The 56155-nt window shown below is 74.3% G+C and carries 51 protein-coding genes and 1 riboswitch (1 of these 52 running past the window's edge); of the genes, 12 read left to right on the forward strand and 39 right to left on the reverse strand.

The window, feature by feature from the left end:
- The 11 genes from ruvC to J0910_RS22620 form a co-directional block, all read right to left on the reverse strand.
- Positions 1–283, reverse strand: partial view of a crossover junction endodeoxyribonuclease RuvC gene (gene ruvC, locus J0910_RS22570; RefSeq protein WP_420160537.1) — the beginning only. The gene continues 284 nt to the left of window position 1, outside the view; the window shows 283 of its 567 coding nt (coding positions 1–283); it begins with the start codon at positions 281–283; its stop codon lies off the left edge, out of view.
- 101 nt (positions 284–384) lie between these two features.
- Complete coding sequence (locus J0910_RS22575; RefSeq protein WP_420160538.1) at positions 385–1134, reverse strand: YebC/PmpR family DNA-binding transcriptional regulator; 750 nt, start codon at positions 1132–1134, stop codon at positions 385–387.
- On the reverse strand, positions 1131–1742 hold the full coding sequence (gene pdxT / locus J0910_RS22580) for a pyridoxal 5'-phosphate synthase glutaminase subunit PdxT (RefSeq protein WP_420160539.1): 612 nt from the start codon (positions 1740–1742) through the stop codon (positions 1131–1133). The genes J0910_RS22575 and pdxT overlap by 4 nt, the downstream gene beginning before the upstream one ends.
- An 88-nt stretch (positions 1743–1830) precedes the next feature.
- Positions 1831–2757 (reverse strand): pyridoxal 5'-phosphate synthase lyase subunit PdxS, encoded by a 927-nt coding sequence (gene pdxS, locus J0910_RS22585; RefSeq protein ID WP_017595157.1) that lies wholly within the window; start codon positions 2755–2757, stop codon positions 1831–1833.
- 211 nt (positions 2758–2968) lie between these two features.
- Complete coding sequence (locus J0910_RS22590) at positions 2969–3526, reverse strand: LemA family protein (protein WP_420160540.1); 558 nt, start codon at positions 3524–3526, stop codon at positions 2969–2971.
- Positions 3527–3529: 3 nt separating this feature from the next.
- Entirely contained in the window at positions 3530–4675 is a 1146-nt protein-coding gene (locus tag J0910_RS22595; RefSeq protein ID WP_420160541.1) for a glycosyltransferase family 4 protein, read from the reverse strand.
- Between the two features lie 428 nt (positions 4676–5103).
- Positions 5104–6102 (reverse strand): phosphatidylinositol mannoside acyltransferase, encoded by a 999-nt coding sequence (locus J0910_RS22600; protein WP_420160542.1) that lies wholly within the window; start codon positions 6100–6102, stop codon positions 5104–5106.
- On the reverse strand, positions 6102–6728 hold the full coding sequence (gene pgsA, locus J0910_RS22605) for a phosphatidylinositol phosphate synthase (RefSeq protein WP_420160543.1): 627 nt from the start codon (positions 6726–6728) through the stop codon (positions 6102–6104). Before pgsA ends, J0910_RS22600 begins: the two co-directional genes overlap by 1 nt.
- A 51-nt stretch (positions 6729–6779) precedes the next feature.
- A complete protein-coding gene (locus J0910_RS22610) occupies positions 6780–7175 on the reverse strand; it encodes a thiol-disulfide oxidoreductase DCC family protein (RefSeq protein ID WP_420160544.1) in 396 nt (131 codons plus the stop codon).
- A gap of 37 nt (positions 7176–7212) precedes the next feature.
- Complete coding sequence (locus tag J0910_RS22615) at positions 7213–7770, reverse strand: HIT family protein (RefSeq protein WP_420160545.1); 558 nt, start codon at positions 7768–7770, stop codon at positions 7213–7215.
- Between the two features lie 127 nt (positions 7771–7897).
- On the reverse strand, positions 7898–8683 hold the full coding sequence (locus J0910_RS22620; RefSeq protein WP_420160546.1) for a TerC family protein: 786 nt from the start codon (positions 8681–8683) through the stop codon (positions 7898–7900).
- A 213-nt stretch (positions 8684–8896) separates the two neighbouring features.
- Here J0910_RS22620 and J0910_RS22625 point away from each other — a divergent pair, with 213 nt between their 5' ends.
- The 3 genes from J0910_RS22625 to gltS are packed head-to-tail and all read left to right on the forward strand — an operon-like array spanning position 8897 to position 11825.
- On the forward strand, positions 8897–9637 hold the full coding sequence (locus J0910_RS22625) for an IclR family transcriptional regulator (RefSeq protein ID WP_420160547.1): 741 nt from the start codon (positions 8897–8899) through the stop codon (positions 9635–9637).
- 5 nt (positions 9638–9642) lie between these two features.
- Complete coding sequence (hutG, locus tag J0910_RS22630; protein WP_420160548.1) at positions 9643–10578, forward strand: formimidoylglutamase; 936 nt, start codon at positions 9643–9645, stop codon at positions 10576–10578.
- A complete protein-coding gene (gene gltS, locus J0910_RS22635) occupies positions 10575–11825 on the forward strand; it encodes a sodium/glutamate symporter (RefSeq protein ID WP_420160549.1) in 1251 nt (416 codons plus the stop codon). Before hutG ends, gltS begins: the two co-directional genes overlap by 4 nt.
- Positions 11826–12113: 288 nt before the next feature.
- Here gltS and J0910_RS22640 read toward each other — a convergent pair whose 3' ends face one another.
- Positions 12114–13784, reverse strand: coding sequence for a DUF885 domain-containing protein (locus J0910_RS22640; protein WP_420162060.1), 1671 nt, complete (start codon positions 13782–13784; stop codon positions 12114–12116).
- Between the two features lie 169 nt (positions 13785–13953).
- On the opposite strand from J0910_RS22640, the gene J0910_RS22645 reads away from it, so the two are divergent.
- Positions 13954–14622: a cyclase family protein gene (locus J0910_RS22645; RefSeq protein ID WP_420160550.1), complete on the forward strand. Its 669-nt coding sequence runs from the start codon at positions 13954–13956 to the stop codon at positions 14620–14622.
- Between the two features lie 37 nt (positions 14623–14659).
- On the opposite strand, the gene J0910_RS22650 is transcribed toward J0910_RS22645, so the two are convergent.
- The 4 genes from J0910_RS22650 to J0910_RS22665 form a co-directional block, all read right to left on the reverse strand.
- Entirely contained in the window at positions 14660–15250 is a 591-nt protein-coding gene (locus tag J0910_RS22650; protein ID WP_017595170.1) for a GTP-binding protein, read from the reverse strand.
- Between the two features lie 34 nt (positions 15251–15284).
- The gene (locus J0910_RS22655; RefSeq protein WP_420160551.1) at positions 15285–15779 is read right to left on the reverse strand and encodes a DUF742 domain-containing protein; all 495 of its coding nucleotides are present in this window, start codon (positions 15777–15779) and stop codon (positions 15285–15287) included.
- A 38-nt stretch (positions 15780–15817) separates the two neighbouring features.
- Positions 15818–16219, reverse strand: coding sequence for a roadblock/LC7 domain-containing protein (locus tag J0910_RS22660; RefSeq protein WP_184391617.1), 402 nt, complete (start codon positions 16217–16219; stop codon positions 15818–15820).
- 193 nt (positions 16220–16412) lie between these two features.
- A complete protein-coding gene (locus J0910_RS22665; RefSeq protein WP_420160552.1) occupies positions 16413–19793 on the reverse strand; it encodes a sensor histidine kinase in 3381 nt (1126 codons plus the stop codon).
- A 466-nt stretch (positions 19794–20259) separates the two neighbouring features.
- Here J0910_RS22665 and J0910_RS22670 point away from each other — a divergent pair, with 466 nt between their 5' ends.
- A complete protein-coding gene (locus J0910_RS22670) occupies positions 20260–21708 on the forward strand; it encodes a D-alanyl-D-alanine carboxypeptidase family protein (RefSeq protein WP_420160553.1) in 1449 nt (482 codons plus the stop codon).
- Between the two features lie 68 nt (positions 21709–21776).
- Here the strand turns inward: J0910_RS22670 and J0910_RS22675 are convergent, their stop codons facing one another.
- The 11 genes from J0910_RS22675 to J0910_RS22725 all read right to left on the reverse strand — a co-directional run bounded on the left by J0910_RS22675 (position 21777) and on the right by J0910_RS22725 (position 33170).
- Positions 21777–22151, reverse strand: coding sequence for a VOC family protein (locus J0910_RS22675; RefSeq protein WP_420160554.1), 375 nt, complete (start codon positions 22149–22151; stop codon positions 21777–21779).
- Between the two features lie 1509 nt (positions 22152–23660).
- Positions 23661–24335 carry a hypothetical protein gene (locus tag J0910_RS22680; protein WP_420160555.1) on the reverse strand — a complete coding sequence of 225 codons (675 nt, stop codon included), beginning with the start codon at positions 24333–24335 and terminating at the stop codon, positions 23661–23663.
- Between the two features lie 62 nt (positions 24336–24397).
- On the reverse strand, positions 24398–24676 hold the full coding sequence (locus J0910_RS22685) for a hypothetical protein (protein WP_420160556.1): 279 nt from the start codon (positions 24674–24676) through the stop codon (positions 24398–24400).
- Between the two features lie 140 nt (positions 24677–24816).
- A complete protein-coding gene (locus tag J0910_RS22690) occupies positions 24817–25836 on the reverse strand; it encodes a LacI family DNA-binding transcriptional regulator (RefSeq protein ID WP_420160557.1) in 1020 nt (339 codons plus the stop codon).
- 16 nt (positions 25837–25852) lie between these two features.
- A complete protein-coding gene (locus J0910_RS22695) occupies positions 25853–27322 on the reverse strand; it encodes a GH1 family beta-glucosidase (protein ID WP_420160558.1) in 1470 nt (489 codons plus the stop codon).
- On the reverse strand, positions 27319–28218 hold the full coding sequence (locus tag J0910_RS22700) for a carbohydrate ABC transporter permease (protein ID WP_420160559.1): 900 nt from the start codon (positions 28216–28218) through the stop codon (positions 27319–27321). Before J0910_RS22700 ends, J0910_RS22695 begins: the two co-directional genes overlap by 4 nt.
- Positions 28215–29168: a carbohydrate ABC transporter permease gene (locus J0910_RS22705; RefSeq protein WP_420160560.1), complete on the reverse strand. Its 954-nt coding sequence runs from the start codon at positions 29166–29168 to the stop codon at positions 28215–28217. The genes J0910_RS22700 and J0910_RS22705 overlap by 4 nt, the downstream gene beginning before the upstream one ends.
- Positions 29165–30454, reverse strand: coding sequence for an extracellular solute-binding protein (locus J0910_RS22710; RefSeq protein ID WP_420160561.1), 1290 nt, complete (start codon positions 30452–30454; stop codon positions 29165–29167). The genes J0910_RS22705 and J0910_RS22710 overlap by 4 nt, the downstream gene beginning before the upstream one ends.
- A 200-nt stretch (positions 30455–30654) precedes the next feature.
- Positions 30655–31500, reverse strand: coding sequence for a MetQ/NlpA family ABC transporter substrate-binding protein (locus J0910_RS22715; protein WP_420160562.1), 846 nt, complete (start codon positions 31498–31500; stop codon positions 30655–30657).
- Between the two features lie 36 nt (positions 31501–31536).
- Complete coding sequence (locus J0910_RS22720) at positions 31537–32217, reverse strand: methionine ABC transporter permease (RefSeq protein ID WP_420160563.1); 681 nt, start codon at positions 32215–32217, stop codon at positions 31537–31539.
- Complete coding sequence (locus J0910_RS22725) at positions 32214–33170, reverse strand: methionine ABC transporter ATP-binding protein (protein WP_420162061.1); 957 nt, start codon at positions 33168–33170, stop codon at positions 32214–32216. Before J0910_RS22725 ends, J0910_RS22720 begins: the two co-directional genes overlap by 4 nt.
- 688 nt (positions 33171–33858) lie before the next feature.
- Here J0910_RS22725 and J0910_RS22730 point away from each other — a divergent pair.
- On the forward strand, positions 33859–34863 hold the full coding sequence (locus tag J0910_RS22730) for a coiled-coil domain-containing protein (RefSeq protein WP_420160564.1): 1005 nt from the start codon (positions 33859–33861) through the stop codon (positions 34861–34863).
- Positions 34864–34990: 127 nt separating this feature from the next.
- On the opposite strand, the gene J0910_RS22735 is transcribed toward J0910_RS22730, so the two are convergent.
- The gene (locus tag J0910_RS22735) at positions 34991–35140 is read right to left on the reverse strand and encodes a hypothetical protein (RefSeq protein ID WP_420160565.1); all 150 of its coding nucleotides are present in this window, start codon (positions 35138–35140) and stop codon (positions 34991–34993) included.
- A 679-nt stretch (positions 35141–35819) separates the two neighbouring features.
- Here J0910_RS22735 and J0910_RS22740 point away from each other — a divergent pair.
- Positions 35820–36536 (forward strand): DUF3558 domain-containing protein, encoded by a 717-nt coding sequence (locus J0910_RS22740; RefSeq protein ID WP_420160566.1) that lies wholly within the window; start codon positions 35820–35822, stop codon positions 36534–36536.
- Between the two features lie 135 nt (positions 36537–36671).
- On the opposite strand, the gene metE is transcribed toward J0910_RS22740, so the two are convergent.
- Positions 36672–38963, reverse strand: coding sequence for a 5-methyltetrahydropteroyltriglutamate--homocysteine S-methyltransferase (gene metE / locus J0910_RS22745; protein ID WP_420160567.1), 2292 nt, complete (start codon positions 38961–38963; stop codon positions 36672–36674).
- Positions 38964–39151: 188 nt separating this feature from the next.
- A riboswitch (cobalamin riboswitch) is annotated at positions 39152–39373 on the reverse strand.
- 185 nt (positions 39374–39558) lie between these two features.
- Between metE and J0910_RS22750 the strand changes: the two genes are divergently transcribed.
- Positions 39559–41067, forward strand: a complete 1509-nt coding sequence (locus J0910_RS22750; protein WP_420160568.1) for a polysaccharide deacetylase family protein — start codon at positions 39559–39561, stop codon at positions 41065–41067.
- A gap of 348 nt (positions 41068–41415) precedes the next feature.
- Positions 41416–42039, forward strand: coding sequence for a DUF6461 domain-containing protein (locus tag J0910_RS22755; RefSeq protein ID WP_420160569.1), 624 nt, complete (start codon positions 41416–41418; stop codon positions 42037–42039).
- Positions 42040–42192: 153 nt separating this feature from the next.
- On the opposite strand, the gene J0910_RS22760 is transcribed toward J0910_RS22755, so the two are convergent.
- From J0910_RS22760 to J0910_RS22800, 9 genes are all read right to left on the reverse strand, one after another.
- A complete protein-coding gene (locus J0910_RS22760; protein WP_420160570.1) occupies positions 42193–43323 on the reverse strand; it encodes a quinone-dependent dihydroorotate dehydrogenase in 1131 nt (376 codons plus the stop codon).
- Between the two features lie 119 nt (positions 43324–43442).
- A complete protein-coding gene (locus J0910_RS22765) occupies positions 43443–44363 on the reverse strand; it encodes a proteasome assembly chaperone family protein (protein WP_420160571.1) in 921 nt (306 codons plus the stop codon).
- Positions 44364–44483: 120 nt separating this feature from the next.
- Entirely contained in the window at positions 44484–46256 is a 1773-nt protein-coding gene (locus J0910_RS22770) for an ABC-ATPase domain-containing protein (protein WP_420160572.1), read from the reverse strand.
- Between the two features lie 51 nt (positions 46257–46307).
- Positions 46308–46772: a hypothetical protein gene (locus J0910_RS22775; protein ID WP_420160573.1), complete on the reverse strand. Its 465-nt coding sequence runs from the start codon at positions 46770–46772 to the stop codon at positions 46308–46310.
- A 178-nt stretch (positions 46773–46950) separates the two neighbouring features.
- The gene (locus tag J0910_RS22780; RefSeq protein ID WP_420160574.1) at positions 46951–47964 is read right to left on the reverse strand and encodes an amino acid ABC transporter permease; all 1014 of its coding nucleotides are present in this window, start codon (positions 47962–47964) and stop codon (positions 46951–46953) included.
- Positions 47961–48635 carry an amino acid ABC transporter permease gene (locus tag J0910_RS22785; protein ID WP_420160575.1) on the reverse strand — a complete coding sequence of 225 codons (675 nt, stop codon included), beginning with the start codon at positions 48633–48635 and terminating at the stop codon, positions 47961–47963. Before J0910_RS22785 ends, J0910_RS22780 begins: the two co-directional genes overlap by 4 nt.
- A 72-nt stretch (positions 48636–48707) precedes the next feature.
- Positions 48708–49556, reverse strand: coding sequence for a glutamate ABC transporter substrate-binding protein (locus J0910_RS22790; RefSeq protein WP_420160576.1), 849 nt, complete (start codon positions 49554–49556; stop codon positions 48708–48710).
- A 61-nt stretch (positions 49557–49617) separates the two neighbouring features.
- Positions 49618–50361 carry an amino acid ABC transporter ATP-binding protein gene (locus J0910_RS22795; RefSeq protein ID WP_420160577.1) on the reverse strand — a complete coding sequence of 248 codons (744 nt, stop codon included), beginning with the start codon at positions 50359–50361 and terminating at the stop codon, positions 49618–49620.
- A gap of 213 nt (positions 50362–50574) precedes the next feature.
- On the reverse strand, positions 50575–51036 hold the full coding sequence (locus tag J0910_RS22800; RefSeq protein WP_420160578.1) for an Lrp/AsnC family transcriptional regulator: 462 nt from the start codon (positions 51034–51036) through the stop codon (positions 50575–50577).
- A gap of 133 nt (positions 51037–51169) precedes the next feature.
- Here J0910_RS22800 and pdhA point away from each other — a divergent pair, with 133 nt between their 5' ends.
- Genes pdhA through J0910_RS22815 form a run of 3 tightly spaced genes read left to right on the forward strand, consistent with a single transcriptional unit; the run spans position 51170 to position 54701 of the window.
- Positions 51170–52273, forward strand: coding sequence for a pyruvate dehydrogenase (acetyl-transferring) E1 component subunit alpha (pdhA, locus tag J0910_RS22805; RefSeq protein WP_420160579.1), 1104 nt, complete (start codon positions 51170–51172; stop codon positions 52271–52273).
- Between the two features lie 2 nt (positions 52274–52275).
- Positions 52276–53289, forward strand: a complete 1014-nt coding sequence (locus J0910_RS22810) for an alpha-ketoacid dehydrogenase subunit beta (RefSeq protein WP_420160580.1) — start codon at positions 52276–52278, stop codon at positions 53287–53289.
- Positions 53286–54701, forward strand: coding sequence for a dihydrolipoamide acetyltransferase family protein (locus tag J0910_RS22815; RefSeq protein WP_420160581.1), 1416 nt, complete (start codon positions 53286–53288; stop codon positions 54699–54701). The genes J0910_RS22810 and J0910_RS22815 overlap by 4 nt, the downstream gene beginning before the upstream one ends.
- A 199-nt stretch (positions 54702–54900) precedes the next feature.
- Here the strand turns inward: J0910_RS22815 and J0910_RS22820 are convergent, their stop codons facing one another.
- Positions 54901–55803, reverse strand: a complete 903-nt coding sequence (locus tag J0910_RS22820; protein WP_420160582.1) for a hypothetical protein — start codon at positions 55801–55803, stop codon at positions 54901–54903.
- Between the last annotated feature and the right edge of the window lie 352 nt (positions 55804–56155).

Below are 56155 nucleotides of genomic sequence, written 5' to 3' on the forward strand. Positions count from 1 at the left end.
GCGCCGCGCACACCATGGCGATCCCGCTGGCCTGCGCGGTGCCCATCACGGTGCTCAGGTTGTGCTGGGCGAAGACCCGCTCCACCGCGACGGCGTCGGGCTCGTAGGCGTCCAGCCACTCCTCGATGCCGCGCTCGATGCCGAGCAGCCGCAGCGGGAGGTCGGTCCCGTGGTCGGTGCGGATCGCGTCGGCGCCGAGCAGTTCGAGCCGCCGCCCGACGGCCCCCTCGACGACTCCGACCCCGCACCGGGTCAGCCCGGGGTCGATCCCCAGCACCCGCACCTCGTGTCCCCCTCCTCGAACGCCCGTTCGCAGAGTACCGAGCCTATACGACGGCGGCCCCGCCACCGCGCCGGTGGCAGGGCCGTGCCGTACTGCGGACCTCAGCCGATCTTCTCCATCACCTCGTCGGGGATGTCGGCGTTGGTGTAGACGTTCTGCACGTCGTCGGAGTCCTCCAGCACGTCGACCACGCGCAGCACCTTCTTGGCGTCCTCCTCGCCCAGCGGGATCTCCATGCTGGGCAGGAAGGAGGTCTCGGCGGACTCGTAGTCGATGCCGGCCTCCTGCAGGGCGGTGCGGACCGCGACCAGGTCGGAGGCCTCGCTGACCACCTCCCAGGACTCGCCGAGGTCGTTGACGTCCTCCGCGCCGGCCTCCAGGGCGGCCAGGGTGACGTCGTCCTCGGTGGCGCTCTCCTTGGAGACCAGCACCACGCCCTTACGGTTGAACAGGTAGGACACCGAGCCGGCGTCGGCCATATTGCCGCCGTTGCGGGTGACCGCGACGCGCACCTCGGAGGCGGCGCGGTTGCGGTTGTCGGTCAGGCACTCCACCAGGAGCGCGACGCCGCCGGGGGCGTAGCCCTCGTACATGATGGTCTGCCAGTCGGCGCCGCCGGCCTCTTCACCGGAGCCGCGCTTGCGGGCGCGCTCGATGTTGTCCAGCGGGACCGAGTTCTTCCGGGCCTTCTGGATGGCGTCGTAGAGGGTCGGGTTGCCGTCCGGGTCGCCGCCTCCGGTGCGCGCGGCCACCTCGACGTTCTTGATCAGCTTGGCGAAGAGCTTGCCCCGCTTGGCGTCGATGGCGGCTTTCTTGTGCTTGGTGGTGGCCCACTTGGAGTGGCCGCTCATGCCGTTCCTTTCACGATGTCGACGAAGAGTCCGTGGATACGCGCGTCCCCGGTGAGTTCGGGATGGAATGAGGTGGCCAGCAGGCTCCCCTGTCGTACCGCGACGATCCTACCGGCAGCCCCGTCGTCTGCGGGGAGCCGTCCGAGCACGCCCACGCCGGGGCCCACCGACTCCACCCAGGGCGCCCGGATGAACACCGCGTCCACCGGGCCGCCGTCCACCCCGTCGATGCCGACCGACCCCTCGAAGGACTCGGTCTGCCGGCCGAAGGCGTTGCGCCGCACCGTCATGTCGATGCCGCCGACGGTGCACTGGTCGGCGGCGCCGTCCAGGATACGGTCGGCGAGCAGGATCATGCCCGCGCAGGTGCCGTAGACCGGGAGGCCGGCCCGGACGCGCTTGCGCAGCGGGTCCAGCAGGCCGTAGCGGACGGCCAGCTTGGACATGGTGGTCGACTCGCCGCCGGGCAGGACCAGCCCCTCGATCTGGTCGAGCTCGCCGGGGGCGGTGACGGGCACCGCGGTGGCGCCGATCCCGCGCAGGACGCGCAGGTGCTCCTCGGTGTCGCCCTGCAGGGCGAGCACTCCGATGACGGGTTGTGCGGACAAGCGTCGACCTCACTGCTATCGGCTGCTCACGGAATGGGCCGACCGCGGCCGGCGCCGGCCGCGGTCGGCGGGGGAACGGCGGGCGAGGCTACCAGCCGCGCCCGGCGTAGCGCTGGGACTCGTCCAGCTCGTCCAGGTTGATGCCGACCATCGCCTCGCCCAGGCCGCGGGAGACCTTGGCGATCACGCCCGGGTCCTGGTAGTGCAGGGTGGCCTGGACGATCGCGTCGGCGCGCTTGGCCGGGTCGCCGGACTTGAAGATGCCCGAGCCGACGAAGACGCTCTCCGCGCCGAGCTGGCGCATCAGGGCCGCGTCGGCCGGGGTGGCCACGCCGCCGGCGGAGAACAGCGGCACCGGGAGCTTGCCCAGCTCGGCGACCTCCTTGACGACCTCGTAGGGTGCGCGCATCTCCTTGGCGGCGCCGAACAGCTCGGCCTCGTCCAGGGTGCCCAGCCGCTTGATCTCGGAGCGGATCGAGCGCATGTGCCGGGTGGCCTCGACGACGTTGCCGGTGCCGGCCTCGCCCTTGGAGCGGATCATCGCCGCGCCCTCGGCGATGCGGCGCAGCGCCTCGCCGATGTTGGTGGCGCCGCAGACGAACGGGACGGTGAACGCCCACTTGTCGATGTGGTGGGCCTCGTCGGCCGGGGTGAGGACCTCCGACTCGTCGATGAAGTCGACCCCGAGCGACTGCAGGACCTGGGCCTCGACGAAGTGGCCGATCCGGGCCTTGGCCATGACGGGGATGGAGACGGCCTCGATGATGCCGTCGATCATGTCGGGGTCGGACATGCGCGCGACCCCGCCGTCCTTGCGGATGTCGGCGGGCACCCGCTCCAGGGCCATGACCGCGACGGCGCCGGCGTCCTCGGCGATCCTGGCCTGCTCCGGGGTGACCACGTCCATGATCACGCCGTTCTTGAGCTGCTCTGCCATCCCGCGCTTCACGCGGGTGGTGCCGACCGTCTTCTCGGCGGTGTTCTCAGCGGTGTTGGCCACGGTGGCGGACTCCATGTTCGAAAGCGCAGGCGGTGTCGGCGCCGTGCGCGGAGGATGCGTGTGCTGGCGGACGCTCGGCGGCGACGCGACGCGCCGTCCGCCTCGGTCCCGCTCACCATGCTAGTTCACGGCAAGAAGCACTCTTCAGGACATATCGGCATGATCTGCGGTCCTGTTATGCCACTCTGTCAGTCAGGTCACTCCTGACCCCGGCATCGGGGGCGGCTCAGCCCGGCGGGAGCGCCGGGGGCTCGTCGTCCATCTCGAAGAACTCCGGCAGCCCGGCCCGGCCGGCCAGGCGGAAGAGCCGGACCAGGCGTCCGGAGCGGGCCTGGCGGGTCTGGGCGACCGCGTCGTTGTAGAACCGGCGGGCCAGCAGCACCCGCTTGGCCGCCGCGTCCACCTCCCCTCGCACCCCCGGATCCAGGTCGGTCCGCTCCACCACGGCGCGCAGCGCCCGGGACAGGTCGCTCTCGGCCAGCTCCCGCTCGGCCCGGACCCGCCCGGACCCGCCTCCGGGCCCGGCCCCGCCGTCGGCCCAGGCCCGGTGCGCGGTGCCGGCCGCTTCGGCGAGCAGCACCGCGGACGCAGGCTCCAGGCCGCCGACCGCGGCCAGCTCGACCACCACGGCCGAGCGCCGGTTCAGCGCGGCCTGCAGCGCGGCGTGCGCGGTCTCCACCCGGGTGTGCAGCCGGTCCAGCCGGCTCGCCCGCCAGGAGACGTAGAAGGAGACCATGACCAGCACCGCCAGCAGCGTGCTGGCCGCGGAGACCCATTCCGCCATGGCCTAGCGCGCCCCCTCGCCGCCGACCGTGACCGGCCCGGAAGCGGTCCCCGGCGGCAGCACCGTCTCATAGACCCGGGCCACGTCCGCGGCGACGGTGGACCAGTCGTAGGCGCGCACCGCCCGGCCGGCCGCCGCGGACAGCTCGGAGCGGCGCGCCGGGTCGTCCAGCAGGGCCGCGGCCCGCTCGGCCAGCGCGTCGGCCCTGCCGACCGGGAACAGCTCGCCGGCCGCACCCTCGGCGAGCACGCTGCGGAACGCCGGGATGTCGCTGGCCAGCACGGGCGCGCCGGCCGACATCGCCTCGGTGAGCACGATGCCGAAGCTCTCCCCGCCGAGGTTGGGCGCGCAGAACACGTCCACCGACCGGTAGGCGCGCGCCTTGTCCTGCTCGGAGACCCGGCCCAGCGAGACCACCCGGGGGCGGAGCTCAGCGGGCAGCCGGGCGGCGGCCGCCTCGGCGTCGCCCGGCCCGGCGAGCAGCAGCCGCAGCCCGGGGCGGTCCGGGGCGAGCCTCGCGAACGCCTCCATCAGCACGCCCAGCCCCTTGCGCGGCTCGTCCAGGCGGCCCAGGAAGCCGATGGCGCCGCCCTCCCCCGGCCAGCCGGGCAGCGGCTCGGCGCCGGCGTAGCGGTGCACCGCCACCCCGTTGGGGATGAGCACCGCGTCGCCGCCGAGGTGCTCCACCAGGGTCCGGCGGGCCGCCTCGGAGACCGCGATCCGGCCGCTGATCTTCTCCAGCGCGGTGCGCAGCGCCGCCGCGGAGGCCGCCATCGCCCTGGACCGCGGGTTGGAGGTGTGGAAGGTCGCCACGATCGGCCCCTCCGCCACCCAGCAGGCCAGCAGGGAGAGGCTGGGCGCGGCCGGCTCGTGCACGTGCAGCACGTCGAAGGCGCCGTCGCGGACCCAGCGGCGGACCCGCGCGGCGGCGCGCACCCCGAAGGAGAGCCGGGCCACCGACCCGTTGTAGGGCACCGGGACCGCCCGGCCGGCGGGCACCAGGAAGTCCGGCAGCCCTTCCGCACCGGTGTCGCACGGCGCCAGGACCGAGACCCGGTGCCCCAGTCCGATGAGGGCCTCGGCCAGGTCGCCGACGTGCTGCTGGACGCCGCCGGGGACGTCCCAGGTGTAGGGGCAGACCAGGCCCACCCGTCGCCCACCACCACCCTCAAAGGAGGCCCTCCGGGCCACAGCCGCCTCCTCCCGTCGCCCACCACCACCCTCAAAGGAGGCCCCCCGGGCCACAGTCCCACTCTCCCGCCGCCCCGCGGCATCCGCGGACGAGGCCGTCCGGGCCACGGGCTCGCTCTCCCGCCGCTCGGCGGCCCCCTCGGAGAGGGCTCCATGGGCCGCGGATCCCCCCTGCCGCCGCCCGCCGTCCTCCTCGGGCGGGGCGCCACGGGGCGCGGCACCGCTCTTCCGGCGCCGGCCGTCCCCCTCAGGCCAGGTCCTCCGGGCCGCGGCGCCGTCCTCTCGCGCCCCGTCGGCCGCGGACCGGCCATCGGACGGGGCACCCCCGGAGGAGGCCCTGCGGGGCGCCCCCCTCCAGACCGCTGCCCTGCGCATCCGCATGCGGATCACCGCCTCCGGCCGACACCACCGCCCGCAGCGGCATCCACGCTATCGGCCGGCGGCGCCGCCTCCGGGGCGTACGCGCCGGGCGGCGGTGCGGCGAGGTCGGCGGTGAACACCCGCTGCAGCATGTGCCAGTCCTCCGGGTGCTCGGCGATCCGGTCCTGGAAGACACCGGCCAGCCCCTGGGTCATCGCGCGCACCCGGTCCCGCCGGTCGGCCAGGTCGGGGACGGGGACCTCGTCGTGCACCTCGATGCGGAGCAGCGGCCCGTCGTACCAGAGCGAGACCGGCATCAGCGCGGCGCCGGTCCGCTCGGCCAGCGCCGCAGGGCCGGCCGGCATCCGCGCGGCCTCGCCGAAGAACTCCACGTCCACGCCGCCCGCGGTGAGGTCGCGGTCGGCCAGCAGGCAGACCAGTCGGCCCTCGCGCAACCGGCGGGCGAGCCGGCCGGCGGTGCCGCCCCCGGGAGCGCCCGCGGCGGCCTCGGCCGGGGTGAGCGGCAGCACCTCCATGCCCAGGCCGGTGCGGAAGTCGACGAAGCGGTCGAACACCTCGGGCGGGCGGAGCCGCTCGGCGACGGTGGTCAGCGGGACCCCGCGCAGCGTGATCCAGGCTCCGGCGTGGTCCCAGTTGCCCATGTGCGGCAGCGCCGCGACCACGCCCCGCCCGGAGCGGACGTGCGCTTCGAGGGCCTCCACCCCGGTGGCGCGGGTGCGCGCGTCCAGGGTCTCCGCGTCGAGGGCGGGAAGCCGGAACATCTCGTAGTAGTAGCGCAGGTAGGAGCGCATCCCCGCGCGGGAGAGCGCGCGCAGCTGGGGTGCGGTGACGGCGGGGCCGGCCACCCGGCGCAGGTTGGCCTCCAGGCGGAGCACACCGGGGCCCCGGCGGCGCCAGGCGGTGTCGGCCATCGACCGGAACGCGGCCCGCCCCGGCCTCTCCGGGAGCTCGCGCACCAGCCGCCACCCGGCGGCATAGGCCGCGGCCGCGGTCCTCTCCTCCATCAGCTGTACTCCCTCGACCGGGAGCCCGGCTCGGTGAGCCGGGCGCGGGTCTCCACCATGCGCTGGACGATGGTGATCGCGCTCAGCGCGGCCAGCAGCCACAGCCCGGCGGCCTGGGCGTAGGGCACGTCGAGGCCGGCCAGGGCGGTGGAGACCAGGATGACGATGAGCCGCTCGGTGCGCTCGGCCAGGCCCACATCGCAGTTGACCCCGAGCCCTTCGGCGCGGGCCTTGATATAGGAGACCCCGAACCCGGCGACCAGGCAGAACAGCGCGAGCCCGCCGAGCAGCGGCTCATCGGCCTGGCCGTAGAACCAGATGACCAGGCCGCCCAGCACGGCGGCGTCGGCGACCCGGTCGAGGGTGGAGTCGAGGAAGGCCCCCCACTTGGTCTCGAAGCCCGCGGCGCGGGCCACCGCCCCATCGAGCATGTCGAACAGCACGAAGACGGTGATCGCGACCGCTCCTGGGAAGAGCTCGCCGCGGGGCAGGAAGTAGAAGGACGAGGCGACCACCCCGAGGGTCCCGACCAGCGTCACCATGTTGGCGGTGACACCGATCCGGGCCAGTCCTCGGCCGATGGGCCGCGTCATCCGGGAGATCGCGGGGCGCAGGATTCTCAGCATGGCTTCTCAAGATCGTAGGGCGTAGGGGACCCGTCGGCGAGCCGCCCCGCCTCAGGGCGCGGACCCCACCGAGCAGGCCGGCGTCCCGCCCGGCATCCGGTGCCGGTTCCGCGCCACCCAGCGGTAGGCGGCGGCGCCGACACCGCGCAGCACGGGTGCGCGGAGCAGCAGGCCCAGCGGCCGCAGGGCGCGGTGCGGGCCGGTGATCAGCAGGACCGCCACCGCGTCGGAGCCGCCCCAGACCCGGCGGCCGTCGGGGTGGAGCAGCAGGACCTCCTCCTGCGCCCTGCGCTCGGCGGCCTCGGGCAGGCCTGCCCGCTGCCAGGGCACGGCCCGCACCCCGGCCGCCAGCCGCCGCTCGGCCAGCCGGGCGCTGGAGGTGCAGAACCCGCAGTCGCCGTCGTAGACGAGTACCGGGCCGCGCGGGGCCGGGTGGGTCTCGGTCATCGTGGTGCCGCCTCCGTAGGGCCTCGTCGTCCGGGCGTCAGGGCTCCGGCCAGTGCGCGGTGAGCGCGGCGCGGCTCTGCTCCAGCATCTCGGGGAGCACCTTGGTCTGCCCGATCACCGGCATGTAGTTGGTGTCCCCGCCCCAGCGGGGGACGATGTGCTGGTGCAGGTGGGCGGCGATGCCCGCCCCCGCGGCCGAGCCCAGGTTCATCCCGACGTTGTAGCCCTGCGGCCGGTAGGCGGCGCGCATCGCCTCGATGCCCTGCCGGGTGAGCCGGGCGACCTCCGCGGTCTCGTCCTCGTCCAGGTCGGTGTAGCCGGAGACGTGGCGGTAGGGGCAGATCAGCAGGTGGCCGCTGTTGTAGGGGTAGCGGTTGAGCACCGCGTAGGCGAGCTCGCCGCGGTGGACGACCAGGCCCTCCTCGTCGGGCAGGCCGGGGGCGCGGCAGAACGGGCAGCCGTCGTCCGCGGCGGGGCCGGTGGGCCGGTCCTCGCCCTTGATGTAGGCCATCCGGTGCGGGGTCCACAGCCGCTGGACCCCGTCGGGGTCGGTCCCGGCCCCGGCCGGGGCGCCCTGCTGCTCTGCACCGCTCATCGCACGCTCGATTCCAGTCCGGTCCGGCGCCCGGACCGGACGCCTTTCCCTGTACGGCTTCCGTGCCCCAAGCATAGGAGTCCCCGTGCTCCCGCGGAGCACGGGGACCCGGCGGGGTCGGCCCCGGTCAGTCCTTGCCGGAGCCCTCTGCGGCGGCCGCGCCGGCCTCCTCCGTCTCGGCGTACCGGTTGGAGAGCTTGACCGGAGCGGACTTCTTCCGCTTGGCGAGGAGGTTGAGCACCTCCACCAGGAGCGAGAAGCCCATGGCGGTGTAGATGTAGCCCTTGGGCACGTGGAAGCCGAGGCCGTCGGCGACCAGGGTGGTGCCGATCAGCAGCAGGAACGCCAGGGCGAGCATCTTGACGGTGGGGTGGGTCTGCACGAACCGGGCCAGCGGGCCGGAGGCGACCAGCATCACGATCACGGCGATCACCACGGCGGCGACCATCACCCAGATGCCGCCGGGCTTGTCGCCGATCATGCCGACCGCGGTGATCACCGAGTCCAGGGAGAAGACCAGGTCGAGGGCGACGATCTGGAGCAGCACGGCGCCGAAGGCGGCCCGGACCTTGGATCCGGCGTGGCCCTCCTCGCCCTCCAGGCTCTCGTGGATCTCGAAGGTGGCCTTGCCGATCAGGAAGAGGCCGCCGATGAGCAGGATCAGCGACTGGCCGGAGAAGTCGTGCCCGAAGAGGGTGAACAGCGGCGTGGTCAGCTTCATGATCCAGGTGATCGAGGCGAGCAGCGCCAGCCGGCTGATCAGCGCCAGCCCGATGCCCAGCCGCCGTGCCTTGTCCCGCTGGTGGGCGGGGAGCTTGTCGGCGAGGATCGAGATGAAGACCAGGTTGTCGATCCCGAGGACGATCTCCAGCACGGTCAGGGTGAGGAAGCCGATGATGAGGTCGGTTGCCATTAGGGGGACAGCTCCGGTCATGGGTAACGGGCACGGGGCGCCAAGAGGCTAGTGGCCCGCGGATAAGCAGCACATAAGTCCGACCCGCCCGACCTGCGCGGCTACCATTCCCACCAGGCGAGAATTCACCCTTTTCTTGCAGGTTGTCCGGTTCGTAGAGTGACCCGGCCCCGGGCGTCCGGGGCTCGGACCCGGGCCGGGAGGGGAGGTGCCATGACCGCGGACGCACGCGGCGGGAACGACGGGCGCACCGCCGACCGGCTGCTCCGCGTCCTGCTGCTCTTCGCCCGCGAGGAGTCGCTGACCGCCGCGCGGATCAGCGAGGCCTCCGGGATACCGCAGAGCACCGTCTACCGGCTGCTGGACCGGCTCACCGCCTCCGGCTTCGTCCGGCGCCGCCCGGACGGCTACGCCGCCGGACCGGTCGCGGTCCAGTTCGCCGAGCGGTACCGCGCCGGCGCGCTGGAGCGCACCGCCATCGGCCCGCGGCTGGCCCGGCTCTCCCGGGAGTCCGGCGAGCTCGCCGCCTTCATGGTCCCGGTCGGCACCGAGGCCCTGTGCGTGGACTCCGTCGAAGGGTCCAGGGTGCTGCGCTGCTGCTACACCCGCGGCGCCACCCAGCCCCTGCTCCGCGGCGCCACCGCCCAGGCGCTCCTGGCGCACCTGCCCGAAGCGCGGCGCGAGGCGGTCTACTCCGCCTACGGGCTGCCCCCGGGCCGGGTCCGCGAGCTGGAGGCCGAGCACGCCGAGGTGCGCCGGCAGGCCGTGGCGGTCAGCGAGAGCGCGCTGGACCAGGGCGTCTGGGGCGCCAGCTCACCGGTGCTGGACGCCGGGGGCGCCCTGGTCGGCACCGTCACGCTGATGGCGCCCGCCGCGCACACCGCGCAGCGCCGCCCGCACTACGTCCGCCTCGTCAAGGAGGCGGCCCGCGACCTCAGTGGAGGAACGATTTGATCAGGGTGGATCCCCCCCAGTGGACCGGCCGCGACGACGGCCCCGGGCCCGAGCACCTGCGCTGGCACGGGGCGGTGCGGCCGCTGGCCCGCGCCGCGGAGCCCGGCACCGCGCTCATCGGCTTCGCCAGCGACGAGGGCGTCCGGCGGAACAAGGGCCGCACCGGCGCCGCCGAGGGCCCGGACGCGCTGCGCCGCGCCCTGGCACCGCTGGCCCTGCACTCCCCCGCCCCGCTCTACGACGGCGGCGACGTGCGCGTCGACGACGGCGACCTGGAGGCCGGGCAGCGGGCGCTGGGCGAGGCCGTCGCGGGGGCGATGGCCGGCGGCCACTTCCCGGTCGTGCTGGGGGGCGGCCACGAGGTCGCCTACGCCAGCTACCTCGGGCTCGACTCCGGCCTGGGCCCCGACCGGCAGCGCACCCTGGGCGTGCTCAACCTGGACGCCCACTTCGACCTGCGCGAGGAGCCGGTGCCCACCTCCGGCACCGGGTTCCTGCAGATCGCCCGGGACGAGCGGGCCCGGGGCCGGGACTTCCGCTATGCGGCGGTGGGGATCTCCCGGACCGCCAACACCGGCGCGCTCTTCGGCCGCGCCGCGGAGCTGGGGGCGGAGTACCTGACCGACGACGCGTGCTCCCCGCTCGCGCTGGAGAAGGTGCTGGACTTCGTCCGCGCCTTCACCGCGTCGGTGGACGACGTCTACCTCACCCTGGACCTGGACGTGCTGCCCGCCTGGGTGGCCCCGGGGGTGAGCGCCCCGGCCGCCCTCGGCGTGGCCCCCGAGGTGGTCCAGGCGGTCATCGAGACCGTCGCCGCCTCCGGCCGGCTCGCCCTGTTCGACGTCGCCGAGCTCAACCCGTCCCTGGACGCCGACGGCCGCACCGCCCGCGTCGCGGCCCGGATGATCGACCGCGCGGTCGCCGGGCGGTGCCCGGCATGAACCTCGAACTCAGCCTGGACCTGGTGCAGAGCTCGGCCCTGGCCGGGGTCCTGCTGCTGCTCGGCGAGGCCGCCCGGCGCCGGATCGGCTTCCTGGAGCGGTTCAGCATCCCCGGCCCGGTGATCGGAGGCTTCGCCTTCGCCCTGATCCTGCTGGCGCTGCGCGAGACCGGCACCGCGACGGTGGAGTTCGACACCTCGCTGCAGGCGCCCGCGATGATCGCGTTCTTCACCACGGTGGGCCTGTCCGGGAGCCTGTCGCTGCTCCGCAAGGGCGGGCGGCTGCTCGTCGTCTACCTGCTGGCCTGCTGGGCGCTGGCGGTCGCGCAGAACGCCGTGGGCATCGGCATGGCCGAGCTGCTCGGCGTGGACCCGCTGCTGGGCGTCATGGCCGGCGCGGTGAGCCTGGAGGGCGGGCACGGCGCCGCCGCCGCGTTCGGCCCCACCGCCGAGGGGATGGGCGCCGACGGCGCGACCGCGGTCGCCGTCGCCTCGGCCACCTTCGGCCTGGTCGCGGGGAGCCTGCTGGGCGGCCCGCTGGCCGGCTGGCTGGTCAAGCGGTACCGGGTGGCGGTCCCCGCCGCGTCCTCCGCCCCGGTCCCGGTCGGCGCGGACGGCGGGAGCCCCTCCGCGGGCGGCCCCGCCGGCGCGGACGAGGGCCGCTCCCCCGCCGAGGCCGCCGGGTACGCCCAGCTGCTGCCCACCGCCGCACTGATCGGCGTGATCATGGTGGCCGGGATCGCGCTGGGCCAGTGGTTCGGGGCCGCGACCGGGTTCGTGCTGCCGGACTACGTCGGCGCGATGGCCGTCGCGGTGCTGGTGCGCAACCTCAACGACCGGTTCCGCCTGGTCCGGCTGGACGCCGGCGCGGTCGAGGTGGTCTCCTCGCTGACCCTGGGCTTCTTCCTGACCATGGCGATGATGAGCCTGAAGATCTGGGAGCTGTACGCGCTGGCGCTGCCGCTGCTCGGCATCCTCGCGGTGCAGGTCCTGGTGATCGCGGCCTTCGTGGTCTTCGTGGTCTTCCGGCTGCTGGGCCGGGGCTACGACGCCGCGACCATGGCGGCCGGCATGATCGGCCACGGCCTGGGCGGCACGCCCAACGCCATGGCCAACATGAGCGCCTTCAACCAGCGGTTCGGGGTGCGCTCGGAGAAGGCCTTCCTGGTCGTCCCGCTGGCCGGCGCGGTCCTGATCGACCTGGTCGGGCTGCCGTGGATCGTGTGGTGCATGAACGCGGTCGCCTAGCGGCGCTCCGCCGGAGCCCCGCCCTCCCCGGGAGGAGGGCGGGGCTCCGCCTTTCCGGCGTCCGCCGACCCCGCCGGCTCGGCACGGCCCCGGGGCGTTCTGGGCGCGGCTCCGCGCCGCCCGTACCGGGCCCGGCCGGCGGCGGAGCCTCTGGCCGCCGATGGGAGAGGGCGGCCTGCACCGGGGAGCGGCCCCGCCGGCCGCGTTCCCCGATGACCTGGCGCGGACTCCGCCGCCGGCGGGACCGGAGCCCGCCCCGCCGGCGCCGCCGACCGCTCCTCTCCGGGGCTACAGCCCCAGCAGGGCGCGCAGGTGGCGGGGGGCGGGGCAGCCGTGCGCGAGCAGGGCGTCGCCGAGGGCGGCGCGGGAGGCGCCGGGGCGGGCCGCGGCCAGGTCCGCGGCGAGCGCGGCGACCTCGGCGTGGCCCACCTGGTAGGTGGCGAGCTGCCCACTGGTGAGCAGCGCCCGGCGCCACTTCCCGGCCGCCTCGGCCTCCTCGCAGTGGCCGCGCTCCACCAGCAGCCGCATCGCCTCCCCCTCGGTCATGCCGTGCGCGTGCACCCGGACGTCCAGCACCGCGTTGACCGCGGCGCGCAGCCGCATCTTCAGGTTCATCAGCCGGATCTCCCGCTCCTCGCGCTCCGGCAGGCCCCAGCCCTCCTCGGCGAGCAGGGTCTCGGCGTGCAGCGCCCAGCCCTCCACGAACGGCCCGCTGCGCAGCGCCCGGCGGATCCGGGTGCCGCCGGTGCGGCCGGCCGCGTGCGCCAGCTGCAGGGCGTGGCCGGGCAGCGCCTCGTGCGCCATGAACTCGCGCAGCATCGGGACGCAGTACTCCCGGTGGAAGGAGCGCCTGCGCTCCTCCGGCCAGTCGCCGGGCGGCGGCGCGACCGCGACCACGGTCGCCCCGCCGGTGCGCGGGGCCAGCGGGCCGGGCGGGTCGCAGTAGCCGGCCGCGGCGCCGCGCCGCGACTCGGGCATCGGCGCCACCCGCACCGGCAGCTCCGGAACGGTGGCGATGCCGGCCTCGGGGACCCGGGCGCGCAGGTGCTCCAGCGCCTCCTCGCAGACGGCGCGCACGTCGCGGCCGGTCTCCGGGCCGGTGGCGCTCTCCGCCGCGATCCGGTCCAGCACTTCGCGGGCCTGGCCGGGCCGGCGGGGCCGGCCCTCGTGCTCGGCGGCCAGCTCGGCGATCCGCTCCTCCAGCGCGATCAGGTCGCTCTCCGCGCGGACCAGCAGGGTGTCCGGGGTGATCTCGCAGTCCAGCTCGTACCAGAGGCGGGCGGCGTAGCCGCGCTCGCCCAGCCTCGGGTCGGCGTCGGACTCCTCGGCCCGGGCCAGCAGCCACGCCCCGTGTTCGAGCAGCGCGGCGGCGGCCTCGTCGCGCGCCGCCTCGACCGGGCCGCGCAGCGCCGGCTCGCGCTCCAGCGGGGCGCCGGGCGCCTCCTCCAGCCGGGCCAGCATCCCGGCCAGCCCGCGGGCGCGGGCGGCGGCGGTCTCCGCGTGCACCCGGGGCATGCCCGGCCCGGAGCCGAGCCGGGCCCGCGCGGTCTCCAGCCGGCCGGGGAGTTCGGCGCAGCGGCCGGCCAGCGCGGTGAGCCGCTCGGCGGGCGGCGTGCCGTCCCGCTCGATGAGCAGGTCGAGGGCCTCCCCGGGGAGCGAGGCCAGCGGGTCCCAGGTGTGCGGGCGCAGCTCGGTGTCGCGCCACAGGTCGGCGCTGACCCGCAGGCGCAGCGTCTCCAGGTCGACCCGGTCGTCCGGCGGCAGCAGGGTGTCGTCGATCTCGTCGAGGGCGCCCAGGGCGTCGGCGAGCAGCCCGGCGCGGCCGGCGTCGGCCTCTTCGGAGCGGTCGGTGAGCCGGTCGGCGAAGCGGGCGTCGCCCAGCTGCGACGCCCACTCCGGGTCGTCCTCCAGCAGTGCGTCGAGGATCCGCTCGCCGACCCGGCGGAAGCGGTCGGTCATCGCGTTGGCGCCGGGATCGGCCGGGCGCCCGGGGCCGGGTTCGGGATCAGAAGTCATCGTCTGCCATGGTGCCCGCTGCCGGGCGGCGGCGCATCCCCTCTACGGTGTCGGGGAGGGGATCGGGCCGCGGGCGCCGCGGCATCCGCCGCAGCCGACGGGGAGGACGCAGATGGCCGTGGGGCGAGTCGTGGACCTGAGCCACCCGGTGGGGCCGCAGACCCAGGTCTACCCGGGGGACGAGCCGCCGGAGATCGCACCGGCGTGCAGCCTGGCCGCGGACGGCTACAACTCGGTGCGGGTCCGGATGGGATCGCACACCGGAACGCACGCCGACGCCCCGTACCACTTCCTGGCGGACGGCCCGCGCCTGGACGAGCTGCCGCTGGAGCTGTTCACCGGCCCGGCGGTGGTGGTGGACGCGACCGGGCTGGAGCCGCGCGCGGCGATCGGCCCCGAGGCGCTGGAGCCCTGGGCCGGCCTGCTGGTCCCCGGCGCCGCGGTGCTGGTGCGCACCGGGTGGGACCGGCACTACGGCACCGAGCGCTACCACGACCACCCCTACCTGGCCGCGGAGACCGCCCGCGCGCTGGTGGAGCGCGGGGTGCGCACGCTGGGCGTGGACACGCTCAGCCCGGACCAGACCCCCTACGGGGGCGTCGAGGCCGACGACTGGTCCGCGCACCGCGCGGTGCTCGGCGCCGGCGGGACGATCATCGAGAACCTGTGCCGGCTGGACCGGATCGATTTCGCCGACCCGTGGTTCTGCGCGTTCCCGCTCCGGCTCGCCTCCGGCGACGGCGCCCCGGTGCGCGCGGTGGCGCTGGACCGGGGGCGCTGACGCGCGGCGGCCGCCGCTCCGCGGGGCGGGGCCGCCGTCAGCGCCAGGAGCCCTGGCCTCCGGTGGAGGTGGGCTGGCCCGCACCGCCGCGGTCGCCGACGGTGATGGCGTGCTCCACCAGGGTGATCAGGGTCGCCTTGGTGGAGGCCCGGTCGCGCGCATCGACCTGGACGATCGGGATCTCCGGGCTGAGGGTCAGCGCGTCGCGCACCTCCTCGGCGGCGTGCGGGTAGTAGCCGTCGAACCCGTTGATCCCCACCACGAAGGGCAGCCGGGCCTCTTCGAAGTAGTCGATGGCCGGGAAGCAGTCGGCGAGCCGCCGGGTGTCCACCAGCACGACCGCGCCGATGGCGCCCTTGACCAGGTCGTCCCACATGAACCAGAACCGGTGCTGGCCCGGGGTCCCGAACAGGTACAGGATCAGGTCCGAGTCGAGGGAGACGCGGCCGAAGTCCATCGCGACCGTGGTGGTCTGCTTGTCCGGCGTCTTGGCGAGGTCGTCGACACCGACGCTGGCGCTGGTCATCACCGCTTCGGTGGTCAGCGGCACGATCTCCGACACCGAGCCGACGAACGTCGTCTTGCCGACGCCGAAGCCGCCGGCGACGACGATCTTGACCGACGTCATCGCGCTCGCCGCAGCACCGCCCTCCTCGGCCGGGCTAGAGCTTGCGAAGTCCACTGAGCACCCTTTCAAGCAGGTTGGCGTTGGGGCGGCTGTCGGTTTCGAGCGAGGATCGGATCTGCACCAGCCCCTGCTCCGACATGTCGGCCACGAGGACGCGGGCGACACCGAGCGGAATCCGCAGCAGTGCACTGATCTCGGCCACCGAGCGCCATTCCCGGCACAGGTCGCTGATCGCCTGACACTCCGGGGTCAGGGCCCCCATCTCGTTGCGTGCGGTCGCGGTCGCCGAGATCAGCGCCTCGAGCGGGAGCTGGGCCTTCGGCTTGGTCCGCCCCCGCGTCACGGCGTACGGCCGGACCAGCGAGCTGGGGGAGTTGCCCGCCGGCGGCCGGGTCGGTTGGTCGGGTTGCTGCTGGGCGGGGCGTGGGAGCTCCCCGCCGCTCGGGGGCGGGGGCGCCGCCGGCTGCGGGCCGGCCGGACGCTGCCCGAACCACGAGGCGCTCCCGGCATCTCTGCTGTGAGGTGCCACCACTTTCCTCCTGTCGGTGATGGATCAGGTGTGGTGGATCAGTGCATGTCCGATGTCCGCGTTGCGGGCGTGAGCGCCCTTCCTGCCCGTTCGACAAGGAGGGTCATCTCGTAGGCCACCAGGCCCAGGTCGCACTCGGCCGCGGCGAGCACCGCCAGGCACGACCCGTCGCTGATGGCCATGATGAGCATCAGGCCGCGCTCCATCTCGACGACGGTCTGCGCGACGGCGCCGCCCTCGAAGACCCGGGCCGCCCCCTGGGTGAGGCTGGACAGGCCCGAGGCGATCGCGGCGAGCTGGTCGGCCCGGTCCGCGGGGAAGCCCTCCGACGAGGCGAGCGGCAGGCCGTCCGACGAGACGACGATCGCGTGCGCGACGTCCGGCACCCGGTTGGCAAAGTCAGTGATCAGCCAGTTCAGCTCGTTCACCGGTTGATTCATCGCCTGCGCTCCTGTTCATCCCGGCCCGCGCCCCGGTCGGGGCGTCCGGCGGGCCGGACCTTCGTCGGTAGTGACTTTATGGTGCTGTATGTCGCTAGAAGTGCGGATGATGCTATTTCATCGCGCTTTCCTGTTGTCCGGCGCCCCTGGCGGTTCAGCGGGCGCGGGCGCCGTGCCGACGCGGGCATGAACTCTACCGCTCCTCCGGGTTCCGGTCCTCGCCGCCGCCGCCCCGGTTGAAGTCACCGGTCTGGTTGCGGCCCTCCCGGACCCCCCGCTGGAAGCCGGAGAACCGGTTCCGCACCCGGTCGGCCGAGCGGTCCGGCATCTGCCGGAAGTTCTCCGGCTGAGGCGCGGTGCCCGGAACAAGGTTTGCCTTAGGGACACGTTTTGGCAACCCCGACTCGGTGAGCCCTCCGGCGATCGGCTCGGCCGCGCTGCGCGCGGCCTTCCAGCCGCGGTCGGAATCGGAGCGCCAGCCGTCCTCGCTCCGCCCGTTCCGGCCCTCCCCGTTCTGCTGCGGGGCGGCCGGGGGCTCCGGGGCCGCCTGGGGGCGCGGAGCCTCCGCCGGGACGGCGGGGGCCGCGGGCGGGGCCTGCGGGGCGGCGGGAGCGGGCTCGGGCGCCGGGATCGGCCCGGTCTCCGGGCCCGAGGTGCGCCGCTTGAACCAGTTGGACTCGATGGCGTCGAAGATCGGCAGCGCCTCCGAGCCGGACTCCGGCGACGGCGGGACCACGGTGTTCTGCCCGGGGGCCTGGCCCCGGCCGTAGCGGCGGGACAGGTAGGCCGTCGAGCCGTAGCCCTCGCGGGGCTCGGGCTCGGCCGGCCGCTGCTCGGCCGGCCCGGACGGCTCCTGCCACCACTGGCCGGGGCGGGGGGCCGCCGGCGGCTCCTCGCGCGGGGCCTCCGGCTCCGGGGCCCGCTCCTGCGGCCAGGCGTCGGACGCGGGGGCGGGGGCGGGGGAGCCGTCCCGGGCGCCGTCGGCGGGGCGGTCCTCCGCACCGCCGCCGCGCGCGCCGAGGAAGCCGTTGGAGAAGCCGCTGGACTCGTGGGCGGCGGGCCCGTCGGCCGGGCGCGGGGCCTCCGCTCCGCTCCCCGCGTAGGGGCCGGCCGCGGACTCCGGAGCGCTCTCCGGGACCGCCGGGAAGGAGCCGGTCTGACGCGGCTCGAACAGCGACCCGGCGGAACGGCTGACCTGCTGGTCCGGGGCGGCCGGACGGTGCGGCGCGGCCGGCGGCTCGGGGGCCGGCGGCTCCGGGGCGGGCCGCTCGGGGAGCGGCCGGTCGCTCCGCCCCGCGGCCTGCCACAGGTCCTCCCCGCTGGGCGGGTGCTCGGCGCCCCCGCCCTGGTCGGAGCGGTGGCTGCCGGGCTGGCGCTTGGGCAGCTGGTCGCCGAGGGGGGAGGAGCCGGTGTCCGGCCGGGAGGCCCCCGCGTCGGCGGCGTAGGAGCCGCGGCCCCAGCCGTCGTCCGGCTCGCTGGGCGCGGGGGAGGCCGCGAAGGCCTCCTGCGCCTGGGCGTAGGTGTCCGGGACGCCCCCCGCCTCGAGGGCGCGGGACGGCTCGACCGGGGTGATCAGCAGGTCGGCCGGGATGTCGGCGACGGCGGTGACGCCGCCGCCGGTGCGGGCCTCGGCGAGGTGCACCCGGATGCCGTGCCGGGCGGCCAGCCGGCTGACCACGAACAGGCCCATCCGGCGGGAGACCGCGACGTCGATCACGGGCGGCTCGGCGAGGCGGCGGTTGACCGCGTCGATCTCCTCCGGCGGCATGCCGATGCCGGAGTCGGTGACCTCGACCCGGGCGCCGCCGTCCTCGCCGACCCGGGCGGTGACCGAGACGTGCGAGTCGTGCGAGGAGAACGCGGTGGCGTTCTCCACCAGCTCGGCGACGAGGTGGATGACGTCGTTGACCGGGCGGCCCAGCACCGACACGTCGGAGGGGGCGCGGACGTTGACCCGCTCGTACTGCTCGACCTCGGAGACCGCGCCGCGCAGCACGTCGACCAGCGGGACCGGCTGGGCCCACTTGCGGGTGTTGTCCTGGCCGGAGAGGACCAGCAGGTTCTCCGCGTTGCGCCGCATGCGGGTGGCCAGGTGGTCGAGCTGGAACAGGTCGGAGAGGCGCTCGGAGTCCTGCTCGCTCTGCTCCAGGCCGTCGATGAGCCGCAGCTGCCGCTCGACCAGGGTCTGGCTGCGCCGGGAGAGGTTGACGAACATCGCGTTGACGTTGGAGCGCAGCGCGGCCTCCTCCGAGGCCAGCCGCATCGCGACCCGGTGGACCTGGTCGAAGGAGGTCGCGACCTCGCTGATCTCGTCCTTGGTCCCCACGTCGATCGGGACGACCTGCACCTGGTCGGGCGTGGTGGTGGTGTCCTTCATCCGGCTGATGGAGTCGGGCAGGTCCCGGTCGGCGACGCGGAGCGCGCCCTCGCGCAGGCGGCGCAGCGGGCGCAGCAGGGAGCGGATCACCATGCTGGTGACCAGGAAGGTGGCGATGATCACCAGGAGCACCGCGACCGAGTCGAGCACCGCGGCCAGCAGGGCGTCCTTGCGCAGCTGGTCGGCCTCGTCGGCGACCATGCCCGCGACCTTGGAGTCGGCGTCGTGCGCCAGCCCCAGCGAGGCCTCGGCGACCTTGGTGTAGCCGGCGGCGGTGTCGATCCCCTTGGCGCCGGCCAGCCGCGTCTCGTTGTCGGCGCGCATCAGCACCCGCTGGCGCACCGTGGTCATCTGGCTGACCTCGAGCCCGGTGAACGTGGACTCGTAGGTCTGCCGCTGCTCGGCGGTGGCGCTCGAGGTGAAGTTCTGGATCTCGTTCTCGTAGCGCGAGCGGGTGTTCTGGATGGCCTCCTGGACACCGCCGGACATCGAGTTGCGGGTCAGCACGTGCATCATCAGCGCCGACTCGAAGGAGAGGTGCTCGCGCGCCTTGTTGAGCGAGCTGAGCGCGCGGACGCTCTCCTGCAGCTCGGCGTTGTCGGTGCCCTCGCCGATGGTCGCGCCGAACTCGTTGAGGGTGTTGACCACCTGGCGGTACTTGGTGGCGGCGGGCAGCACGGTCAGCGCGGTGCCCTCCACCTCCTGGCGGATGCCGTCCAGGCCGTCCAGCGAGGAGACCATCCGCTTGCGGCGGTCCTCGGCGGTGCCGCCGCCGAGGTCGCCGAGCTCGGCGAGGCGGTCGTCGACCGCGGACTGCGCGCGCTTGGTGGCCTTGATCTGCTCCTGGAGGTCCACCAGGAGCTCGGGGTCGCGGTCCTCGGGGTTGCGGGCGTCGGCGATGTAGAGCGCCGAGGCCTGGCGCTCCTTGCCGAGCTCATAGGTGAGGTCGACGATGTCCTGGCCCAGGATGGCCATGCTCTGGATGTGGTCGTGGGTGACCGCCTCACCGGCGTTGCTGCCCACTCTCAGGCCGCCCAGAACGAGGGCGGCGACCGTGGGAATGGCGATCAGCGCGACCAGCCGGGAGCGCACCCGCCAGTTCCGCGGCGACCACCGCCGGCGCCGCTCTCGCCCGCCGTCCTCCAGGGGCTCTTCCTGCGGGGCGTCGGCCTTGCTTCTCGCCGCACGTGTCGACACGGACCCTCGCAACCTTTCGTTCACCGCCTCGTGTGATGGACGCTGCCCTCATGTGGGACGGCCTGCGGCCGCTGGTACGGAGGCGCCGATGGGACCGCGGGGCCGATCGGACACGACTGGGCGCGCGTGGCGGAACGTGGGGCTGCCGCGGCGGGCCCGCCTCATGAGGGGAAGAGGCGTCGCGCACCAAAACCTGAAATGGCGCACTTGGAGAGCACAGAGTACCAATTCGGCCCCGGACGTCACCTCCCCCGCCTCCGATACCGCCCCCGCAGGCACAGGGGATTTCGATTCGGTCCGTCGGACACCCCCATACCGGACATGACGACTTCCCTGGCCACACGGGCGATTCCGGCACGACCGATCCTTCCGATAACTTTTCGAACACACCCGCAGATACCTGTGAACCGGTGACGGGGGCGTGACAATGTGTCATCTGAGGCACGTGTTCCCTGGGGGTGTGTCAGTGGTTCCGCGCGAAATCAGGTCGGATCGTCTCGTCCCGCGCAGGTTCGCCGCCCTACTGGGGCCGGTCCTGGCCGCCGGTGTGTGCGCCGGTGCCGCGCCGCCGCACGGCGGCGCCGCGGACCCCGTTCCGCTCCAGGTCCGCCTCGCCGAGCTCCGCACCGAGGTCGACGCCCTGTACGAGGAGGGCGAGCAGGCGGTCGCGGACTACTTCACCGAGGCGGAGCGGCTGGAGGAGGCCGAGGACGCCTACCGCGCGGCGCGGCGCGCCGCCGACCGGGCCGCCGACCGCCACGGCGAGGTCCGCCGGGCCGCCGCCGGGCAGGCCGCGGCGGCCTACATGGGCGTGGACACCGGGCCGATGGTCGCCTGGACCGATGCCCGCGGCCCGCAGGAGGCGCTGGACCGCAGCTCCTTCCTGACCCTGCTCTCCGAGCACCGCAGGGGCGCACTGGACCGCGCCGAGGCGGCCGCCTCGGCCACCGGCACCCTGAACGGGTACGCCGAGGACGCCCTCGCCGAGCAGCGGGACGCGACCGACGCCGCGCGCCGGGCCAAGGAGGACGCCGCGGCGGCGCTGGGCTCCCGGCGCGATGAGCTGTCCGCCCTGATCGCCGAGCAGTCCGAGCTGGAGGCCGCGGTGCACGGGTCCGGCGGCGCCCCCGCGCCGGGCAAGGGCGCAGAGCAGGCGGAGGGATCCGCCGGCGGATCCGGGGGAGCCGGCTCGGACGACGACCCGCACGCCCAGCCCGGGGACTCCGGAGCGGAGCCGCCCGCGGCCCCCGCCCCGGGCGGCGGCTCCGGAGCGGCGGCCTCCCCCGGCGGGGACCACCCGGCCGGGGGCGGCGGGACCGGTGAAGGGGACGACGGAGCCGACGGGGACGGCGGAAACGGCGAGAGCGGCGCCCCGGAGGACGCCGGCGGGGACTCCCCCGTCGGCGATCCCGGGGCCCCTGCGGAGCCCCCCTCCGGCGGAGGCGGGGAGCCTCCCGCCGCGGTCCCGCCCGGTTCCGGCTCCGGGAACGGCCCCTGCTCCACCGCCCCGCCCGCCGGGCAGCGCTCCAACGGCCGCATCCCCGCCTCCGAGCTGTGCCCGCTCGCCCAGCCCGGCGAAGCGCTGCGCTCCGACGCCGCCGCAGCGTTCGGCCGCCTGGACACCGCCTACCGGGAGCGGTTCGGTCGCCCGATGTGCGTGACCGACTCCTACCGGCCGATCGACGAGCAGGTCCGGCTCTTCTCCGAGATGGAGCCCGGCATGGCCGCCGACCCCGGCACCAGCACCCACGGCCTGGGCCTCGCGGTCGACCTGTGCGGCGGCGTCGAGCGGGAGGACTCCGCCGAGCACCGCTGGATGCTGGCCGCCGCCGAGGAGCACGGCTGGCACAACCCGCCCTGGGCCCGCGGCGGTTTCGAACCCTGGCACTGGGAGTTCCGCCCCGGCAGCGGATGACCACCGCCCCGCGCCGCCCCGGAACCGGCCTCGGGGCACCCTGGAGCGGGCCTGCGCTGCGCCCCCGCTCAGGCGGAGCGCTCGATCACGCAGAAGGGGTGCCCCGCCGGATCGGTGAAGACCCGCCAGGTGTCCCCGCCCGGCTGCCGCTCCGGCTCGGCCGCCCCCAGTTCCAGCAGCAGGGCCCTCGTCTCCTCCAAGTCGTCGACGTCGAAGTCGAAGTGGGCCTGCTGCGGCACGGCCTGCTCCGGCCAGTCCGGCGCCCGGTAGCCCTCGACCCGCTGGAAGCCGATGAAGAGCCCGTCTTCGCGGAGCAGCCCGGCGAAGTCCGCGTTCGACCGGGGGTGCGGTTCCATCCCGGTGGCGCGCCGGTAGAACTCGGCCAGCGCCTCGGGGTCGGCGCAGTCGAGGGTGATCGCGGACAGCCTCATCCGAGCGGTCATGGCGCCTCCATCACGGTCGTACGGCGGCCCCGGCACAGGCGGATCCGGGTGGTTCCGCCCCTCCCCCGGGACCGATGCCGCCCTCGGAAGACGGGCGACCGGACGAGCGTACTCGGCACCGCAGAGCCCCCACCGCCCCGGACCCGGAATCGGAGAGGGCCACTCGAAGCGAAGGCGATCACCCGAGCGCGGCCCCTCGTGAAGCGGGTGTTCAAACCGGCGGCAACGGCGAAGGTGGAGCGTGGCCAAGCGCCCCAGCCGGGCGCGGCGCCCCACGGGGCCGGGGTTCAGACCAGCGGCGACAGCGGGGAGGGGCACGCCGGCCGGTCGGTCGGGTGCGGCGCCCCACGGGGTGGAGGCTCAAACCGGCGGCGACGGCAGAGGAAGGGGCAAGGTCGGGCACCCCGGCCGAGCGCGGCGCCTCGCGGAGCGGAGGTTCAACCGGGCGGCGAAGGCGGCAATGGGACCGGCCGGTCGGTCGGGCGCGGCGCCCCGCAGAGCGAAGGCCCGAGCAGGCGGCGACGGCAGCGGTAGGGGCGGGGCGGAGGCGGCCGCCCGGGCGCGGCGCCCCACGGGGCCGGGGTTCAAGCGGGCAGCGAGGGCGGGAGGGCGTGCCGGCTGGTCGGTCGGGTGCGGCAGAGCGAGGCCGGCCGGGGCGGCAGGATCGCCGCGCCGCACTGCCCCGGCGGCGTGGCCGACCGCCCTTGAAACCGCCGCACCTCCCCGACCTGGACGAATACGCAGGGTGATGACGGGGAGGGGCGCCCTGCACACCGCGAGAGCACCCCGGTGATTCCCGGGCGCGCATCCCGGCCCGGAACAGGCCCCCGAGGGGCTGAATCACCCTGATCGGGCCGGTGCTCGGGGGTTCGAGCCGCCCGAAAGACCGGAAGGCAGGGGGCCGGAACCTGGGAAGGGCGGGCGTGGGGGCGAGATGTCGTATTTGCCCTGCCCGGAGGCCCCGCTTTGGCCACTCTGGGTGATCGGCGAGGGGATGGTGGGGGCTTCGGGGCTTACTACTCGCTGGTAGATGTAATCGGGGTGCTGCGGAGGTGCGCAGGGCGCTCCCGCCCCTACCCGATCCCCACCGCAAACCAGGCATATAGGGATAAGGCCCCCTGGCGGGCCCAGGCAGGCGGGCCCACCCCCACCTTCGCCGGGGCGCTGCCTCCCCTCGCCGGGAGCACGCGCCGGGCCGGGCCGGTGAACGCGGCGCCCGGCCCGCTCCCGCCCCCGCCGCCCGCTTGAACCCCGGCCCCGTGGGGCGCCGCGCCCGGGTGAAGCGCCCGCTCCGCCCCTACCGCCGCCGTCGCCGCCTGTTTGAACCTTCACTCCGCGAGGCGCCGCGCTCGGGTGGGGTGCCCGGCACCGGCCCTACCTGCGCCGTCGCCGCCCGCCTGAACCCCGGCCCCGTGAGGCACCGCGCCCGACCGACCGGCCGGTCCCGCTCCTGGCCTTGCTGCGGGTTCGGATCCCGGCCCCGTGGGGTGTCGCGCCTGGGGGCGCGGGTCAGGCCTCGGCGCCGACGCGGATCTCGAATTCGCCGAGCGGGCCGGCGTCCACGAAGAGCTCCTCGCCCGGCTCCAGCAGGCGGGTGGTGGCCGGAAGCGCGGCGGAGAGGGGCTCGCCGGGGTCTGCCCAAGAGGCGTCCGCCGGGAGTTCGGCGGTGGCCAGCACGGCCCCGTCCGCCTCAGCGGTGACCCGGATCGGCCCGGTCCCCTGCTCGTCCGGGGTGACCACGGCCGGGCCGGTGCTGAGCCGGACGGGGGTGCCGTCCGGGGCGCGCCACAGGCAGGCCGCGGTGCGGCCGAGCAGCCGGCCGGAGGCGCCGCGCAGCTCCGCCGCGCCCACCGACGCGGTCAGGCCCTCGGCTCCGGGCGGCAGCGGCGCGCCGTCGTCGGTGCCGTGCACCAGCTCCGGGGCGATCCGCACCGGACCGCCGCCCAGGGAGGCGGGCACCGGCCGGTCCGGCCGGACCGGCACGCACAGCCGGGTCTCGAACTCGACGATGATCTCCAGCGGGGCGTCCAGCGCCTCGGTGTGCGCGGCCGCCAGCCCCGCGGCGTCGGCATCGAGCAGCTCTGCCAGGCCGGTGCCGCCCGGGTGGCCGTAGACGCACCCGTCGTCGATCACCCCGGACCGCTCGGTTCCCCCGCTCGGCGACAGGTACGTGACCCAGCGCATTCCCGTTCTCCCCCCGGTCGTCGCCCGTCGGCGGCCCGCTGCGGCGGGCCCCACCGACGAACCTACAGCTCGCCCGGGGAGGGCGCGGAGGGGGCGGGGCCCGGCGGCTCGGCGAGCGGGGAGTGCTCCCGGCCGGTGCCGGCGCACATCCGGCACTGCTCGTCCACCCGGGCCCACTCGATGGCCCCGTTGCCGTCGACGCCGGGCCGCTGCGGCGACCAGCGCCCCGTTCCGGAGCAGAACCGGCAGGGCAGGTCGTCCCGCTCGCACCAGCGGCAGCGCTCGACGGCGCAGCGGGGCCTGAGGCCCTCCCCCGGCGACGCCCCGGGCCCGCTCGGCATAAGCACGTCCCCCCGCAGGAAAGTCCGTCGTCTCGCCGCCCGGCGCGAGGCACGGCGACGCGGCGCGAGCGGAAGCGTGCCCAGCGTTGCACACGCTGTGACCGGGAGTCCAGAGGAACCGGGGCCGTTTCCGGCCGCCGTCAACCCGACGCGCGGACGACCAGCCGGGTTTCCAGGACGACGCCCTCCGGGACGGCCCGCGCCAGGGCCCGGTCGGCGAGGAGCCGCGCCATTTCGCCGCCCATCCGCTCGGTCGGCTGGTGCACCGTGGTCAGCGGCGGGTCGGCGCCGGCGGCGAGGTCCGTGTCGTCGTAGCCGACCAGCGCCACGTCCTCGGGGACCCGCCGCCCCGCCTCGCGCAGCACCCGCAGCGCGGCCAGCGCCATGTCGTCCGAGGCGGCGAAGACCGCGTCCAGGTCGGGCGCGGCCTCGAGCAGCCCGCGCATGGCCCGCGTGCCCCCCTCGCGGCTGAAGTCGGCCCGCGCCACCAGCGCGGGATCCGCCTCCAGGCCCGCCTCCTCCAGCGCCCGCAGGTAGCCCTCCAACCGGTCTTGGCCGGCGGGCATGTCCGCCGGGCCGGCGACGGTGGCGATCCGCCGCCGCCCGATCCCGGCCAGCCGGCGCACCGCCAGCCCGGCGCCGCCGACGTTGTCGATGTCGACGTAGTGCACCGCGCCCGCGCCCGGGTGCGCCGGGCGGCCGCCCAGCACGAACGGGATCCCCGCGGCGGTGAGCCGTCCGGGCAGCGGGTCGTCGGCGTGCAGCGAGACCAGCAGCACCCCGTCCACGTGCCCGCCGACCAGGTAGTCGCCGAGCCGCTCGTGGTCGGCCGCGGTGCGCGCGGTGGCCAGCAGCAGCTGCAGGCCGCGCTCGGCGAGCACCCCGGCGACCCCGCGCACGATCCCGGCGAAGAACGGCTGGGCGAACAGCCGCTCCTCCGACTCCGACACCACCAGCGCCACCATGTCGGTGCGCCGGGTGACCAGGGTGCGGGCCGCCCGGTTGGGCACGTACCCCAGCTCCTCGATGGCGCTCTGCACCGCCGCTCGGGTCCGTTCGCTGACCCGCTCGGAGCCGTTGATCACCCGGGACACCGTTCCCCGGCCGACCCCGGCGTGCCGGGCGACCGCCTCCAGGGTCGGCCTGCGCTCCCCGTCCATGCTCTCTCCTCCGGGGTCACCCCCCGCCGGCGCCGGGCAGCGTCCCGGTGCGCGCGACCGCCGCGTACCAGCGGCCGCTGTCCTTGACCGTTCGGCGCTGCGTCGCATAGTCGACGTGCACCAGTCCGAACCGCTGGGAGTATCCCCAAGCCCACTCGAAGTTGTCCAGCAGCGACCAGACGAAGTAGCCGCGCACCGGCGCTCCGGCCCGCACCGCCTGGTGCACGGCGCGCAGGTGCGCCTCCAGGTAGCGGATCCGGTCGGGGTCGCGCACCCTGCCGTCCGCGGAGACCTCATCGGGGTAGGCGGCGCCGTTCTCCACCACGTACAGCGGCACCCCGGGCGCCTCGGCGGCGAGCCGGGTGAGCACCCCGTACATCCCGGACGGGTCGATCTCCCAGCCCATGCCGGTGGTCTCCAGCCCGCGCCGGACCATGACCTCGGTCTCGCAGCCGACCAGCGCCGCCGTGTCGCCGCCGGACTCCAGCAGGTCCGGGTCGATGCCCTCGGCCGAGGCCGCCACCCGGTGCGGCTGGTAGAAGTTGACGCCGAGCAGGTCCAGCGGGGCCGAGGCCAGCTCCAGGTCGCCGTCGCGGACGAATGCGAAGTCGGTCACCGGGGCGAGGTCCTCGACCAGGTCGGCGGGGTAGCGCCCGTGCAGCAGCGGGTCGGTGAAGACCCGGTTGCGCACCGCGTCGGCCCGGCGGGCCGCGACCAGGTCGGCCACCTCGGCGCGGTAGGGCAGCAGCTCGGTCTGGTTGTGCACGATGCCGACCCGCGGGGTGCCCCGCCCCCCGCGCAGCACCCCGGCGGCCAGCCCGTGGCCGAGCAGCAGGTGGTGGGCGGCGGCCAGGGCGGCGGCCGGCTCGGTCCGGCCGGGCGCGTGCACCCCGGCGGCGTAGCCGAGGAACGCCGCGCACCACGGCTCGTTGATCGTGGTCCAGTCGGCGACCCGGTCCCCCAGGGCGTCGCGGACCAGGCCAGCGTACTCGGCGAAGCGCAGCGCGGTGTCCCGCTCCGGCCAGCCGCCGGCCTCCTCCAGCGGTTCGGGCAGGTCCCAGTGGTAGAGGGTGGGCCAGGGTTCGGCGCCCGCCTCCAGCAGGGCGTCCACCAGGCGGTCGTAGAAGTCCAGGCCGGCCCGGTCGGCCGGCCCGGAGCCGGCGGGCTGCACCCGCGGCCAGGCGATGGAGAACCGGTAGGCGCCCAGGCCGAGTTCGCGGACGAGCTCCACGTCCTCGCGCCACCGGCGGTAGTGGTCGGCGGCGGGGTCCCCGGTGTCGCCGCCGAGGATCCGGCCCGGTTCGGCGGCGAAGGCGTCCCAGATGCTGGGGCCGCGGCCGTCCGCGCCGGTCGCGCCCTCGATCTGGAAGGCGGAGGTGGACGCCCCCCAGAGGAACCCGGGCGGGAACGCCGCCGGGTCGAGGGCCTCGTCGGTACTGGTCCGGGCCTGCGTCGGGGAGGCCGAGTGCGTCGGTGAAGAGGTCACGCCTTGACGGCACCTTCCATGATGCGGCCGACGAGCCGTCGGCCGAAGACGGCGAACAGGATGAGCAGGGGCAGGGTCGCGTAGGCCGCGCCGGTGAACATCAGCGAGAAGTCCCGGGCGTAGGCGGATTCGCTGAGCTGGTTGATGGAGAACTGCACCGTGGGGTTGTCCGGGGTCAGCACGGCGATCGCCCAGACGAACTCGTTCCAGCTCTGCATGAAGGTGAGCAGGCCGAGCACGACCATGGCCGGGCGGAGCACCGGCAGCACCACGCTCCAGAAGGTGCGCAGCAGGGAGCAGCCGTCGATCCGGGCCGCCTCCAGCAGCTCGTCCGGGACGCCCTGGGCGGCGTACTGCCGCATCATGAACACCCCGAACCCGCTGACCAGGAACGGGACGATGACGGCCTGCAGCTCGCCGCGCCAGCCCAGCCACTGCATCAGCACCAGCAGCGGGATGATGCCCACCTGGACCGGGACCGCCATGGTGACCACCACCGCGACGGTGAACCCGTTCCGCCCCGGGAACTCCAGCTTGGCCAGGGCGAACCCGGCCAGCGAGCAGAAGAGCACCACCGAGACCGCCACGGTCGCCGAGGCGACGAAGGAGTTCCAGAGCCCCAGGGTGAAGTGCGCGCTCGCGTTGCCGAACAGCCGCTCGGTGTTGGCCGCGAACTCGCCGCCGGGCAGCAGCGCCGGCGGGAACCGGGCGACGGCGTCGGTGGTGCGGGTGGCGATGACCAGCATCCACCACAGCGGGAAGAGCGAGAGCACCACGGTGAGCAGCAGCCCCGCGTAGGTGAGCGGCGCCCTCTCGCGCAGCCGGCGCACCCTGCCCGCCGGGCGGGGCCGCCTGCGGGCGGGCGCCTGCGCCGGGCGGTCGGCGGTGATGGTCATGACGCCCCCTTGATCCGGCCGGTGATGAGCACGTTGACCAGCCCGAGCACCACGATGACCAGGAAGAGCACCCAGGAGACCGCGGAGCCGTAGCCGTAGTCGCCGTACCGGAAGGCCTCTTGGAAGACGAGCATCATCACGGTCTGGTACTGGCCCTGGGTGCCGCCGGCCATCGCGCCGCCGGTGTCGAAGACCGCGGGCTCGGTGAACAGCTGCATCTGGCCGATGGTGGAGATGATGACGGTGAACAGGATGGTGGGCCGCATCATCGGGACGGTGATCCGCCAGAACCGGCGCAGCGCGGAGGCGCCGTCCAGCGCGGCCGCCTCGTAGAGGTCCTTGGGGACCGCCTGCATCGCGGCCAGGTAGATCAGCGTGTTGTAGCCGGTCCAGCGCCAGTCCACCATCACCGCGATCGCCGTCCAGGAGGAGAGCCGGCCGCCGCGCCAGTTCACCGGGTCGATGCCGAACAGCCCGAGGAACTGGTTGACCATGCCGTACTCGGTGCCGAACAGGGTGCTGAACACGATCGCCATCGCCGCGATGGAGGTGACGTAGGGGATGATCAGCGCGATCTGCAGCAGCCCGCGCCCCCGGACGATCCGGTTGAGCGCGTCGGCCAGCAGCAGCGCCGCCAGCAACTGCGGGACCACCGCGATCGCGAAGATGCCCAGCGTGTTGGCGAGCGCGTTCCAGAACTTGGCGTCGCCGAGCAGGACCCGGTAGTTCTCCAGTCCGACGAAGCCCTCGTTGCCGCCGATCAGGCTCCAGTCGTGCAGCGACACCCACGCCGTGTAGAGCAGCGGGAACAGCCCGAAGACCCCGAAGAGCAGGAAGAACGGGGCGATGAAGGCGTACGGCGCGGCTTTGGTGTCCAGGGCGGAGCGCAGCCGCGCGGCGCGGTCGGTGCCGCGCCGCGCGCTCCGCGGCGCCCGGCTCGCCGTGGTCATCCGGCCGCCCGCTCGCTCCCGGAGACCGCGGTCTCCCAGCCCTCGTCCGCGGTGGCCTGCCCCTGCTCGACCGATTCCAGCGCGGCGCGGAACGCGTCGTCGACCGCCTGGGTGTCCGGGCCGTAGTAGACCGGCTCCAGCTCCATCGCGGTGGCGCCGAAGATCGCGCCGACCGGGGCGTCGTTGAAGTAGGGCCGGGTGAACTCGGTGACCTCGGCCGACTCCAGCGCCTCCGGCGAGGAGGGCAGCGTGTTGGCCTCCTCCCAGGCGCTCAGCTGGCCCTCCGGGGAGGTGAGGAACTTCGCCAGCTCGGCGGCCTCCTCCGGGTGCTCGCTCTGCGCCGGGACGGCGAGGAAGGAGCCGCCCCAGTTGCCTCCGCCGCCCGGGACCGCGGCCACGTCCCACCGGCCCTCGCCGGCCTCGCCCGCGGTGTTCTCGATGTGCCCGAGCATCCACGCCGGGCAGGGCATGGTGGCGAACGCGTTGTCCTGGATCGCCGCGTTCCACTCCTCGGACCAGATGGGCAGCGCCGCGGAGAGGTCCGACATGCCGGTGACCGTGTCGTAGGCCTCGCGGGTGGACGGGGTGTCCTCGATGACCAGTTCGCCCTCGGTGTTCTGGAACGGCTCCCCGCCGGCCTGGGCGGTCACCACCCGGAACAGCGGCTGGATCGTGGACATGAACGCGGCGCCGGTGTCGGCCTCGGCGAACTCCTCCCCGGTGGCGGCGTACTCGTCCCAGGTCGGCCAGAGTCCGCCGACCTCCTCCCGGTCGGTGGGCAGGCCGGCCTGGTCGAACAGCTCGGTGTCGTAGCACATGCCCAGCCCGCCGATGTCGGTGCCCAGGCCGACGATGCGGCCGTCCGGGGCGGTGCCCTGGTCCCACTTCCAGTCCAGGAAGTTCTCCTCCAGGCCGGCGGCGCCGTGCTCGGCCAGGTCGACGAAGGCCTCCTTCTGGAGCATGAACTGGGCGATGTTGGCCTCTTCGATCGCCACCACGTCTCCGGCGCCGCTGCCGGAGGCGATGTTCTGCTGCAGCTGCGGGGTGTAGTCGGCGACGTCGGTGACGTTGCGCTCCTCCACCCGGATGCCGTGCTCCTCCTCGAAGCGCTCGAGGAGCGCCTCGTAGCCCATCACTCCGAAGGTGTCGACGGTGAGGGTGACCTCCCCGTCGCCGCCGCCCCCTCCGCCGCAGGCGGTGGCGAGCAGCAGCGCGCCGCCGGCGAGGGCCGCGGCGGCGGCCCGGGGCACCGGGCGCGGTCGGGTCGTGGGTGAACGCTTGGTCATCTCGGCCTCGCTTCTCAGGGTCCGTGTCCCCCCGGCAGGCTCCCGCCACCCGGTTTGGGAGCGCTCCCACACAGCGAACGGCACCCGCTCCCCCGCCGTCAATCCCCGCAGCCGCCCCGGTTACCCGACCGTTACGCGCGAGCGGCCCCGCCCCCGTGCTCCGGGGTGCGGGGCCGCCGCGGTTCAGGCGCCCGGGGGCGTCACTCCTTCTCGCCGCCGAGCGGGATGACGACGCCCTTCCACTCCTTCTCCATGTACTCCTTGACCTCGTCGCTGTGGAGCAGCTCGTTCAGAGTGGTCACGGCCTCGTCCTCGGTGTCCTCGCCGCGGACCACCAGGCCGTTGCCGTACGGGTTGTCCTCGGTGGACTCCCAGGCCAGGGCGTTGGCCTCGGTCGCCAGGTCCGCCTCGATGGCGTAGTTGCCGTTGACCGCCGCGGCGTCCAGGTCCTGCAGCGACCGGGGCAGCTGGGCCGCCTCGGTGGGCACGATGTCCAGGTCCTTGGGGTTCTTCTCGATGTCGGACTCCGAGGCGTTGTCGCCGGCGTCGGGGGCCAGTTCGAGCAGCCCCTCCTGCTCCAGCAGCTTCAGCGCCCGGCCCATGTTGGCCGCGTCGGAGGGGACCCCGATCTTCGCGCCGTCCTCGATGCCCTCGACGTCCTCGAGGTCCTGGGAGTAGAGCCCGAACGCCTCCAGGTGGACGTCGTCCAGGTAGACCAGGTCGGCGTCGGAGTTGTTGGCCAGGAAGTCGTCCAGGAACGGCCGGGTCTGGAAGTAGTTGGCGTCCAGACCGCCCTCGGTGAGCGCGGCGTTGGGCTGGTTGTAGTCGGTGAACTCCTGCACCTCGATGTCCAGCCCGGCGTCGGCCGCCAGGTTCTCCTGCACGTACTTCAGCACATCGGCGTGGGGCACCGGGGTGGCGCCGACCGTGATCGTGGTCAGCCCCTCCTCGCCGCCGCCGTCCTGGGCCCGCTCGCTGGGGCTGCCGCAGCCGGCCGCGGTCGCCGCCAGGGCCGCCGCTCCGATGATCGCCAGGGTGGTGCGCACCTTCGTACTCCTTGCGTGTGTGGTCGACCGGGTCCGCTAGCGGTGCGAGACCCGCCGGATGATGAAGTCCCCGAGGCTCTGCGCCGCCTGGACGATGACAACCAGGAGGATCACGGTGGCCCACAGGTAGTAGTCGTCGAAGCGCTGGTAGCCCTCGCGGATCGCGATGTCGCCGAGGCCGCCGCCGCCGATCGCGCCGGCCATCGCCGAGTAGGAGACCAGCGCGACCACCGTCATGACCAGGCCGGCCACCAGGCCCGGCAGGGCCTCGGGGAGCAGCACCTTGCCGACGATGGTCAGCTTGCGGGCGCCCATCGCGTGCGCGGCCTCGACCACCTCGCGGTCGACCTCGCGCACCGCGGTCTCCACCAGCCGGGCGAAGAACGGGATGGCGCCGATGCTCAGCGGCACGATCGCCGCGGTCGGGCCCAGGGTGGTGCCGATGAGCAGCCGGGTCAGCGAGAGCACCGCGACCATCAGGACGATGAACGGCAGCGAGCGGCCGATGTTGACCACCGCGCCCAGCACCGCCTTGACCAGCGGCGCGGGGGTGAGGCCGCCCCGGTCGGTGGTCACCAGCAGCACCCCGAGCGGCAGGCCCACCAGCACGCTGAAGACCGTCGCCCACAGCACCATGTAGAGCGTGTCCAGGGTGCCGTACCAGAGCACCTCCGACATCTCCGGCCAGCGCTGCGCCAGTTCCTCGGTCCAGTTCATCGGTTCGCCTCCCGGACCAGCAGCCCCTTGTCGGCCAGGAAGCCCAGTGCGGCCTCCCGGTTGGCGCCGCGCACCTGCACGTTGAGCCGGCCCACCGAGGTGCCGGCGACGTTCTCCACCGCGCCGCCGAGCACGTTCACGTCCACGTCGAAGCGGCGGGTGAGCTCGGACATCAGCGGCTCGTCGAAGGAGCGCGGGTAGGTGAGCGCCACCGCGTCGGGCACATCGGTGGCGGGCAGCGGGAACAGCGAGGCCGCCAGCAGCGAATCGGGGGTGCCGATCAGGTCGAGCACCTTGCCGGCCTCGCGGAAGGAGCCGTCCTCCATGATCGCCGCGGAGTCGCAGATCCGCTTGATCACGTCCATCTCGTGGGTGATCAGCAGGATGGTCAGGCCGAGCTGGCGGTTGAGGTCGCGCAGCAGCTCCAGGATCGACTCGGTGGTGGCCGGGTCGAGCGCCGAGGTGGCCTCGTCGCTGAGCAGCACCTTGGGATCGGAGGCCAGTGCCCGGGCGATGCCGACCCGCTGCTTCTGCCCGCCGGACAGCTGCGCCGGGTAGGCCTTGGCCTTGTCCGCCAGGCCGACCAGTTCGAGCAGCTCGCCGACGCGGGCGGCGCGGCGCGCCCGGGGGACGCCGGCGACCTCCAGCGGGAAGGCGACGTTGGCCGCGACGGTCCGCGAGGAGAGCAGCGCGAAGTGCTGGTGCACCATGCCGATGCCGCGGCGCGCCCGGCGCAGGCCGCGGGCGGGCATCCCGGTGAGCTCCCGGCCGTCCACCGAGACCGTCCCCGCCGTCGGGCGCTCCAGCAGGTTGACGCAGCGCAGCAGGGTGCTCTTGCCCGCGCCGCTCTGGCCCACCACCCCGAATATCTCGCCCTGCTCGACGTGGAGGTCGACGCCGTCGAGGGCGACGACCTCTCGTTGCTTCAACGGGTAGACCTTGCGCAGGCCCACGGCTTCTATCACGGGTTTCCTCGTCGATCGGCTCGCTGGAGGCCAGCAAGGACGGACTGCGCGGGCCGCACGGAGCGCTCCGGCCGCTCCGCCGCGGCCCTCCTGCGGCACGGCGGGGCGCTCTCGAACGCCTCGGGCCGCTGCGGACCGGGGTGCTCGCGCCCGCCGCATGCGTGTTCGCCCATGCCAGTGCATGGTGCAACGCGGGGAGAGGGAAGTGCGCGGCGACGCGCTGCCCGCGCTCGGACCGGGCCTCCGGGCCCGGGAGTCGCGGGATCAGCGGGTGATCAGTGGAACTCCGGCATGGGACAGTCGCCGCCGGCCGGACGGTGCCTCTGCGGACACGGCCGACAACCGCGCCTCGGGGCGCGGGGGGCGGGGGTGCCGTGAGCGATGTAGTCCACGGACCCAGGTAACCACACTCCCTCTACGACCACGGGACGTTCCCGGACGAAACGGGCGTTAGATCCGCCACATATCACCCGTGCGTTGGCGATCCGATGAAACTGCCTTTAACCTTCCTGGCGTGCGGACCCGGGGCCCGCGCGGCCCCTCCCGGCCGCCCCGCGGCCGAGACCGCCGCCCCGCACCGCCGGGGCCCCGGCGCGCGCCACCCCGTACCCGGCGGGCGGAAGCGGCTTCCGCAGCGCGCCCGCCGACCGCGGCCGATCCGAGGAGAAGACATTCCGTGGAGCCCGACAGAGTGAGCGGCGACGATCCCTTCGCCGACTTCTGGGCACCCGACCCGCCCTGCCCCGCCGAGCCCCGGGCGCCGCGGCGCGCCGGGGCCGGACGCGCCGCCGCCGCGGCGCTCATGCTGGCCTCGGTGCTGTCCCCGCTCCCCGCGGCGGCCGCGCCGGCGCCCCGCGAGAGCCTCTCCGAGCTGCAGGACCGCGCCGATGCGCTGAGCGAGGAGTACAACGGCGAGCTGCGCGACATGGAAGGCGTCTTCGACGACGCGGAGAAGGCCCAGGAGCGCGCGGACAAGACCCAGGACGAGGTGGACGACGCCCGTGAGCAGGTGCAGCAGCTGGCGATCGCCAGCTACACCAGCGGCGGCCTGGACCCCTCGCTGACCGTGTTCGTCGAGGAGGACCCGCAGCTCCTCATCGACCAGGCCCAGCTGATCGGCCACCTCTCCGCCAACCACCAGGAGCGCATCGACGCCCTGGAGCAGGCGATCGAGCGGGACGAGAAGGCCCGCGACAACGCCCAGGCCAAGGCGGACGAGGTCCAGGAGGACCTGGACGAGCTGGAGGGGCGCCGCGAGGAGGTGCAGCGGCTCATCGCCGAGCACCCGCAGCAGGAGATGGGGCCGCCGGACAACCTCACCCCGCGCACCCGGCAGATGCGCGAGGTCATCACCGAGAAGTTCGGCGAGAACAGGAAGCACGGCGGGGTCGGCTGCTACCGCCCGGACGGCGGCTACGTGGTCGGCGAGCACCCCAAGGGCCGCGCCTGCGACTTCATGGTCGACAAGAACGGCCAGATGCCGTCGGAGGAGCAGATCGCGCACGGCCAGGAGATCGCCGACTGGGCCCAGGACAACGCCGAGCGGCTGGGCATCATGTACATCATCTACCGCCAGCAGATCTGGGACATCCGCCGCTCCGACGAGGGCTGGCGGGACATGGCCGACCGCGGCAGCATCACCGAGAACCACTTCGACCACGTGCACATCTCGATGTTCTGAGGGCCCCGGCGCCCCGGAGGGCCTGCGGCGCTTCCCGCGCCCCGGGCCGCCCTCCCGCGCGGCGGCCCCGGTCACCGCGGGAGCGGGGCGGCGGCCCCGCTCCCGCCGCCGGTGCGGCCCCTCCCGGTCAGCCCCCGCCGAACACCGGGGCGTACATCACGCTGAGGCAGCCGCCGGTGACGGCGAGCACCGCGCCCACCGCGAGGATGAAGGCGAACCAGGCCCAGAATCCGTGCCTGGGGCCGCCGTGCTTGGGATCGGCTCTGCGCGCGGGCAATGGGCGTCCCTCCGTGCTGGTCCGGAGGCGGGCGCCGGTGCGGCGGCCGCCGCTCCAACGCTAGCCCCGCGCGTCTCATTCCGGCAACGATCCGCGGCCGCGGCGGCCGTTCCCGGGTTTCCCGGGCCACCATTGTGCGGGCCCCGGGAGCCCTCCGGCGGCGCCTCTTCCCTCACCCGGCCGCTCCGTTCAAGTACGGAATCGCCACGAAACGGTGACGATGCACTGACGTCCGGACAGAGGCACCCACCGAGGGCCATCCCGGCGGACGCTAGGATTTCGAACCCGGTGCCGCTTCGGCGGGCACCGCGGTCGGCCGCCCGGTCCGCCGGTGAGAGCGCCGCGGGGCCGCCTTCCGATCGCAGGGAACCATGAACGCGCCCATGCGCGTCTCACGAACCGTTCAGATACGCAGGGCGCGAGGGGAGCAATGAGCGACAACGGACCTTACGGCCAGCCACCGCAGGGCGGCGGACATGGCCAGCCCCATTTCCAGTCCCCCTACGGCACCGGCCCCCAGCCGGGTCAGCCCGGCGGGCCCGGCCAGCCCGGTCCTCCCGGCGGGCCGCAGCCGATGTACTCCGGTGGCCCCGGACAGCCCCCGCCCTACGGGCCGGGCGGCCCCGGTGCCCCGATGGGGTCTCCGGGCTACCCCCCGCCGAAGAAGAGCAGCGCCGGGATGTGGATCGTCATCGGCGGCGGCGTGGTCATCCTGCTGCTGGTCGTCGCCGTCGTGGTGATGCTCATCCGCGGTGGCGAGAGCGGCGGCGGCGAGGGCGGCGGCACGGCGGCCGACCCCTCCAAGAAGCCCGAGGAGACCACCGAGGAGACGACCGAGGGCGGCGGCGAGGCGAGCGGCCCCAAGGGCGAGCCCCCGTACGCGCTGCCCGAGGACCCCTGCTCGGCCTTCTCCGAGGCCACCGCCGGCGAGTACGGCCTCAAGGACGGCAGCAAGTCGCTGACCGACACCTCCTCCTCGTGCATGTACACCGCGGAGTCCCTGGGCGGCGACGGCTACGCCAACGTCAGCGTCCAGTACCAGGTCCCCTACGGCGGGTCCGACTCCATCGAGGGCGCCAAGACCCAGTTCCAGGAGAACGTCGAGTACGCCACGGATGAGAGCAGCGACATCATCCCGACCAAGGTGCACGAGAACGAGGAGCTGAACCTGGGCGAGGAGGCCGCGATCATCTTCGCCACCCAGGAGATCGCCGGCACCAAGAGCTCGGTGGCCACCGTGCTCATCCGCGAGGGCAACATCAACGTCGAGGTGGAGTTCACCGAGAGCAACGCCTACGACGCCCCGAAGAACGCTCCGGCGCCGCTCAAGTTCGACGACGTCGAGGGCATGATGAACTCGCTGGGCGACGAGTCGCTGGGGCTGATCGGCTCCTGACGGACCCCGGTGCCGCCCGGCGGCACCGGCGCGCAGCGGAAAGGGGCGCGGGCTTCGGCCCGCGCCCCTTCTGCGTGTCCGCGTGTCCGGGCGGCGGCCGCGGGACCGGATGCCCCGCGGCCGCCGCCCGGTCCGTCAGCCCTGCGCCGGCAGGTCGGCGCGGACCCGGCGGGCCGCCTCGACCATGTTCCGCAGCGCCGGCTCGACCTCGGTGTAGCCCCGGGTCTTCAGACCGCAGTCGGGGTTGACCCACAGCCGGTCGGCCGGGACCGCGCGCAGCGCGCTGCGCAGCGCCTCCTCGATCTCCTCGACCGAGGGCACCCGGGGCGAGTGGATGTCGTACACGCCCGGGCCGATGCCCCTGCGGTAGCCGGCCCGCTCCAGGTCGTCCACCAGCTCCATGTGCGAGCGGGCCGCCTCGACGCTGGTGACGTCGGCGTCCAGCGCCTCGATCGCGCCGACGATGCGGCCGAACTCCGAGTAGCACATGTGGGTGTGCACCGTGGTGCTGGCGCCCACCCCGGAGGTGGCCAGCCGGAACGCGCTGATCGCCCAGTCCAGGTAGGCCTGGCGGTCCTGCTTCCGCAGCGGCAGCAGCTCGCGCAGCGCCGCCTCGTCGACCTGGATGTGCCGGATGCCGGCGCGCTCCAGGTCCGAGACCTCGTCCCGCAGGGCCAGCGCCACCTGCCGGGCGGTGTCGGCCAGCGGCTGGTCGTCCCGGACGAAGGACCAGGCCAGGATGGTCACCGGACCGGTCAGCATGCCCTTGACCGGCTTGCCGGTGCGGGACTGGGCGTAGACGGCCCAGTCCACCGTCATCGGCTCGGGGCGGCGCACGTCCCCGTAGAGGATCGGCGGGCGCACGCAGCGCGACCCGTAGGACTGCACCCAGCCCTTCTTCGTGGTGACGAAGCCGCCCAGCCGCTCGGCGAAGTACTGCACCATGTCGTTGCGCTCCGGCTCGCCGTGCACCAGCACGTCGAGGCCGATGTCCTCCTGGAGCGCGATGACCGAGTCGATCTCGGCCCGCATCCGGGCGGTGTACTCCTCCTCGCTGAGCCGCCCGGCCCGGTGCTCGGACCGGGTCTTGCGGATCTCCGCGGTCTGCGGGAAGGAGCCGATGGTGGTGGTCGGCAGCACCTGCCGCTCACCGCCGCCGCTCCAGCGCTCCTCCCGGTTGCGGACCGGGAGCTCGCCCAGGGCGTCCAGGCGGGCCCGCACCTGCGGGTCGCGGAAGCCCTCCGGCTCGGGGAGCTCGGCGCGCGCGGAGGCGATCTCCGCGGCGGTGGCCTCGTCGTCGGCGGACAGGGCGCGGCCGAGCAGGACCACCTCGTCCAGCTTCTGCCGGGCGAAGGCGAGCCGGGCGCGGATCGCCGGGTCCAGGTCGGTCTCGGCGTCCAGGTCGACCGGGACGTGCAGCAGCGAGCAGGAGGTGCTCACCACGACCTCGCGGGCCAGGCCGAGCAGCGGGCCGAGCCGGGCCAGCGCGGCGGACACGTCGGTGCGCCACACGTTGCGCCCGTCGACCACCCCGGCGACCAGGGTCTTGTCGCCCAGGCCGGAGACGGCGGCCAGTTCGTCGGCGGCCTCCGGGCCGGCCACCAGGTCCAGCCCGATCCGCTCCACCGGGGTGCGCTTGAGCGCCTCCAGGGCAGCGGTCCCGATCGACCCGAAGTAGGTGGAGACGGTGATCTCCGGGCGCCGGGAGCGGCCGCCCAGGGCGGAGTAGACCCGCTCCAGCTCCGCGGTGCGCTCCCGGCCCTCGTCGGTGGCGAGGATCGGCTCGTCCAGCTGGACCTGGCGGGCGCCGGCCGCGGCGAGTTCACCGAGGAGCGTGCCGTACGCCTCGACCAGCCCGTCCAGGAGCTCCAGCGGGCTCCAGCCCTCCGGGGCGCCCGCCGCGGGCTTGGCCAGCAGGAGGAAGGTGAGGGGGCCGACCAGCACCGGCCGGGTCTCGATGCCCAGCCCCTTGGCCTGGTTGTACTCGGAGAGGGGCTTGGTCCCGGCGAGGCGGAACCGGGTCTGCGGGGACAGCTCCGGGACCAGGTAGTGGTAGTTGGTGTCGAACCACTTGGTCATCTCCAGCGGCGGCGTGTCGTCCGAGCCGCGGGCCAGGGTGAAGTAGCGCTTCAGCTCGGCGGCGCGGTCCGCGCCGGCCCCCTCTCCCTCGGGGGCCGGGCCGAACCGCTCCGGAACCGCGTCGAACAGCAGCGCGGTGTCGAGAACGTGGTCGTAGTAGGAGAACGTGTTCGATGGGATCTCGTCGACCCCGGCCGCGCGGAAGTCCTGCCAGACGTCGCGGCGCAGTCGCGCGGCGACGGCGTCCAGGTCGGCGGCGCTGCTCCGGCCGGCCCAGTAGGACTCACAGGCCTGCTTGAGCTCGCGGTCGGGGCCGATGCGCGGGTAGCCGTGGGCGGTGGCGGTCATCCGGCCTCACCGCCGCGGGTGCGCTCGGTTCGCATGTGGCTTCTTCTCTCCCTCGTCGAACAGCCTTGGCAGGCCGACGACGCCGTCCGGAGGAGCGGACGGCCGGAGGCGGGCGCGGCGGAGCGCGCCCCGACCGGGCACCGTCCGCGTGTCCTCCCTCGGGACGCGCCGACCACCGCGGGCACGGTCGCGCCCGCGGGCGGTCGGCAGGTATTCGGACTCATGGGCGCTCCGCGCCCTCCGGGCGCGTTCTCCTACCGGCCGCCGCTTCCCAAGTGCTCGGCACCCAGTGCTGTTGACGGCTTTCGTTCCCATTCACCGCTGCGGGGCAGTCCCGGATTCGCACCGGGTTCCCTCTCTCGACGCCCACAGTGATCCACCGTGCGCGTACCGACCGCAGCTGTCAGTATAGGGACGCCGTTGCCCGATACCGGGGGGTGGGTCCCGGGCGCCCGCACCCCGCCCCTCCGCCCCTGGAAGACGGCACGCCGGTTTTTCCCCTCTCATTACCGAAGCGTCGAACCGAACTGACCCTCGGATGCGATCATCCTATGTATAGTCCGGTTGGCCCGATATATGCGAAAGACGATTTCAGGTGCTACGCAACCGCTCCGTCCCTGAATCCCCCCGCGGCCGCGCCCTCATCGGCGCCGCGGCCGCGGCTGTGCTCGCCCTCACCGCCTGCAGCCCCTCCGACGGTGAGCACACCTCGGGGGGTGAGGAGACCCCCGCCGAAAAGCCCTCCGGTGAGCCGGACCGGCTCACCGAGGTCGACCCGGAGACCGTCGCCGACCTCGACGAGAAGCACACCGAGGAGAAGCGGGGCGACGTCTCCGTCGACATCTCCTACCCCGCGGTGGGCGGCGCCGGCCCGTTCGCCGACGAGCTCGGCCGGATCACCGGCCGCGCCGCCGAGGACTTCGCCGACGCCGTCCCCGGCGCCGAGTCGCTCACCGTCACCGGGGCGCTGACCGCCGCCGGCGGCGACGTGCTCGGCGTCCGCCTGGAGCAGAAGGAGAAGGACTCCGACGGGACCCGCACCGGCCACGCCACCTACTGGTACGACGCCGGCACCGGGGCCACCGCCTACTCCACCCAGCTGCTCGCCGGCGACGAGGAGCTGGGCGAGCTGCACGAGCGGGTCGCCGGGATCCTCGGCGAGCAGGACGTGGACACCGCCGACCTCTACCCCATCGCCGGGATGTACGACTCGATCGGCTTCAACCCCGACGGCGACCTGGTGGTCGAGTTCGACGAGGGCCAGCTCGCCCCGGCCGGCGACGGGCGGGTGCACGCGGTGGTGCCGCGCAAGGAGGCCGAGCCGCTCCTGTCCGACCTCGGTGAGCGGGCCCAGGCCGCGGCCACCGCGGTGACCCGCGACTTCAAGCTGGAGGCGGAGGCGGCCGCGCCCAAGGACGGCGCCGCCGGCGACGTCCCCGGCCGGCCCTCGCCCGTCTCCCCCGACGTCGACTGCTCCGACCCGAAGGCCAAGTGCATCGCGCTCACCTTCGACGACGGCCCCGGCGGGCGCACCCCCGAACTCCTGGACGAGCTCGACGAGTACGGCGCCAAGGCCACCTTCTTCCTCACCGGCGAGCCGGTCCGGGAGAACCCGGAGACGGTGCGGCGGGAGTACGCCGAGGGGCACGAGATCGCCAACCACACCGAGAGCCACCCGGACCTGACCGGTATCGGCGAGGACGAGGTCCGCGAGGAGCTGGCCTCGGTCAGCGGGCTGATCGACCGGGAGACCGGCTACCGCCCCGAGCTGATGCGCCCGCCCTACGGCGCGACCGACGACACCGTCGCCGGGGTCTCCGAGGACCTCGGGATGGCCGAGATCATCTGGAGCGTCGACACCAACGACTGGAAGGACCGGAACTCCTCGGTCGTCGCCGACCGCGCGGTGGAGGGCGCCGAGCCCGGCGCGATCATCCTGATGCACGACATCCACGGCACCACCGTCGACGCCGTGCCGGACATCCTGAAGCGGCTGGACGAGAAGGGCTTCACCATGGTGACCGTCTCCCAGCTGCTGGGCGAGACCGAGCCCGGGGAGAAGTACTTCGACGGTGAGGAAGCCGTCACCGGAAAGGGCGACTAGCGGCTCCTCCGGGAACGGTGGCGGCGGCGCGAACGGGGAAGGATGAGGGGGCGGAGGGCAAGGGCGCCCTCCCCGATCACGCTCCGGCCACGATGTGGTCCAGATGACGGCGCGAGCGGGCCGTCACGTGTGAAGAGAGTCCCCGCGGCGGCGTATGGTGGTTCGCCGTGGGCATGAACACGCACTTCGCGCGGATGCCGCTCGCGCCGCATCCCGTCCGAGAGGCGGTGGCCTGAGGTGGCCCTTCTTCCGCTGCTGCGCCGGGGAACCGGCAAGGACTCCGCAACCGTTCCGCCAACGGGGAGCGCCCCTCAGGAGGGGGCCGCCCCGAGGGGAAGGGAGAGGTCGATGGCCGCTGCCCTCGCGGCAGACTACGCCTGGTTCGAAGAGTCCCAGCCGGACCTGGCCGAGGCGTTCTGCCTCACCTATGTCCGGGGCCTGGGCAAGACCGAGTGCCTGGAGCGGCTCGGCGCGGCGCCGAAGCGGCTGCGGATGCTGCCCATCGCCGACGCCCTGGAGGCGGGGCTGTGCAGCGAGAGCCGCCCGCCGCAGACCGCGCACGCGCTCTGCGTGAACGGCTGGACCGTGATCGTCGAGCCCACCGGCTGCCGCGCGGTCCGACCGGACTGCTACCGCTCGCTGTCGGCCGAGACCGAGCTGGTCTCGGTCCGGGTCCGGATGGACGCCCGGTACGAGTTCCGCTGGGTCGCCGGCGGGGTGCTGCGCACCTTCTTCGACGCCCGCACCCCGACCCGGCGCCGCGGCACCCGGCCGGACGCGCTCACCGCCGAGATGGCCTCGGTGGGCCTGCTGGACGAGGCGGGCGAGGGCCCCGACGACCCGGCCGCCGCCGTACTGGCCCTGGCCGAGCGGGTCACCGGCGTCCGCATCCGCCCGTCGCACCTGTCCGGCCCGCTCCTCGGCGCCGAACTGGAGACCGAGCTCCCGGCCCCGGCGGCCTCCGCCCGCTGACCCGGATCCGCACCGAAGGCCCCGCCCCGGCGGGGCCTTCGCCGTGTCGGGGCCTCCTCGGCGCCCCGGTGCCGCCGGGTGCCGGGCGGGGAGAGCGGGCCGGCCGCCCCGGGGGGCCGGCGGGCGCCCCGGACCGGCCGGCGGGTGCGGGGCTCAGGCCTTCCCGGCGGCCGGGGCGTCGGTGCCGACGGCGTCGGCGACCGAGGCGAGGCCGGCCCGGCGGGTGAGGCGGGCCAGGCCCTTGTGAATCCGGCGCGGCCACAGCGGGCCGCCGTAGATGAGGCCGGTGTAGCCCTGCACCAGGGTCGCCCCGGCGCGGATGCGCTCCCAGGCGTCCTCGGGCGTCTCGATGCCGCCGGCCGCGATGAGCACCAGGCCGTCGCCGGTGCGGGCGCGCAGCCGGCGCAGCACCTCCAGCGAGCGGCGCTTCAGCGGGGCGCCGGAGAGCCCGCCGGCGCCGGCCGCCTCGACCGCCTCCGGGCCGGTGGCCAGCCCGTCCCGGGAGATCGTGGTGTTGGTGGCGATGATCCCGTCCAGGCCCAGCTCCAGCGCCAGGTCGGCGACCGCGTCGACGTCCTCGTCGGCCAGGTCCGGTGCGATCTTGACCAGCAGCGGGACGTCGGTGGCGCCCTCGCCGTCCAGCGCCTCGCGGACCGTGCCCAGCAGCGGCCGCAGGTGCTCCACCGCCTGCAGGTTCCGCAGCCCCGGGGTGTTCGGCGAGCTGACGTTGACCACCAGGTAGTCGGCGAGGCCGGCGAAGGCGCGGGCGCTCTCCGCGTAGTCGGCCGCGGCCTCCTCCTCCGGGACGGCCTTGGTCTTGCCGATGTTGGCGCCGACCAGCGGACCGGGGCGGCCGGCCGCGGCCGCGCGCTCGCGCAGCCCCCGCAGCCGGCCGGCGGCGGCCTGGGCGCCCTCGTTGTTGAAGCCCATCCGGTTCACGATCGCCCGGTCGGGCACCAGCCGGAACAGCCGCGGCGCCGGGTTGCCCGGCTGGGGGCGCGCGGTGACGGTGCCGATCTCGACGAACCCGAAGCCGAGCGCGGTGAGCCCTTCGATGCCCTCGCCGTTCTTGTCGAACCCGGCGGCCATGCCGAGCGGCCCGGGGAAGGTCCGGCCCAGCGCGGTCACCTCCAGCTCGGGCCCGCGCGGGCCGAGCACCCGCTCCATCGCCCGGGCCGCCCCGGGCACCGCGGCCAGCGCGCGCAGCCCGCCGAAGCTCAGGCGGTGGATGGACTCGGCGTCGGTGTGCCGCAGGACGGCATGGAACAGCAGCTGGTAGAGCACGGTGGTCCTTCGTGTACGTTTCGGTCGCCCCGGGGGCGGCCGGGCTCCGCCGCCCCGGCCCGCGTTCTCGCAGGCGGGCCCGTTCGCCTCAGCTTCTCACACGGCCCCGCGGAGAGCCCTCACAGGTCGCCGCGCTCCCGGTCGGCGAGGAAGCGCTCCAGCTCGTCGCCGAGCTCCTCGGCGGTGGGCAGCGAGGACTCGTCTCCGCTCCACAGCGGGTCGGCGGCCTCCTCGGTGCCGCGCTCGGAGACGAAGTCGTCGTACTGCCGCTCCAGGTCCTCGACCACCCGCTGGACCTCCTCGGAGTCGGCGACCTGGTCGGCGATCTCCGCCTCGGTCTCGCCGGCCGCCTCGGCCAGCCGCCCGGCCGGCAGGTCCAGCCCGGTCGCACCGGCGGCGTAGTCCAGCGCGGCCATCGCGGCCCGGGGGTACTCCGACTGGGCGAGGTAGCTGGGCACGTGCACGGCGAACCCGGTGGCGTCGTGGCCGGCCTCGCCGAGGCGGAACTCCAGCAGCGACGCCACGCCGGCGGGCACCTGGACCCGGCCGACCCACGGGGTGTGCGCGGCGACCAGGTCGGGCCGGGTGGCGTGCGCGGTCGCGGTCACCGGCCGGGTGTGCGGGACGGCCATCGGGATGCCGTTGACGCTCACCGTCAGCGACACCCGGAGCCGCTCCACCAGCCCGACCACCGCGGACACGAACAGCTCCCACTCCCGGTCCGGCTCCAGGCCGTGCAGGAGCAGGAAGGGGGTGCCCTCGCCGTCGTGCATCCGGTACAGCACCAGCCGGGGCGGGTTGTAGTCGGTGAAGGTGTTCTCCACGAACGTCATCACCGGCCGGCGGGAGCGGTAGTCCAGCAGCCGGTCCACGTCGAAGACGGCGATCTCCTCGGCGTCGAACTCGGCGAACAGGGCCTCGGCGGCCTGCTTCCCGGCCGCTCCCGCGTCGACGTAGCCGTCCAGCAGGACCAGCATCGCCGAACCGCCGCCCTCCTCGGCGCCGGGGCGGAGCTCGTAGAGGTCTGCGGGATCAGGCACCGGAAGGGCTCTCCGTTCTCAGGCGGCGGTCGTGCTGCGGGCTCGGGGTACGCGCTCCAGGATAGACGACATGGGGCGGCGCCCCCGCGCCCGCTTCCGCGGCCGGGAGGCGCCGCCGGCTCACCGTTCGTCCAGGACCGCCAGGGTGCGCAGCCGGTTCAGTGCCCCGGCGACCTCGTGCCGGCGCGGCAGCGCGAAGTCCCCGCTGTGGCCGCGGCCGAGCACCGCGGCGCCCCCGGTGCCGCCGTCGCCGTCGTCGGCGAGCAGCCGGTCCAGGCCGTCCAGCGCCTCGGCGAGCGTGGCGCGGCCGTCCAGCAGGCCCCGCTCGACCATCAGCCGCATCGCCAGGCCCACCCCGATCAGCTGGCCGGGGTCGACCAGCTGGGTGAGGCCGCGGACGTCGATCTCGCTCTCGCCGAAGGTGAGCACGTCCATGTCCCGGCGCTTGATCCGGGTGCGGCCGCGGGCGGTGGCGTCCACCGAGCGCGGGTCGACCACCCGGTGCGCGGGCGGGGTGAAGCGGGCGTCGGTGCGCGGCGCGGCCAGCGCCGCGGCCCGCTCGGTGACGTCGTAGGGGCGGTACCCGTCCAGCATGACCACCCGGTCGGCGACGTCGAAGTAGTCGCCGCTGCCGCCCATCACCAGGACCGTGGAGACGCCGTGCTCGCGGTGGAGCGGGCGGACCAGGTCGACGAAGGGGGTGAGCGGCTCCCGGTCGCCGTGCACCAGCTTCTGCATCCGGGCGTCGCGGATCATCAGGTTGGTGGCGGTGGTGTCCTCGTCCACCAGCAGCGCGGTCGAGCCGGCCTCCAGCGCCTCGGCGATGTTGGCCGCCTGGGAGGTGGACCCGGAGGCGTTGCCGGTGCGGAACCGGGAGGTGTCGGCGCCGGTGGGCAGGTTGCGCACGAACGCGCCGACGTCGGTCCGCTCGACCCGGCGGCCCTCCTCGGCGCGGATCTTCACCGCGTCGGCCCGGGTGGCCACCAGCTCCCGGCCGTCCCCGGGGACGTGGTCGTAGACGCCGCGCTCCAGGGCGTGCAGCAGGGTGGACTTGCCGTGGAAGCCGCCGCCCACGATCAGGGTGACGCCCTCGGGCACGCCCATCCCGGAGACCTCGCCGGCGTGCGGCAGCCGCACGGTGGTGCGCAGCTCCTCCGGGGAGGAGAAGGGCACCGCCTCGCCGTCCATCGGGCGGTCGCTGACCCCGCTGGCGCGGGGCAGCACGGCCCCGTCCGCGACGAAGGCGACCAGGCCCAGCCCGGGCAGGGCGGCGCGGAGCGCGGCGGAGTCCTCCACCGTGTCGGCGAACCGCTCGGCCTCGGCGGTGTCCAGCGCCTCCCAGCGCAGCGCGTCGACCATCTCGGGCAGCCGCTCGCAGAACTCGCGGCGCGCCGAGCGGCCGTCGATCCGCCGGCCGTGCCCGGGCAGCTCGATGCCGAGCCGGAGCAGCAGGTCGCCGCCGGCGATCCGGCCGGAGCCCCGCTCCAGGACCTGCTGGCCTCCGGCGTCGATGCGCAGCCGCGCCCCCTTCAGCCTCCGGTGGGCCGTCCGGATCAGGTAGTCGGCGGTGGCCCGGCGGCGCGCCGGGTCGCGCCAGGCGTGCTCGGGCAGGCCGACCAGGCCGGCGGGGAGGTGCACCGCGATGCGGGAGGGCGGCGCGAACGGGTCGGCCTGGACCCGCTCCACGGTCAGCGTGAAGTCGCCGAAGTCCCAGTCGCCGGAGAGCGATTTGTAGCGGCCGTAGGACGCCCCGTCCATCCGCTCCAGCTCCTCGGCGAGCCGGTCGGCGTCCCGGCGGCCGCGGATCTCCGGGCGCTGCGCACCGGATCCGCCGCCCCACCGGCCGCCCCGTCCGCCGTGCCGGCGCTCTGCTCCGCCGCTTCTTCCCGGCATGGATGCGTTCCCCCTGCTTCCGCTCGGTTCGGTCGGTCCCGCCTGCGGATGCTATCCCCCGGAGGAGGCCTGCGGGGACGCGCCGGCGGGGTGTCGGAGGAAGCCGGTGAAGCGCGGCACGATCGGCAGGCCCTGCTCGGCGAGGGCCTCGCGGAGCTCGGGGTCGGGGTCGCCGTAGACGGCGAAGTCGTGGATCTCGCAGTGCTCCATGACGCCGCGGATGTAGGGGTCGGACATCCGCCAGTGCGCGCGGACCGCGTCGGAGCCGGCGTAGATCTGGAAGCTGTGCGCGAGCATCCGCGGCTCGTCGATGAAGACCTCCACCATCAGCTGCGGCCCTTCGCCCTGCACGAAGGCGACGGCGCGCTCGATGGCGGCGCGGAACTCCGCCAGGTGCCCGTCGAGGACGCGCATGGTGTTGTGGAACAGGATCACGTCGCCGAGGACCGCTCCGGCGGCCCCGGCCGCCGCGCCCGCCGCGTTCTCTGCCTTCTCTGTGTTCTCTGTGTTCGCCATGGCAGAGATTCTGGAACTTCGAGTTAACTGGAAGTCAACCGGATCCGGGGGTCTCCTGCGTGTCCCCGATCACGCCTCCCCGGCCCCGCTCGGGCGCCCGCGCCGCGCAGGAGAAGGCGGATAGGAGAAGAGGGGCGCGGAGCGGCCGCTCCGCGCCCCTCTCGGGCGCCGGTCCGGGTCAGGGCCTGCCGGGGCCGTCCGGGGCCGGCCCGGCCGGGGCCGAGCCCTCCGGGCCGTCCGGCGGCTCCTGCACGCCCGGGGCCGCGGCGGCGTGCGCGGAGGCCTTGCCCCTGCGCGCGTTGCGCCGCTCCAGCCAGATCGCCAGCCTGCTCAGCGAGATGTTGATGATGATGTAGATGGCCGCGCAGATGATCGCGGCCGGGATGACGTTGCCGTACCGGGTGCCGATGAGCGAGAAGCCGCGCAGCAGCTCCGGGAAGGCGATGATGTAGCCCAGCGCGGAGTCCTTCAGCAGCACCACCAGCTGGGCGACGATCGCCGGCATCATGCTGGTGACCGCCTGCGGGATCTGGATCAGCCAGAGCACCTGGGTGCGCCGCATGCCCAGCGACTCGGCCGCCTCGGCCTGCCCCTTGGGCACCGCGTTGATGCCGGCCCGGAACACCTCCGCCAGCACCGACCCGTTGTACAGGGTCAGGCCGACGACGACCGCGGCCAGCGCGTCGACCTGGAAGGTGCGCGGCGGCAGCGGGTCCGAGCCGATCGCGGTGAGGAACTGGTTCACCGCCAGCGGCAGCGCCATGGTGAAGAAGATCAGCATCAGCAGCGGGATGCCGCGGAAGAACTCCACCACCGCGCCGCTGATCCACCGGATCGGGGCGTGCCGGGAGAGCCGGCCGATCCCGAAGACCAGGCCGAACACGATGGCCAGCACCGCCGCGTACAGCGCCGCGGTCAGCGTGTTCTGCAGGCCGGGGACGATGTAGCCGGTCCAGGTCTCCGCGATCAGGAACGGCGCCCACCGCTCCGCGGCCCACTGCCCGTCCGGGTTGACCTGCCAGGCCTCGGGACTGGTCAGCGGCGGCGCGCCGTCCCCGAAGGAGCGGTTCAGGCCCAGGTAGATCAGGGCGAGCAGGGCCAGGCCGGCCAGCACGGTGACGGCCGAGAAGATCCGGCTGCGGGCCCGGGCGCGCGGCCCGGGTGCGTCGAAGAGGACGTTCTGTACGGTCATCGTGCCACCGCCACCCGCTTGCTGAGCCAGCCGAAGAAGAAGCCGGTGGGCAGCGTCAGGATCAGGAACCCGAGCGCGAACCCGATGAACGTCGGGATGACCGGTGCGATGCCCTGGTCGAACATGAGCTTCATCTGCCGGGACGCCTCTTGCACGCCCAGCCCCGCGACGGAGGCGATCGTGGTGTTCTTGGTCAGTGCGATGAGCACGCTGCCCAGCGGGCCGACGACGCTGCGCAGCGCCTGCGGCAGCACGATCAGCCGCAGGTTCTGCGTGAAGGTCAGGCCCAGCGAGCGGGCCGCCTCGACCTGGCCGAGCGGCACGGTGTTCACACCGGAGCGCAGCGACTCGGAGACGAAGCAGGCGGTGTAGGCGGACAGTCCGATGACGGCCCACCAGAAGACGTCCCACTTCACCGACTCGGAGAGCGAGACGCCCAGCGCGCTGTTGATGCCCAGGCCGCAGAAGAGCAGCACCAGGGTGAGCGGGGTGTTCCTGATGCCCTCCACGTAGACGGTGGCCAGGCCCCGCATCATCGGGACGGGCGACACCCGCATGGCGGTCAGGACGACGCCCAGGATGAACGAGAACAGGGCGCTGAACAGGGTGAGGCGGACGGTCCAGGAGAATCCGTCGATCACCTTGTCGAGATTGCCGAGAAAGGCTTCCATGGTTCCCAGCCGGTCACGGCCCCGGCCGGAGCCCTGGGGGCGGCTCCGGCCGGGGCGACGGGTCTAACGATGTCAGGCGCAGCCCTCGGGCTCCGGCTGCTCCTCGGAGAAGGCGAAGTCGGTCTCGCCGAAGGCGGTCTCCAGGTATTCGACGGTCTTGCCCTCGTCCCACATCTTGGTGACGGCCTCGTTGACGGCCTCGCAGCGCTCGGTGTCGCCCTTGGGCAGGCCGACGCCGTACTTCTCCTCGCCGAACGGCGCGTTCACCATCTTGAAGTCGCCCGGACTCTGCGCGGCGAACCCGGCGAGGATGGTGTTGTCGGTGCTGACCGCGTCCACGGTGCCGTTGGACAGCAGCTCGATGCACTCGGAGTAGTTGCCGGCCTCGCGCAGCTCGGCGCCGATCCCCATGTCCTCGGTGATGTTGTTGGCCGAGCGGGAGCCGGAGGCCGAGCAGAGGACCTTGCCGTCCAGGTCCTCGGGGCCCTTGATGTCGTCGTTGTCCGCGGCGACCAGGATGTCCTGCTGGGCGACGTAGTACGGGCCGCCGAAGTCGACGAGCTCCTTGCGCTCGTCGGTGATGGAGTAGGTCGCGATGACCATGTCCACCGTGCCCTGCTGGAGGAAGGTCTCGCGGTTGGCCGAGGCGGCCTCGGTCCACTCGATCTGGTCGGGCTCGAAGCCCAGCTCGCCGGCGATGTAGGTGGCGACGTCGACGTCGAAGCCGACCGGCTTCTCGCCCTCGTCCAGGCCCAGGCCGGGCTGGTCGTACTTGACGCCGATGGTGATGGTCTCGCCGCCACCGCCGTCGCCGCCGTCCCCGCCGCCCATCTCGGCGCCGCCGCACGCCCCGGCGGCGAGCAGCAGGGCGGCGCTCGCCGCGACGGTACTGCCGATTCCGCTGATTCGACGGACTCTCATGTCCGGGTACCTCTATTCCTTGTTCGCTCGGTGGGGACGAGGACTCGAAGGCCCCGCGCCGTCAGTGGCTCAGGATCTTGGACAGGAAGTCCTTGGCCCGCTGGGAGCTCGGGTTGGCGAAGAAGTCGTCCGGGGTGGACTGCTCGACGATCTCGCCGTCGGCCATGAACACCACCCGGTTGGCGGCGCGCCGGGCGAACCCCATCTCGTGGGTGACGACGATCATCGTCATGCCCTCCGCGGCCAGCGAGGTCATCACGTCCAGCACCTCCTGGACCATCTCCGGGTCCAGGGCCGATGTCGGCTCGTCGAACATGAGCACCTTGGGCTCCATCGCCAGGGCACGGGCGATGGCGACCCGCTGCTGCTGCCCGCCGGAGAGCTGCGCCGGGTACTTGTTCGCCTGGTTCGCGATGCCGACCCGGTCCAGCAGCTCCAGCGCCCGCTTCTCGGCGTCCGCCCTGCTCTTCTTCCGCACCTTGATCGGGCCGATGGTGACGTTCTGCAGCACCGTCTTGTGCGCGAACAGGTTGAACGACTGGAACACCATTCCGACGTCGCTGCGCAGCCGGGCCAGCCCGCGGCCCTCCTCCGGGAGCGGGACGCCGTCGATGGTGATGACGCCGCCGTCGATGGTCTCCAGCCGGTTGATGGTCCGGCACAGGGTCGACTTGCCGGAGCCGGAGGGGCCGATCACGACGACTACCTCGCCGCGTTCCACGGAGAGGTCGATGCCACGCAGCACGTGGAGTTCGCCGAAGTGCTTGTCGACGTTCTCCAGGGTGACGAGCGGAGTTGCGGTCATAGCGGGGAACCTAGTGGTCGAGGAGTCGGTTGTCAGTACGGTGCGGAGCCGTTCCCGCTGGTAGTAGCCGATTCGTTACCGACATTCCGGTCTTTCCTTCCGTTGGTCACCCACCGCTTCCGCCCCCGGACCGTGCGCCGCCGCCGACGGATCCAGCGGGGGCGAGTGCCCGTCTTCTACCCTTTCGGCCGCGCCGCCTCACGGCCGCGCCCATCACGGTTCGGCCGCATCCGGCCGCCCCGTGCCCGGCTCGTCGAGGATGAACATGGTGTGCGTCCCGACCACTTCGGGGATGCGCTGCAGCCGCTCCAGCACGAAGGTGCGCAGCGCCGCCGCGTCGGCCACCCGCACCAGCAGGATCAGGTCGACGTCGCCGGAGACCAGCGCGGCGTGCTCCACCTCGCCGATCTCGCGGAGCCGGTCCCGGAACGGCTCCCAGGAGTCCTGCCGGATGCGCACCGACACGTAGGCGGCCAGCCCGTAGCCGCACTTCTCCGGGTCGACGACCGCGGTGAAGCCGCGGATGACGCCTTCCCGGCGCAGCCGGTCCAGCCGGGAGTAGGCGTTGGCGCGCGAGACGTGCGCGCGCTCGGCGAGCGCCCGCACCGACATCCGCCCGTCCGCGCGGAGCAGCTCGATGATGGTCCGGTCGACCGCGTCCAGCTCGACGGCCATGTGTCTCCCCTCACACCGTCCGCATCGTGGACGGACCGGACGATCGGCCGGAATCGGGCCCGCTCAGAGCCATCCGTCCAGACTCCGGAGCGGGATATGGACACTATTGCGTGACGAAGCCCATATTCAAGACATGAAGCCCAGCCGCACCGCCCACGCCCCGGCGCAGGCTCCGCCGCTTCCGTCCGCGGAGCCGATCGCCCTCGTCGACCGGACCGGCCGGCGCACCGGTGAGAGCGCCCTGGCAGGCCCTGACCAGGACGTACTGACCGAACTGCTGCGCGGGATGGTGGTCGGCCGGCGCTTCGACCGCCAGGCCGGCGCACTCGCCCGCCAGGGCCGGCTCGCCGTCTACCCCTCCTCGCGCGGCCAGGAGGCCTGCCAGGTCGGCGCCGCGCTGGCGCTGGGCGGGCGGGACTGGCTCTTCCCCACCTACCGGGACAGCGTCGCCCTGGTCACCCGGGGCGTCGACCCGGCCGAGGTGCTCACCCTGCTGCGCGGGGACTGGCACAGCGGGTACGACCCGCACCGCCACCGGTGCGCGCCGCAGTGCACGCCGCTGGCCACCAGCGCCCCGCACGCGGTCGGGCTGGCCTGGGCCGCCCGCCGGGCCGGCGAGGAGGCCGCCGCCCTGGTGCTGATGGGCGACGGCGCGACCAGCGAGGGCGACGCGCACGAGGCGTTCAACTTCGCCGCGGTGTGGCGGGCCCCGGTCGTGTTCCTGGTGCAGAACAACCAGTGGGCGATCAGCGTGCCGGTGCGCAAGCAGAGCGCCGCGCCGACGCTGGCCCACAAGGCCGTCGGGTACGGGATGCCCGGCCTGCACGTGGACGGCAACGACGCCGCCGCGGTGTACGCCGCGGTGAGCGGGGCGCTGCAGGCCGCCCGGGCCGGCGCCGGCCCGGCGCTGATCGAGGCCCGCACCTACCGGATGGACCCGCACACCAACTCCGACGACCCCGGCCGCTACCGGGACCCCGCGGACGACCGGTACTGGGCCGAGCGCGACCCGCTCGACCGGCTGGAGGCGCTGCTGCGCTCCGAGGGCGCGGTGGACGACGCCGCGATGGAGCGGTTCGCCGCCGAGGGCGAGCGGCTCGCCGCCCGGGTCCGGGAGCGGATGGCCGCCGAGGACGACCTCTCCCCCGGCGACCTGTTCGAGCACGTCTACGCCTCGGTTCCGGAGCACCTGCGCCGGCAGCGCGAGGACCTGTCGGCCGCGTCCGGGGAGGACTGACCATGGCGGAGAGCACCACTCTGGGCAAGGCGCTGAACCGGGCGCTGCACGACGCGCTCGCCGAGGACCCCTCGGTCGTGGTCTACGGCGAGGACGTGGGCCCGCTCGGCGGCGTCTTCCGGGTCACCGACGGGCTGACCGCCGAGTTCGGCGAGGACCGCTGCTTCGACTCGCCGCTGGCCGAGTCGGGCATCGTGGGCACCGCGGTGGGCATGGCGATGTACGGGCTGCGCCCGGTGGTGGAGATGCAGTTCGACGCGTTCGGGCTGCCCGCCTTCGAGCAGGTCGTCTCGCACGTGGCCAAGATGCGCAACCGCACCCGGGGCCGGCTGGAGCTGCCGATGGTGATCCGGGTGCCCTACGGCGGCGGCATCGGCGGGGTGGAGCACCACTCCGACTCCTCCGAGGCCTACTACGCGCACACCCCGGGGCTGCGGGTGGTCACCCCGGCCACCCCCTCCGACGGCTACTCGCTGCTCCGCGAGGCCATCGACAGCCCCGACCCGGTGGTCTTCCTGGAGCCCAAGCGGCGCTACTGGGCCGCCGAGGAGACCGCGCTGCCGGTCCGCACCGAGCCCCTGGACCGGGCGGTGGTCCGCCGCGCCGGCCGCGACGCCACCCTGATCGCCTACGGGCCGATGACGGCGACCGCGCTGGAGGCCGCGGACGCCGCGGCCGAGGAGGGCCTCTCGGTGGAGGTGGTCGACCTGCGCACGCTGAGCCCCTTCGACGACGCGACGGTGGCCGCCTCGGTGCGGCGCACCGGGCGCGCGGTGGTGGTGCACGAGGCCTCCGCCTTCGGCGGGTACGGCGCGGAGGTCGCCGCCCGGCTGACCGAGCAGTGCTTCCACCACCTGGAGGCGCCGGTGCTCCGGGTCTGCGGCCTGGACGTGCCCTATCCCCCGCCGAAGCTGGAGGAGTACCACCTGCCCGGTGTCGACCGGATCCTGGACGCCTTCGACCGGCTGCAGTGGGAGCGGGAATGGACCGCCGACCCGGCGGAGGTGCGCGGATGAGCGGCGCGCCGCGCGTGTTCGACCTGCCCGACCTGGGCGAGGGGCTGACCGACGCCGAAGTGGTCGGCTGGCTGGTCCGGGTCGGCGACCGGATCGCCGTGGACCAGCCGGTGGCCGAGGTGGAGACCGCCAAGGCCGCCGTGGAGGTGCCCTGCCCCTACGCCGGGACCGTCGCGGCGCTGCACGCCGAGGCCGGCGAGGTCGTCGCGGTGGGCGCCCCGCTGATCAGCATCGCCGAGGAGGAGCCGGCCCCCGGCCCCTCCTCCCCCGACCACCCGACCGGCCCGGCCTTCACCGAGCCGGGGGTCGTGGTACCCGAGGCCCGCACACCGGACCCCGGCCCCGGCGGCAACGGCGCCGCCCGGGCCGCGGAGGGGTCCGGCGCGGTCCTGGTGGGCTACGGCACCGGTACGGCCGCGCCGCGCCGCCCCGGCGGCCGCCGCAGGCGCCCGGCGCCCGGCGCCGCCCCCCTCCGGGGCGCACCCGGGGGCGGGGCGGGGACAACGGAGTCCCCGGCCCCCGCCCCCTCCTCCGGCGGCCCGGTCCCGGTGGTCTCCCCCCTGGTCCGCAGGCTGGCCCGGGAGAACGGCGTCGACCTGCGCGCACTCGCCGGCAGCGGCGGGAACGGGCTGGTGCTCCGGCGCGACGTGGAGGCCGCCATCGCCGCGGCGCGCTCCCCCGCGGCGGCCTCCGGTTCCGCCGCGCCGGCCGGGGCGCCGGGCGAGGAGCGGATCCCGCTGCGCGGCGCGCGGGCCGCCATGGCCGAGCGGCTGTCCCGGTCCCGCCGGGAGATCCCCGAGGCGACGGTGTGGGTGGACGCGGACGCCACCGGGCTGGTGGAGCTGCGCCGCCGGCTCAACGCCGCCGCGCCGGACCGCCCGGTGAGCCTGCTCGGCCTGCTCGCCCGGTTCTGCGTGCTGGGGCTGTCCCGGTTCCCCGAGCTGAACTCCTCGGTCGACGCCGAGCGCGCGGAGCTGGTCCGGTTCTCCCACGTCAACCTGGGCTTCGCCGCGCAGACCCCGCGCGGGCTGGTGGTCCCGGTGGTCCGGGAGGCGCACCGGATGAGCGCCCGGGAGCTGTCCGCCGCGATCACCCGGACCTCAGAGGAGGCCCGGGGCGGGCCGCTGCCGCCGGAGCGGCTCAGCGGGGGGACGTTCACCGTGAACAACTACGGGGTGTTCGGCGTGGACGGCTCGGCCGCCATCATCAACCACCCGGAGGCCGCGATCCTGGGCATGGGCCGGATCGTGCAGCGCCCGTGGGTGGCCGGCGGCGCACTCGCCGCGCGCCCGGTCACCGAGCTCACCCTCGCCTTCGACCACCGCGTCTGCGACGGCGCCGCCGCCGGGGGCTTCCTGCGGTTCGTCGCCGACTGCGTCGAGGACCCGGCGCTGCTCCTCGGCGACCTGTGACCCCGGCGGGGAGGGGTGCGGTCTCCCCCCTCCCCGCCGGGCCCCACCGCCGGCCGGCCGCCCGCGCGGGGCGCACGGGGCCCGGACACGGAAAGGACGCGGCCCCCGCCCCGGAGGGAAGGGGCGGGGACCGCGTCATCGGGGGGTGGTGGGGGGCGGGGGGTCGCGGGGGCTCGGTGGAGGGCGGCCGCCCTCCGGGTCAGGCCCGGTGCCGACCGCGCTCGGCGCGGCGGACCAGGGCGTCGCGCGCCTCGGCGAACCGGTCGCCCAGCCGGGCCAGCGGCCCGTTCTCGCCCTCGGCGGCGGCCGCGGCGTAGTCGACGGGGCGGCGGGCGAGGAACAGGGTGATCAGGACGGCGGGGAGCAGGGCGAGGGTGAGCGCGCCGGCGGCCATCGGCAGCTCGGCGCCGGCCAGGTCGATGCCGGACATGCTGTTCGCCGCGGTGGAGGCCTCGGTTCCGGTGGACGAGCCGCCCTTTCCGCCGCCTCCGGCGAGGACCTGCTCCTCCTTCTGCTCCTGCTCCTTCTTCTCCGCGGCCTCCTGCTCCTTCTTCTCGGCCGCCTCCTTCTCCTTCTTCTCCTGCTCCTTCTTCTCCTTCTCCTCGCGCTCCTTCTCCTTCTTCTCCTCCTTCTCCTTCTCGGATTCGGGCTTGAAGCGGTCGGGAACCGCGGAGACGGCGCTGTCGCAGGTGGAGGACTTGCTCATCGGGTGCGGGGCGCCCTCGTTGCCGGCCCCGTCGCCCCACTCGGTGATGACGTACTCGACGTCGATGTGCCCGTTGCCGCCGGAGACGGTGTAAGAGGAGTCGTTCCAGCTCTCACCGGTGAGCTCGGCGAAGGTCTTGCCGTCCAGGTCGAGCAGGACGTTGCAGTTCTCGGCGGGGTCGCCGGGGCCCCGGTCGCCGATGAAGAAGTCGGCCTTCTTGCCGTCGTAGACGACGTAGCCCTTGGTGCCCAGCGGCCAGCTGGGGCTGGCGGCGAGGCCCTTCTGCATGGGCTCGCCGCTCGCGGGGGCACCGGTGTCGCCGTTGATGCCGGAACCGTCGTCCCAGAAGTAGGACGCCTTGACTTCGCCGTACTGGATCGGGCTGTCAGAACTCATGTGCAATCAACCAGGTCGTTGGCGGGGCGGTCGAGACCGGGCGCGGCGATTCCGGGCATGGCGGGATCAGGGCATGGCGGATTCGGGCATGCCGCCGGGGCGCACCCTCGGCGGGCCGTTCGGGAGTGTGCGGGTCCGGCGCCGTTCTCGGCGCCGCTCGGAGCGGTCCTCGCGGTCTCTGCCGCCGCGCTCCGGCCCCCGCTGGTCATCAGGGCCTCGACTGTCCGGGAGCGGTCTGCGCCCGGGCGGGACACCGGCCCGCAACACCCAGGTCACGAACCGATCACGAAGGACTGTAACCCATAGAAAAGTAAAATGCGAAGCGAAGGGGGACAAAGCGGCAGGTCAAGCC

The organism is Nocardiopsis oceanisediminis (genome assembly GCF_048595525.1).
In the GTDB taxonomy this organism is placed as follows: domain Bacteria; phylum Actinomycetota; class Actinomycetes; order Streptosporangiales; family Streptosporangiaceae; genus Nocardiopsis_A; species Nocardiopsis_A oceanisediminis.

Coding starts and splice junctions, on each gene's coding strand:
- J0910_RS22615 (WP_420160545.1), bottom strand. CDS start 7,770: ATGAGCGGTGCAGAGCAGCAGGGCGCCCCGGCCGGGGCCGGGACCGAC.
- J0910_RS22685 (WP_420160556.1), bottom strand. CDS start 24,676: ATGCCGAGCGGGCCCGGGGCGTCGCCGGGGGAGGGCCTCAGGCCCCGC.
- J0910_RS22675 (WP_420160554.1), bottom strand. CDS start 22,151: ATGACCGCTCGGATGAGGCTGTCCGCGATCACCCTCGACTGCGCCGAC.
- J0910_RS22800 (WP_420160578.1), bottom strand. CDS start 51,036: ATGGCCGTCGAGCTGGACGCGGTCGACCGGACCATCATCGAGCTGCTC.
- metE (WP_420160567.1), bottom strand. CDS start 38,963: ATGACCGCCACCGCCCACGGCTACCCGCGCATCGGCCCCGACCGCGAG.
- J0910_RS22755 (WP_420160569.1), top strand. CDS start 41,416: ATGGCCGCTGCCCTCGCGGCAGACTACGCCTGGTTCGAAGAGTCCCAG.
- pgsA (WP_420160543.1), bottom strand. CDS start 6,728: ATGCTGAGAATCCTGCGCCCCGCGATCTCCCGGATGACGCGGCCCATC.
- J0910_RS22775 (WP_420160573.1), bottom strand. CDS start 46,772: ATGGCGAACACAGAGAACACAGAGAAGGCAGAGAACGCGGCGGGCGCG.
- J0910_RS22640 (WP_420162060.1), bottom strand. CDS start 13,784: ATGACCGACCGCTTCCGCCGGGTCGGCGAGCGGATCCTCGACGCACTG.
- J0910_RS22780 (WP_420160574.1), bottom strand. CDS start 47,964: ATGACCGTACAGAACGTCCTCTTCGACGCACCCGGGCCGCGCGCCCGG.
- pdhA (WP_420160579.1), top strand. CDS start 51,170: ATGAAGCCCAGCCGCACCGCCCACGCCCCGGCGCAGGCTCCGCCGCTT.
- J0910_RS22660 (WP_184391617.1), bottom strand. CDS start 16,219: ATGAATCAACCGGTGAACGAGCTGAACTGGCTGATCACTGACTTTGCC.
- J0910_RS22625 (WP_420160547.1), top strand. CDS start 8,897: ATGACCGCGGACGCACGCGGCGGGAACGACGGGCGCACCGCCGACCGG.
- J0910_RS22705 (WP_420160560.1), bottom strand. CDS start 29,168: ATGACCACGGCGAGCCGGGCGCCGCGGAGCGCGCGGCGCGGCACCGAC.
- J0910_RS22820 (WP_420160582.1), bottom strand. CDS start 55,803: ATGAGTTCTGACAGCCCGATCCAGTACGGCGAAGTCAAGGCGTCCTAC.
- J0910_RS22650 (WP_017595170.1), bottom strand. CDS start 15,250: ATGACGTCGGTCAAGATCGTCGTCGCCGGCGGCTTCGGCGTCGGCAAG.
- J0910_RS22810 (WP_420160580.1), top strand. CDS start 52,276: ATGGCGGAGAGCACCACTCTGGGCAAGGCGCTGAACCGGGCGCTGCAC.
- J0910_RS22690 (WP_420160557.1), bottom strand. CDS start 25,836: ATGGACGGGGAGCGCAGGCCGACCCTGGAGGCGGTCGCCCGGCACGCC.
- gltS (WP_420160549.1), top strand. CDS start 10,575: ATGAACCTCGAACTCAGCCTGGACCTGGTGCAGAGCTCGGCCCTGGCC.
- J0910_RS22620 (WP_420160546.1), bottom strand. CDS start 8,683: ATGGCAACCGACCTCATCATCGGCTTCCTCACCCTGACCGTGCTGGAG.
- J0910_RS22575 (WP_420160538.1), bottom strand. CDS start 1,134: ATGAGCGGCCACTCCAAGTGGGCCACCACCAAGCACAAGAAAGCCGCC.
- J0910_RS22790 (WP_420160576.1), bottom strand. CDS start 49,556: ATGAGAGTCCGTCGAATCAGCGGAATCGGCAGTACCGTCGCGGCGAGC.
- J0910_RS22610 (WP_420160544.1), bottom strand. CDS start 7,175: ATGACCGAGACCCACCCGGCCCCGCGCGGCCCGGTACTCGTCTACGAC.
- J0910_RS22770 (WP_420160572.1), bottom strand. CDS start 46,256: ATGCCGGGAAGAAGCGGCGGAGCAGAGCGCCGGCACGGCGGACGGGGC.
- J0910_RS22710 (WP_420160561.1), bottom strand. CDS start 30,454: ATGACCAAGCGTTCACCCACGACCCGACCGCGCCCGGTGCCCCGGGCC.
- J0910_RS22590 (WP_420160540.1), bottom strand. CDS start 3,526: ATGGCGGAATGGGTCTCCGCGGCCAGCACGCTGCTGGCGGTGCTGGTC.
- J0910_RS22645 (WP_420160550.1), top strand. CDS start 13,954: ATGGCCGTGGGGCGAGTCGTGGACCTGAGCCACCCGGTGGGGCCGCAG.
- J0910_RS22720 (WP_420160563.1), bottom strand. CDS start 32,217: ATGAACTGGACCGAGGAACTGGCGCAGCGCTGGCCGGAGATGTCGGAG.
- J0910_RS22700 (WP_420160559.1), bottom strand. CDS start 28,218: ATGACCATCACCGCCGACCGCCCGGCGCAGGCGCCCGCCCGCAGGCGG.
- J0910_RS22785 (WP_420160575.1), bottom strand. CDS start 48,635: ATGGAAGCCTTTCTCGGCAATCTCGACAAGGTGATCGACGGATTCTCC.
- J0910_RS22795 (WP_420160577.1), bottom strand. CDS start 50,361: ATGACCGCAACTCCGCTCGTCACCCTGGAGAACGTCGACAAGCACTTC.
- J0910_RS22815 (WP_420160581.1), top strand. CDS start 53,286: ATGAGCGGCGCGCCGCGCGTGTTCGACCTGCCCGACCTGGGCGAGGGG.
- pdxS (WP_017595157.1), bottom strand. CDS start 2,757: ATGGAGTCCGCCACCGTGGCCAACACCGCTGAGAACACCGCCGAGAAG.
- J0910_RS22680 (WP_420160555.1), bottom strand. CDS start 24,335: ATGCGCTGGGTCACGTACCTGTCGCCGAGCGGGGGAACCGAGCGGTCC.
- J0910_RS22600 (WP_420160542.1), bottom strand. CDS start 6,102: ATGGAGGAGAGGACCGCGGCCGCGGCCTATGCCGCCGGGTGGCGGCTG.
- J0910_RS22740 (WP_420160566.1), top strand. CDS start 35,820: ATGTGGATCGTCATCGGCGGCGGCGTGGTCATCCTGCTGCTGGTCGTC.